The organism is Thiemannella venezuelensis, assembly GCF_014203605.1.
Taxonomy (GTDB): domain Bacteria; phylum Actinomycetota; class Actinomycetes; order Streptosporangiales; family Streptosporangiaceae; genus Planomonospora_A; species Planomonospora_A venezuelensis.
Genome location: NZ_JACHJJ010000002.1, coordinates 338,546 through 394,105 on the forward strand (window position 1 = coordinate 338,546; position 55,560 = coordinate 394,105).

General features: G+C 73.3%; 52 protein-coding genes (2 of these 52 only partly in view). 34 read left to right on the forward strand and 18 right to left on the reverse strand.

The genetic code is table 11. From position 1 onward, the window contains the following. Positions 1-416 carry the beginning of an AMP-binding protein gene (locus tag FHS22_RS05090; protein ID WP_184938874.1) on the reverse strand. 1,378 nt of this gene lie to the left of the window's left edge, so only the first 416 of its 1,794 coding nucleotides appear in the window; its start codon is at positions 414-416; its stop codon lies beyond the left edge, outside the window. A 213-nt stretch (positions 417-629) separates the two neighbouring features. Between FHS22_RS05090 and FHS22_RS05095 the strand changes: the two genes are divergently transcribed. The 7 genes from FHS22_RS05095 to FHS22_RS05125 all read left to right on the forward strand — a co-directional run bounded on the left by FHS22_RS05095 (position 630) and on the right by FHS22_RS05125 (position 6,699). After that, positions 630-1,397, forward strand: coding sequence for a metallophosphoesterase family protein (locus FHS22_RS05095; RefSeq protein WP_184938876.1), 768 nt, complete (start codon positions 630-632; stop codon positions 1,395-1,397). A gap of 132 nt (positions 1,398-1,529) precedes the next feature. Continuing rightward, positions 1,530-1,967 (forward strand): SRPBCC family protein, encoded by a 438-nt coding sequence (locus FHS22_RS05100; RefSeq protein ID WP_184938878.1) that lies wholly within the window; start codon positions 1,530-1,532, stop codon positions 1,965-1,967. 130 nt (positions 1,968-2,097) lie between these two features. Further along, a complete protein-coding gene (locus tag FHS22_RS05105; RefSeq protein ID WP_184938880.1) occupies positions 2,098-3,267 on the forward strand; it encodes an ArsA family ATPase in 1,170 nt (389 codons plus the stop codon). Next, positions 3,260-3,778 carry a hypothetical protein gene (locus FHS22_RS05110; protein ID WP_184938882.1) on the forward strand — a complete coding sequence of 173 codons (519 nt, stop codon included), beginning with the start codon at positions 3,260-3,262 and terminating at the stop codon, positions 3,776-3,778. Before FHS22_RS05105 ends, FHS22_RS05110 begins: the two co-directional genes overlap by 8 nt. A gap of 22 nt (positions 3,779-3,800) precedes the next feature. Continuing rightward, a complete protein-coding gene (locus FHS22_RS05115; RefSeq protein ID WP_184938884.1) occupies positions 3,801-4,745 on the forward strand; it encodes an ROK family glucokinase in 945 nt (314 codons plus the stop codon). A gap of 80 nt (positions 4,746-4,825) precedes the next feature. Further along, positions 4,826-5,542: an endonuclease/exonuclease/phosphatase family protein gene (locus FHS22_RS05120; RefSeq protein WP_338047604.1), complete on the forward strand. Its 717-nt coding sequence runs from the start codon at positions 4,826-4,828 to the stop codon at positions 5,540-5,542. A 23-nt stretch (positions 5,543-5,565) separates the two neighbouring features. Then, complete coding sequence (locus FHS22_RS05125; RefSeq protein ID WP_184938888.1) at positions 5,566-6,699, forward strand: hypothetical protein; 1,134 nt, start codon at positions 5,566-5,568, stop codon at positions 6,697-6,699. Positions 6,700-6,771: 72 nt separating this feature from the next. On the opposite strand, the gene FHS22_RS05130 is transcribed toward FHS22_RS05125, so the two are convergent. Then, positions 6,772-7,320, reverse strand: coding sequence for a hypothetical protein (locus tag FHS22_RS05130; RefSeq protein ID WP_184938890.1), 549 nt, complete (start codon positions 7,318-7,320; stop codon positions 6,772-6,774). A 65-nt stretch (positions 7,321-7,385) separates the two neighbouring features. Next, entirely contained in the window at positions 7,386-8,150 is a 765-nt protein-coding gene (locus FHS22_RS05135; protein WP_184938892.1) for an alpha/beta hydrolase, read from the reverse strand. Between the two features lie 150 nt (positions 8,151-8,300). Between FHS22_RS05135 and FHS22_RS05140 the strand changes: the two genes are divergently transcribed. From FHS22_RS05140 to FHS22_RS05150, 3 genes are all read left to right on the forward strand, one after another. After that, a complete protein-coding gene (locus FHS22_RS05140; protein WP_184938894.1) occupies positions 8,301-9,005 on the forward strand; it encodes a lysophospholipid acyltransferase family protein in 705 nt (234 codons plus the stop codon). A 162-nt stretch (positions 9,006-9,167) separates the two neighbouring features. Then, a complete protein-coding gene (locus FHS22_RS05145; RefSeq protein ID WP_184938895.1) occupies positions 9,168-10,661 on the forward strand; it encodes a metallopeptidase domain-containing protein in 1,494 nt (497 codons plus the stop codon). A 193-nt stretch (positions 10,662-10,854) separates the two neighbouring features. After that, on the forward strand, positions 10,855-12,483 hold the full coding sequence (locus FHS22_RS05150; RefSeq protein ID WP_184938896.1) for a methyl-accepting chemotaxis protein: 1,629 nt from the start codon (positions 10,855-10,857) through the stop codon (positions 12,481-12,483). 127 nt (positions 12,484-12,610) lie between these two features. Here FHS22_RS05150 and FHS22_RS05155 read toward each other — a convergent pair whose 3' ends face one another. Next, entirely contained in the window at positions 12,611-13,075 is a 465-nt protein-coding gene (locus FHS22_RS05155; protein WP_184938897.1) for a MarR family winged helix-turn-helix transcriptional regulator, read from the reverse strand. Positions 13,076-13,155: 80 nt separating this feature from the next. On the opposite strand from FHS22_RS05155, the gene FHS22_RS05160 reads away from it, so the two are divergent. Then, the gene (locus FHS22_RS05160) at positions 13,156-13,599 is read left to right on the forward strand and encodes a DoxX family protein (protein ID WP_184938898.1); all 444 of its coding nucleotides are present in this window, start codon (positions 13,156-13,158) and stop codon (positions 13,597-13,599) included. A 122-nt stretch (positions 13,600-13,721) separates the two neighbouring features. On the opposite strand, the gene mmuM is transcribed toward FHS22_RS05160, so the two are convergent. The 5 genes from mmuM to FHS22_RS05185 all read right to left on the reverse strand — a co-directional run bounded on the left by mmuM (position 13,722) and on the right by FHS22_RS05185 (position 21,873). Beyond that, positions 13,722-14,585 carry a homocysteine S-methyltransferase gene (gene mmuM / locus FHS22_RS05165; RefSeq protein ID WP_184938899.1) on the reverse strand — a complete coding sequence of 288 codons (864 nt, stop codon included), beginning with the start codon at positions 14,583-14,585 and terminating at the stop codon, positions 13,722-13,724. A 14-nt stretch (positions 14,586-14,599) separates the two neighbouring features. Next, positions 14,600-16,861 carry an arylsulfatase gene (locus FHS22_RS05170; RefSeq protein ID WP_184938900.1) on the reverse strand — a complete coding sequence of 754 codons (2,262 nt, stop codon included), beginning with the start codon at positions 16,859-16,861 and terminating at the stop codon, positions 14,600-14,602. Positions 16,862-17,002: 141 nt separating this feature from the next. Beyond that, positions 17,003-18,631, reverse strand: a complete 1,629-nt coding sequence (locus tag FHS22_RS05175; protein ID WP_184938902.1) for a DUF885 domain-containing protein — start codon at positions 18,629-18,631, stop codon at positions 17,003-17,005. Positions 18,632-18,799: 168 nt separating this feature from the next. Next, the gene (locus FHS22_RS05180) at positions 18,800-21,178 is read right to left on the reverse strand and encodes a VIT domain-containing protein (protein WP_184938904.1); all 2,379 of its coding nucleotides are present in this window, start codon (positions 21,176-21,178) and stop codon (positions 18,800-18,802) included. Next, positions 21,175-21,873 carry a MerR family transcriptional regulator gene (locus FHS22_RS05185; protein ID WP_184938906.1) on the reverse strand — a complete coding sequence of 233 codons (699 nt, stop codon included), beginning with the start codon at positions 21,871-21,873 and terminating at the stop codon, positions 21,175-21,177. The genes FHS22_RS05180 and FHS22_RS05185 overlap by 4 nt, the downstream gene beginning before the upstream one ends. A 207-nt stretch (positions 21,874-22,080) precedes the next feature. Here FHS22_RS05185 and FHS22_RS05190 point away from each other — a divergent pair, with 207 nt between their 5' ends. Further along, positions 22,081-23,427 (forward strand): carotenoid oxygenase family protein, encoded by a 1,347-nt coding sequence (locus tag FHS22_RS05190; protein ID WP_184938908.1) that lies wholly within the window; start codon positions 22,081-22,083, stop codon positions 23,425-23,427. Positions 23,428-23,581: 154 nt separating this feature from the next. On the opposite strand, the gene FHS22_RS05195 is transcribed toward FHS22_RS05190, so the two are convergent. Beyond that, positions 23,582-24,571, reverse strand: a complete 990-nt coding sequence (locus FHS22_RS05195) for a GlxA family transcriptional regulator (protein ID WP_260407656.1) — start codon at positions 24,569-24,571, stop codon at positions 23,582-23,584. A 72-nt stretch (positions 24,572-24,643) separates the two neighbouring features. Between FHS22_RS05195 and FHS22_RS05200 the strand changes: the two genes are divergently transcribed. The 5 genes from FHS22_RS05200 to FHS22_RS05220 all read left to right on the forward strand — a co-directional run bounded on the left by FHS22_RS05200 (position 24,644) and on the right by FHS22_RS05220 (position 29,432). Beyond that, a complete protein-coding gene (locus tag FHS22_RS05200; RefSeq protein ID WP_184938912.1) occupies positions 24,644-25,984 on the forward strand; it encodes an MFS transporter in 1,341 nt (446 codons plus the stop codon). 132 nt (positions 25,985-26,116) lie between these two features. Beyond that, positions 26,117-26,749 (forward strand): ArsR/SmtB family transcription factor, encoded by a 633-nt coding sequence (locus tag FHS22_RS05205; RefSeq protein ID WP_221473214.1) that lies wholly within the window; start codon positions 26,117-26,119, stop codon positions 26,747-26,749. Then, entirely contained in the window at positions 26,739-27,458 is a 720-nt protein-coding gene (locus FHS22_RS05210) for an SRPBCC family protein (RefSeq protein ID WP_184938914.1), read from the forward strand. The genes FHS22_RS05205 and FHS22_RS05210 overlap by 11 nt, the downstream gene beginning before the upstream one ends. Before the next feature lie 181 nt (positions 27,459-27,639). Further along, positions 27,640-28,815 (forward strand): alkaline phosphatase PhoX, encoded by a 1,176-nt coding sequence (locus FHS22_RS05215; protein WP_184938916.1) that lies wholly within the window; start codon positions 27,640-27,642, stop codon positions 28,813-28,815. 149 nt (positions 28,816-28,964) lie between these two features. Beyond that, positions 28,965-29,432, forward strand: a complete 468-nt coding sequence (locus tag FHS22_RS05220; RefSeq protein WP_184938918.1) for a Dps family protein — start codon at positions 28,965-28,967, stop codon at positions 29,430-29,432. A gap of 8 nt (positions 29,433-29,440) precedes the next feature. Here FHS22_RS05220 and FHS22_RS05225 read toward each other — a convergent pair whose 3' ends face one another. Next, complete coding sequence (locus FHS22_RS05225) at positions 29,441-30,352, reverse strand: bifunctional helix-turn-helix transcriptional regulator/GNAT family N-acetyltransferase (protein WP_184938920.1); 912 nt, start codon at positions 30,350-30,352, stop codon at positions 29,441-29,443. Between the two features lie 149 nt (positions 30,353-30,501). On the opposite strand from FHS22_RS05225, the gene FHS22_RS05230 reads away from it, so the two are divergent. Continuing rightward, positions 30,502-31,458, forward strand: coding sequence for a lactonase family protein (locus FHS22_RS05230; protein WP_184938922.1), 957 nt, complete (start codon positions 30,502-30,504; stop codon positions 31,456-31,458). 82 nt (positions 31,459-31,540) lie between these two features. Here FHS22_RS05230 and glpK read toward each other — a convergent pair whose 3' ends face one another. After that, positions 31,541-33,010, reverse strand: a complete 1,470-nt coding sequence (gene glpK, locus FHS22_RS05235) for a glycerol kinase GlpK (protein ID WP_184938924.1) — start codon at positions 33,008-33,010, stop codon at positions 31,541-31,543. 142 nt (positions 33,011-33,152) lie between these two features. Here glpK and FHS22_RS05240 point away from each other — a divergent pair, with 142 nt between their 5' ends. Beyond that, on the forward strand, positions 33,153-34,178 hold the full coding sequence (locus FHS22_RS05240; protein WP_184938926.1) for a 6-phosphofructokinase: 1,026 nt from the start codon (positions 33,153-33,155) through the stop codon (positions 34,176-34,178). Positions 34,179-34,413: 235 nt separating this feature from the next. Here FHS22_RS05240 and FHS22_RS05245 read toward each other — a convergent pair whose 3' ends face one another. Further along, positions 34,414-35,277 carry an MHYT domain-containing protein gene (locus FHS22_RS05245; RefSeq protein WP_184938927.1) on the reverse strand — a complete coding sequence of 288 codons (864 nt, stop codon included), beginning with the start codon at positions 35,275-35,277 and terminating at the stop codon, positions 34,414-34,416. A gap of 79 nt (positions 35,278-35,356) precedes the next feature. On the opposite strand from FHS22_RS05245, the gene macS reads away from it, so the two are divergent. From macS to thiI, 3 genes are all read left to right on the forward strand, one after another. Next, positions 35,357-36,460, forward strand: a complete 1,104-nt coding sequence (gene macS / locus FHS22_RS05250; protein WP_184939083.1) for a MacS family sensor histidine kinase — start codon at positions 35,357-35,359, stop codon at positions 36,458-36,460. Positions 36,461-36,478: 18 nt separating this feature from the next. After that, entirely contained in the window at positions 36,479-37,108 is a 630-nt protein-coding gene (locus FHS22_RS05255; protein ID WP_221473272.1) for a response regulator, read from the forward strand. Between the two features lie 91 nt (positions 37,109-37,199). Then, a complete protein-coding gene (gene thiI / locus FHS22_RS05260) occupies positions 37,200-38,402 on the forward strand; it encodes a tRNA uracil 4-sulfurtransferase ThiI (RefSeq protein WP_184938931.1) in 1,203 nt (400 codons plus the stop codon). Positions 38,403-38,459: 57 nt separating this feature from the next. Here thiI and FHS22_RS05265 read toward each other — a convergent pair whose 3' ends face one another. The 3 genes from FHS22_RS05265 to aroF all read right to left on the reverse strand — a co-directional run bounded on the left by FHS22_RS05265 (position 38,460) and on the right by aroF (position 40,453). Next, positions 38,460-38,840, reverse strand: coding sequence for a response regulator transcription factor (locus tag FHS22_RS05265; RefSeq protein WP_184938934.1), 381 nt, complete (start codon positions 38,838-38,840; stop codon positions 38,460-38,462). 105 nt (positions 38,841-38,945) lie between these two features. Continuing rightward, positions 38,946-39,230 (reverse strand): YiaA/YiaB family inner membrane protein, encoded by a 285-nt coding sequence (locus FHS22_RS05270; protein WP_184938936.1) that lies wholly within the window; start codon positions 39,228-39,230, stop codon positions 38,946-38,948. Between the two features lie 170 nt (positions 39,231-39,400). Beyond that, positions 39,401-40,453 carry a 3-deoxy-7-phosphoheptulonate synthase gene (gene aroF / locus FHS22_RS05275; protein ID WP_184938938.1) on the reverse strand — a complete coding sequence of 351 codons (1,053 nt, stop codon included), beginning with the start codon at positions 40,451-40,453 and terminating at the stop codon, positions 39,401-39,403. 344 nt (positions 40,454-40,797) lie between these two features. Between aroF and FHS22_RS05280 the strand changes: the two genes are divergently transcribed. The 3 genes from FHS22_RS05280 (at position 40,798) to FHS22_RS05290 (ending at position 43,491) form a co-directional block, all read left to right on the forward strand. After that, entirely contained in the window at positions 40,798-41,418 is a 621-nt protein-coding gene (locus FHS22_RS05280) for a molybdopterin-dependent oxidoreductase (RefSeq protein WP_184938940.1), read from the forward strand. Between the two features lie 48 nt (positions 41,419-41,466). Beyond that, positions 41,467-42,660 carry a sensor histidine kinase gene (locus FHS22_RS05285; RefSeq protein ID WP_184938942.1) on the forward strand — a complete coding sequence of 398 codons (1,194 nt, stop codon included), beginning with the start codon at positions 41,467-41,469 and terminating at the stop codon, positions 42,658-42,660. A 66-nt stretch (positions 42,661-42,726) separates the two neighbouring features. Then, positions 42,727-43,491: a LytR/AlgR family response regulator transcription factor gene (locus FHS22_RS05290; protein ID WP_184938944.1), complete on the forward strand. Its 765-nt coding sequence runs from the start codon at positions 42,727-42,729 to the stop codon at positions 43,489-43,491. Positions 43,492-43,992: 501 nt separating this feature from the next. On the opposite strand, the gene FHS22_RS05295 is transcribed toward FHS22_RS05290, so the two are convergent. Both FHS22_RS05295 and FHS22_RS05300 read right to left on the reverse strand, forming a co-directional pair. Further along, positions 43,993-44,838, reverse strand: coding sequence for a deoxyribonuclease IV (locus FHS22_RS05295; protein ID WP_184938946.1), 846 nt, complete (start codon positions 44,836-44,838; stop codon positions 43,993-43,995). A 212-nt stretch (positions 44,839-45,050) separates the two neighbouring features. Next, positions 45,051-46,616, reverse strand: a complete 1,566-nt coding sequence (locus FHS22_RS05300; protein ID WP_184938948.1) for a PucR family transcriptional regulator — start codon at positions 46,614-46,616, stop codon at positions 45,051-45,053. A gap of 277 nt (positions 46,617-46,893) precedes the next feature. Here FHS22_RS05300 and uraD point away from each other — a divergent pair, with 277 nt between their 5' ends. The 9 genes from uraD to FHS22_RS05345 all read left to right on the forward strand — a co-directional run. Continuing rightward, positions 46,894-47,427 (forward strand): 2-oxo-4-hydroxy-4-carboxy-5-ureidoimidazoline decarboxylase, encoded by a 534-nt coding sequence (gene uraD, locus FHS22_RS05305; protein ID WP_184938950.1) that lies wholly within the window; start codon positions 46,894-46,896, stop codon positions 47,425-47,427. A gap of 40 nt (positions 47,428-47,467) precedes the next feature. Then, positions 47,468-47,779, forward strand: a complete 312-nt coding sequence (gene uraH, locus FHS22_RS05310; RefSeq protein ID WP_184938951.1) for a hydroxyisourate hydrolase — start codon at positions 47,468-47,470, stop codon at positions 47,777-47,779. 3 nt (positions 47,780-47,782) lie between these two features. Beyond that, the gene (pucL, locus tag FHS22_RS05315; RefSeq protein WP_184938952.1) at positions 47,783-48,664 is read left to right on the forward strand and encodes a factor-independent urate hydroxylase; all 882 of its coding nucleotides are present in this window, start codon (positions 47,783-47,785) and stop codon (positions 48,662-48,664) included. A gap of 5 nt (positions 48,665-48,669) precedes the next feature. Then, a complete protein-coding gene (locus FHS22_RS05320; RefSeq protein ID WP_184938953.1) occupies positions 48,670-49,545 on the forward strand; it encodes an FAD binding domain-containing protein in 876 nt (291 codons plus the stop codon). Further along, entirely contained in the window at positions 49,545-50,015 is a 471-nt protein-coding gene (locus FHS22_RS05325) for a (2Fe-2S)-binding protein (RefSeq protein WP_184938954.1), read from the forward strand. Before FHS22_RS05320 ends, FHS22_RS05325 begins: the two co-directional genes overlap by 1 nt. Beyond that, the gene (locus tag FHS22_RS05330) at positions 50,012-51,427 is read left to right on the forward strand and encodes an 8-oxoguanine deaminase (RefSeq protein WP_338047605.1); all 1,416 of its coding nucleotides are present in this window, start codon (positions 50,012-50,014) and stop codon (positions 51,425-51,427) included. Before FHS22_RS05325 ends, FHS22_RS05330 begins: the two co-directional genes overlap by 4 nt. 17 nt (positions 51,428-51,444) lie before the next feature. Further along, positions 51,445-53,763 carry a xanthine dehydrogenase subunit D gene (pucD, locus tag FHS22_RS05335; RefSeq protein WP_184938955.1) on the forward strand — a complete coding sequence of 773 codons (2,319 nt, stop codon included), beginning with the start codon at positions 51,445-51,447 and terminating at the stop codon, positions 53,761-53,763. Positions 53,764-54,022: 259 nt separating this feature from the next. After that, entirely contained in the window at positions 54,023-55,471 is a 1,449-nt protein-coding gene (locus FHS22_RS05340; RefSeq protein ID WP_184938956.1) for an NCS2 family permease, read from the forward strand. Positions 55,472-55,556: 85 nt separating this feature from the next. Then, positions 55,557-55,560, forward strand: the 5' portion of a protein-coding gene (locus FHS22_RS05345; RefSeq protein WP_184938957.1) for an XdhC family protein. 1,175 nt of this gene lie beyond the right edge of the window; only the first 4 of its 1,179 coding nucleotides appear in the window; the start codon lies at positions 55,557-55,559; its stop codon lies beyond the right edge, outside the window.

The window sequence follows — 55,560 nt, forward strand, 5'->3', positions numbered from 1 at the left end:
AGCTCGGGCAGGACCTCGCGGACGGTCTCCTCGTGGGACTCCAGCTCCACGAAGACGGCCTTGGCGCCGCTGTCGGAGATGATCCACTTGACCTGGTCGGCGGAGGAGGTCTCGTAGATCGGCACGCTGACCGCGCCCGCCGCCAGGATCGCGTAGTCGGCGACCGTCCACTCGTAGCGGGTGCGCGACATCAGGGCCACCCGGTCACCGGCCTCGATCCCCGCGGCGACCAGGCCCTTGGCCACGGCGGCGACCTGATCGCGGAACTCGCGCGCGGTGACGGCGATCCAGTCCTTGCCGACCTTGCGGCGCAGGGCGATCGCACCCGGCTCCTGCTCGGCGCGCTGGAACACCGTGTCGGTCAGGTTGGCGGAGGCGGGGACATCCACCAGCACGGGGACGCTGTACTCGCGCACGGGATCACTCCTGAGAACGCACGGATCGATGGGATGCCTGGAAGCTACCGCGATAAGTTACGCGTGGGTAGATTCGTCACTCAGGCGTTATGAAGGGCGTTTTCACGTTATCAGTCCCGCCATGCGGGACCGGCTGACGTGCGTCGCCCTGGCGATATGCCGCATCTCACACGCTATCGGAGTCCCGCTGGGCGGACGGTTAGGATGTCCGGCATGCGGGTTCATGTCGTCAGCGATGTGCACGGGAGAGCAGACGCCCTGGCCCGCGCGGGTGAGGGCGCCGACGCGCTGGTCTGCCTGGGCGACCTGATCCTGTTCGTCGACTACGACGACCACTCGCAGGGCATCTTCGCCGAGCTGTTCGGGACGGAGCGGGCCGCGGAGTTCATCGCGCTGCGCACCGCCAAACGGTTCGACGAGGCCCGCGCCATGTCGGCCGCGCTCTGGGCGTCGCTGGACGGCGACCCGCGCGACCACATCGAGCGCTCCGTCCGCCGCCAGTACGGCGAGATCTTCGCCGCGATGCCCACGCCCGCCTACCTCACCCCCGGCAACGTGGACCTGCCGCGCTACTGGCCCGAGTACGTCCGGCCCGGTCACCGCGTGCTGGACGGGGAGACCGCCGAGATCGGCGGCCTGCGGTTCGGGTTCGTCGGGGGCGGGCTGCGCACGCCGTACCGGACGCCGAACGAGATCGACGACGAGGAGTTCGCCCGCAAGGTGGAGGCGGTCGGCGAGGTGGACGTGCTCTGCTGCCACATCCCGCCGGCCGTCCCCGAGCTCCTCTACGACGTGGTCGCCCGCCGCTTCGAGCGCGGCAGCGAGGCCACGCTGGAGGCGATCAGGCGGACCCAGCCGCGCTACGCCCTCTTCGGCCACGTGCACCAGCCGCTGGCCGCCCGCACCAGGATCGGCAGGACGGAGTGCCTCAACGTGGGCCACTTCCGCGGCCGGGGAGTGCCCTTCGCGCTCGAGTGGTGAGCCGCCCGGCGGCGCCGGGGCCGTACCCGGGCGGTGCCCGGGACCCGGCGGGCACCGCGGACGAGTGGATCTCCGCGATCGAGTGGCGAGCCGGGCGTTCGCCCGGAAACCATGAGCGAGTACCGTAAGCCCATGGCTGATCGCACCACCTCCAGCATCACGATCGGCGCGGGCCGGTCGACCATCATGACGGTGATCGCCGACTTCGCCTCGTACCCCGAGTGGGCGGGCCAGGTGAAGTCCGCCCAGGTCCTCTCCACCGGGCAGGACGGCCGCCCGGAGCAGGTCAGGTTCGTCCTGGACGCGGGCGTGATCAGTGACGAGTACACCCTCGCCTACACCTGGAACGGCGACGAGTCCGTCGCGTGGGCCGTCGCCGAGGCCGGGAAGATGGTCTCCGGCCTCACCGGCAGCTACCGCCTGGCCGAGACGGGCGGCGGCACCGAGGTCACCTACGAGCTCGCCGTCGACCTCAAGGTCCCGATGATCGGCATGATCAAGCGGAAGGCGGAGAAGGTCATCATCGACACGGCCCTGAAGGGACTGAAGAAGCGCGTCGAGGCCGCGTGACCGGGCGCGGAGCGGCGGGCGCCCCGGGCGGTACGGCGGACGGCGCGGTGGACGGCGCAGCGGACGGCGCGGCCGGACACCGCGCGCGGGCGGCCTCCCCGGCCGCCCCGGATGTCGCCGGGGAGGCGCGGTGAGCCGGATCCTGCTGTTCACGGGCAAGGGCGGGGTCGGCAAGACGACCGCGGCGGCGGCCACCGCCGTGCGCGCCGCCCGCTCCGGACTCAAGACGCTGGTGGTCTCCACCGACACCGCGCACTCGCTGGCCGACGCCCTCGGGACGGCGGCCGCCGGCGGCCCGGCCGAGATCGCGCCCGGCCTCCACCTGCACCAGGTCGACGCCCAGCGCTCGCTGGAGCGCCACTGGGGCGAGCTGCGCGACTACGCCAGAGGGGTCTTCGCGGAGCTGGGCCTGGACGAGGTCACCGCCGAGGAGATCACCGTGCTGCCCGGCGCGGAGGAGGTCATCGCCCTGCTGGAGCTGCGCGAGCAGGCCCGCGCCGGGCGCTGGGACGTGATCGTCGTCGACTGCGCGCCCACCGCCGAGACGCTCCGGCTGCTCGCCCTGCCCGAGGCCCTCGACTGGCACGTCAACCGGCTGCTCCCGGTCGGCAGGCGGCTGCTGCGCACCCTCGCCCCGCTGGTCCGCAGGGTGGCGATGGTCAGCGTCCCCGACGACCACGTGGTCGGCGCGGGGGAGCGCCTCCACCGCGGCCTGATGGAGGTCCGCGAGCTGCTCACCGGCCCCGGCGCCAGCGTCCGGCTGGTGCTCACCCCCGAGGCCGTCGTGCTCGCCGAGGCCCGCCGCACGCTCACCTCCCTGAGCCTGTACGGCTACCGCGTGGACGCGGTGGTCGCCAACCGGGTCTTCCCCTCCGGGGGCGCCGACCTGTGGCGGGAGAGATGGGTGGCGGCCCAGGCCGCGCACCTGGCCGAGGTCGCGGAGTCCTTCGCCCCGCTGCCCGTGCACACCGTCCCCTACCTGGACGCCGAGCCGGTCGGCCTGGACGCCCTCGCCCGCGTCGCCGAGGACATGTACGGCGGGGCCGACCCCTTCGCCCCGCCCGCCGTGGAGCCGCCGCTGAGGATCACCCCCGAGGGGGAGCTGCTCCTGGCGCTCCCGCTCGCCGAGAAGGGCGAGGTGGACCTGGCGAGGAAGGGCGACGAGCTGATCGTCACGCTGGGCCCCTACCGCCGGGTCCTGGCCCTGCCCGCCGCGCTGGCCCGCCGGAGCGTGCGCGAGGCCGCGCTCTCGGACGGCCTTCTCCGGGTACGGTTCGATTCTGGAGGGCCAGATGACTGAGAACAGTGACAACACCCGAGACGACATTCCCGGCGGCGCCCCGGGCGGCACCGGCGGCGCCTCCGGAGGGCGGTCATCCCGCGACGGGGATCGCGGCGGCAGGGATCCGCTCGGAAGCGCGGCCGAGGAGGCGTTCAAGCTCTTCGAGACGATCCAGCGGAAGGCGACGAGGGAGCTGCGCAAGAACCTGATCAAGGGCACCATGACCGGGTTCGGCAGCGCCTTCTCGGGCGGCGGGCGCGGCGGCGGCCGGGACGTGTGGGAGGAGGCGGTCTCCGAGCACGACGAGTACATCTGCCGGGCCTGCCCCGTCTGCCGGGCCATGGCGGCGCAGCGCGAGTCGGGCGGGCAGGTGGCCGACCACCTGATGCAGGCGGGGACCGAGCTGTTCGCCGCGCTCAAGTCGGCGGTCGACGCGCTCAACCGGCCTCCGCAGGGGCAGCGGGCACGCGAGCGCGGCGGGCCGGGATCGCGAGAGGATACCCCCGTGGAGCACATCGACCTGGGGTGAGCCCAGGGGGAGAGGACGGAAGATGGCGCTGACCATCGGCGTTGACATCGGCGGGACCAAGGTCGCGGCGGGCGTCGTGGACGAGGAGGGGCGGATCGTCGAGCACCGCCTGCGTCGTACCCCGGCCGAGAGCCCGGAACGGGTCGCCGACACGATCGGCGAGGTGGTCGGCGAGCTGGCCCGGGGGAGACGGATCGAGGCCGTCGGCCTCGGTGCGGCGGGTTTCGTCGACGAGACCCGCTCGGTCGTGCGGTTCGCGCCCAACCTCGCCTGGCGCGAGGAGCCGCTGCAGAAGAAGGTCGCCGACCTCGTCGGCCTGCCCGTCGTGGTGGAGAACGACGCCAACGCGATGGCATGGGGCGAGGCGAGGTTCGGCGCCGGGCGCGGCGAGAGCCACGTCGTGTGCGTGACCGTCGGCACCGGCATCGGCGGCGGCATCGTGTTCGACGGCTCCCTGTACCGGGGCCGCTGGGGCATGGGCGCCGAGCTCGGGCACATGCAGGCGGTGCCCGGGGGGCGTCCCTGCGGGTGCGGCAACCTCGGCTGCTGGGAGCGGTACGCCAGCGGCAGCGCCCTGGTCGCCGAGGCCAGGCTGATCGCGCAGGCCGAGCCGGCGCGGGCGGCCAGGCTGCTGGAGATCGCCGGCGGCTCGCCCGCCGACATCGAGGGGCCGGAGGTGACCGAGGCCGCCCGGGAGGGCGACCCGGCCGCGCTGGCCGCCTTCGGTTCGATGGCCGACTGGATCGGCCAGGGACTGAGCGATCTCGCCTCGATCCTCGACCCCGGCTGCTTCATCCTCGGCGGCGGGGTCTCGCGCGCGGCCGACCTCTGGATCGACCGGGTCCGCGAGTCCTTCGCCGCAAGGCTGACCGGGCGGGGGCACCGCCCGCTGGCCGAGATCCGCCTGGCCGAGCTGGGCGCCTCCGCCGGAGTGGTCGGCGCGGCGGACCTCGCCCGCAGGCGCTGACGGCTGCCGGATTCCTCTCGCCCGGCGGGCGCCGGTCCGGTTACGCTCACCTCACGCGCCGTCCTTGCGAGGTCCATGTGGTGCTCAGGGTCGCCAGTTACAACGTGCGTTCCATGCGCGACGACGTGGCCGCGCTGGGCCGGGTCATGACCGCGCTCCGCGCCGACGTGCTCTGCGTGCAGGAGGCTCCCCGCTTCCTGTGCTGGCGCCGCAGCCGCAGGCGGCTGGCGGCCTCCGGCGGGCTCCGGGTGGCCGCGGGCCGTCGCGCGGGCGGCGTGGCCGTACTGGTCGGCCCGGGAGTGCGGCTCCTGCACGGCGAGGGCCGTCTGCTGAGGTTCTTCTTCTGGCTGGAGATCCGGGCGATCGCGATCGCGGTGGTGGAGGCGGAGGGAGTCCGGGTGGCCGTCGGCTCCGTCCACCTCGACCTCGACGAGACCGCGCGGCTGCACCACGCGGGCGAGGCGGTGCGCCTGCTGCGGGAGGTCGCCGACCGGTTCGGCGCGCTGCCGGTGCTCGCGGGGGACGTCAACGAGCAGTCCGACCGGCCGTCCTGGCGGCGCATCTGCGAGGGTCTGACCGACTGCTATCCGGTCGCACCGCGCGGCGACGGTTTCACCTTCCCCGCGAGGAACCCGCACAAGCGCATCGACGCGGTCTTCGCGGCGCCCGGCCTGACGGTGCTCTCCTGTGGCGGGGCCGAGGCCGGTCCCGCCGACCTGGCCGCCGCCACCGACCACCTCCCGGTCGTCGCCGAGCTCGGCCTGCGGGGGGCGGGGGGAAGCCCGCCCGAGGAGTGAGCCCGGCCCTTACGATGTGGAGCATGACTCGTCGCCTTCCGCGGCGTGCGCTGGCGCTGTGCGCGGGAGGACTGCTCCTGCTTCCCTCCCATCCGGCAGCCGCGCACGCAGATCCCGTCCGCCCTCCGTCGGCGGAGGCATGGCAGGCGCCGACCAGCGCGCGGCTGAGCAGCGACGGGTCGCTCTCCGACGTGGCCGGGGTCTCGGCGACCGACGTCTGGGCGGTGGGCCAGCAGAGCATCTGGGACGCCTGGCAGGGCCGCGGCGCCATCACCCACTGGAACGGCAGCGCGTGGACCGAGGTCGAAGTCCGCAACGATCCCACCGGCGCCGCGCTCCTGCGCTCGGTCGCGGTGGCCTCGGCGAGCGAGCTGTGGGCGGTGGGGGAGGGCCACGAGGGCATGCCGTACCTCGCCAGGGGGGACGGTTCGGCCTTCGACCGGATCGTCGTCGACGACCTGCACATGGGCGACTGGCTGGGCGGGGTGGCGGCCGTGCCGGGGAAGGCGGTCGCCGTGGGCCGCCGCGACGGGCAGCCGCTGATCGTCACCGGCTCCGAGGGGAAGTGGAGGCTCTCCCGGTTCGACGGCGCCGGCACGTTGTACGGCGTGGCGCTCTCGGCCAAGGGGGAGGGCTGGGCGGTGGGCGACGCCGAGGGCGAGCCGCTGATCATGAGGCTCTCCGGCGGGCAGTGGAAGCCCGTGCCCGCGCCCGACATCTCCGGAGGTTACCTGCGTGACGTGCACGTCAACGGGGCCAGGCGGGCGCTGGCCGTCGGTGGCGTCTACCGAGGTTCGGGCGAGGTCGTCCCCCTCCTGCTCTCCTGGAACGGCAAGAAGTGGTCCCGGATCCCCGTGCCCGACGGCGACATGCGCCTGTACGGCGTGACCGGCGACCGCAAGAACCGCTTCTGGATCTCCGGGGTCGACATGGAGCGGCCGGGTGAGGCGTTCCTGCTCCGCTACGACGGCCGCACGGTCAAGGCGTTGCGCGGCGCCTCCCCGCTCACCCCCCGGACGATCAGGCTCCAGTCGGTGGCCTACCTGCCCGGCACGTCCACGGTGTGGAGCGTCGGCCACGTGGTGGACAACAACGGCCGCTACACCGACGTGATCGAGCGGTTCGGGGCGGGGGCTCCGGAGCGGTCGAGGTCGTAGCCGGGCCGTCGGCCGGTCGCGCCGAGAGGTGATCGCGCTGTCGGGTCACGGCGCTGTCGGGTCACGGCGCCGTCAGATGACCGCACCGTCGTCCCAGCCGGAGTCGTTCGGCGGACCGTCGCCCATCCGCACCACGAGTGCCACGAAACCGCCGATGAACGCGGCGATCGCGGTGAACAGCGCCCAGCCGTGCTGCGTCCACCCGGCCATGGCGGTCACCAGCAGGTAGGCGGGACCGCCGAACAGGGCCAGCCACGCGATCTTGGCGGTCGTGTCGGTCTTGGGCAGCGGCGGAGGCGGGGGCGGGACGTAGTGGCCCTCGTCGTCGCCGTCGGCGTACTCGTCTTCCGGATGCCCTCTGCGCGGGCGCTCACCGCGATGCCCGCCGTCCGGGTCCTCGTCGTCCGGATGCTCGCCGTCCGCGCGGTCGGCTCCGGCGGGTCCGTCGTCCGCGGACGGGTGTCCGTCGCCGTCCGGCGTCCGGACCACGCGGCGGGACGGCCCGGCCGGGAGGTTCTCGCTGTCGGGCCACGGCTGGTCGGCCGGGTCGCGTTCGGACGTGTCGTTGAAGGACGCGACGATCTGCCGCCAGACCTCGTCCTCGTCGCTCTGAGGCGTCACCTAGCTGGCCTGTCACTCATAGGCCGTCCACTTCCTCCCGGAGACCGCGCATCCCCCGTTCGCGATCAGTCTCTCTGCAAGGGTACAGAGGCGTGCGCGCGGACGAACTCCAGGCTCCCCGCGAAGATCTGATCGGCGTCGTTGTCGAGCGTCGCGACATGGTAGCTGTCGGCGAGCTCCACCACATCCAGGTTCCCTCCGGTCAGCTTCTCACGAAGAATACGGACACTGGTGGGTTTCACCACATGGTCTTGGGGGCTGTGGAAGACCAGCACCGGCCGGGTCAGCCCGTCCAGGCCCGCCTGGGTCAGCGCCCAGAGCCGGGGAAGGGTCGCCGCGGCCCTGACCGGCGTGCGGGTGTAGCCCAGCTCGGTCGCCCCCTCCTTCTTGATGTCCCCGGCCACTCCGGGCACCGAGGGGACGAAGAACTTCAGCAGCGGCGCGAGCTTGAGCAGGGGGACGTCGTTGGCGATCGAGGGGTTGACGACCACCACACCTCTGACGCCCTCCCGGTGCACCTCGGCCAGGCGCAGCGCCATGCAGCCGCCCAGGGACAGGCCCATCACGAAGACCTCGGTGCACCTGCCCCGCAGGTCCGCCAGTTCCCTGTCCAGTTCGGCGTACCAGTCCTCCCAGCGGGTGTGGTTCATCTCCCGCCAGGTCGTCCCGTGACCGGGCAGCCTGGGCAGCGCCACGGTCAGGCCGGCGCCGGCCAGGTACTCCCCCCAGGGGCGCAGCGACTGCGGCGAGCCGGTGAACCCGTGGCAGAGCAGGACGCCGACGGGGCCGCCCGCGTGATGGTACGGCTCCGCTCCGGGCATGACAGGCATGGTGGGCTCCTCGTCGGGTTTGCCCGATCGTCGCATGGGTGGGGCCTGTTTTGCGAGAGGGTGATTTGGGTTGTTCGGCGGTGTAGGTGCCAGAGGCCGAAGATGGGAAGATAACTCCAGGTCGCTGCCTGACAACCGAAGGAGCCTCGAGTGTTCTACTGGGTGGTGAAGGCCATCCTCTGGCCCTTCCTCCATGTGATCTTCCGTCCGTGGGCGGAGGGTGTGGAGAACGTGCCGAAGGAGGGGCCGGTGATCCTGGCCGGCAACCACCTGTCGTTCGCCGACCACTTCTTCGGGGCGCTGTTCCTGCCGCGCAAAGTGATCTCCCTCGGCAAGGCCGAGTACTTCACCGGCAAGGGCGTCAAGGGGGTGGTCAGCCGTGCCTTCTTCAGCGGTGTCGGCACCGTGCCGATCGATCGGTCCGGCGGCAAGGCGAGTGAGGCGGCGCTCCGCACCGGCCTGCGCATCCTGGGCGAGGGCGAGGTGCTCGGCATCTACCCCGAGGGCACCCGCTCCCACGACGGGCGCCTCTACAAGGGCAAGACCGGCGTGGCCAGGCTGGCGCTGGAGTCGCGGGTCCCGGTGATCCCCTGGGCGATGGTCAACACCTTCGAGATGATGCCTCCCGGCCGTCCCCTGCCCAGGCTCGGCATCCGTCCCGGGGTGAAGTTCGGCAAGCCGCTGGACTTCTCCCGCTACTACGGAATGGAGGAGGACCGCCTGGTCCTGCGCGCCGTCACCGACGAGATCATGTACGCGCTGATGGAGCTCTCCGGCCAGGAGTACGTCGACAAGTACGCCGCGAGCGCCAAGGCCGACGCCGCCCGCACGGCCAAGGAGACCCGCCGCGGCTGAGGTGCGCGGCCGGAACGGGCGGTCCGGGGCGGGCGTGCGGGGCTCCGGGTTTTGCGATCGGCTAAGTCGACCTTAAAGGTGACATAAATACATTTTCGGGCGGTTTTTTCTCGCTACGGTACCGGTGTTCGCCGCCGAACCCGTTCGCCGAGGAGACCCCCCATGAAGCGTCGCCTGCCCGCAGGCCGGATCCCGTCCCTGGTCGCGGCCCTGGCGGTGCTGCCGCTGGCCGTACCGTCCTCGCCCGCGCAGGCGGCGCAGGCCGGGCCGGAGGTCCGCGCCACCGCCGTGGTCCTGGTCGACTTCCAGGACAAGAGCCATCCCGACGCCGCCGCGGCCACGGCCAAGGCGAAGGAGATCTTCTTCGGTTCCGGGACCTCCGTGGCCACCTACTTCAAGAAGACCTCGCAGGACCGGGTCGTCTTCTCCGGGCAGGTGTTCGGCCCCTGGAAGCTCGACATGCCCGCGGGCTGCGACACCGGCCAGATGCGGCTCAAGGTCGACGCGCAGCTGAAGGCGCGCGGCGTCGACCGGACCCGGTTCAAGCACGTCTCGATCATCATGCCCTCCGGCGGGTGCGGCTGGGCCGGCCTCGCCACGGTCGGCGGTGAGACGAGCTGGATGCCCGGGCCGCCCGACGGCTACAGCGCCGCCGGCACGATCCACGAGATCGGCCACAACCTCGGCCTCAGCCACGAGGGCACCTCGGCGTGCACGGAGGGCACCCTCTCGGGCTGCGTGGCGGCCGGGTACCGCGGCAAGACCTCGGTGATGGGCGGAGGCGGGCCCGGCGTCGGCCTGTCCGCCCCCGCGCTCGTCAAGCTGAAGTGGCACACCGCCGCCGAGCGGATCGTCCCCACCGCCTCGGGCGCCTACACGCTGCCCCCGCTGTACGGCCCGGGCCGCCGTTTCCTGGACATCCCGCTGGCCGACACCAAGGACGGCGACCGGCTGGTGGTGGAGTACCGCAGGCGGGGCCTCGGCCCGGACGCCGACGTCGCCGAGGGCGTCATCGTCTACCTCGTCCCCAAGGGGGACTACAAGAAGGCGGTCCAGATCGACACCACCCCCGCGACCACGGGCAAGGGCAGCACGCCGCTGGGCGTGGGCAGGACCGTCAAGGGCCGGGGCGTCACACTGACCGTGCTCTCGCAGTCCGCGGCGGGCGCGCGGGTCTCGCTCACGCTGCCCGGCGGCGCTCCGGCCCCGACCACCGCGCCCACCGCTCCCGCTCCCACCGCGACCGCCAAACCGACCGCGACCGCGACCGCGACCGCCAAACCGACCGCGACCGCGACCGCGACCGCCAAACCGACCGCGACCGCGACCGCGACCGCCAAGCCGACCGCCCCCGCTCCCACCGCGACCCAGGCGCCTGCCTCCGGCGGCCTGCCGGCGATCAGCGCGGGTGTCGGCGTCAGGCCGGGCGTCGCCGCTCCCGGCCGGAGCGTCACCGTGACCGCGGTCTGCTCCGGCAGCGGGGTCGCCAAGGTCGTCTCGACCGCGTTCGCCACCCGCGAGAACGTCCCGCCGGTTCCCACCGTCGCCTGGTACCCGCAGCTCGCCGTCTCGGCGAAGGCCCGGCCCGGCAGGCACCACGTCCACGTCCGGTGCGCCGACGGCTCCATCGCCCGCACCTCCCTCACGGTCGGCTGATCTTCCGCGCCCGCCCGGGACCGCGACCGGGGCGGGCGGCCGCCGTCCGGGGGTCGTTGTCCGGGCGGCGTTGTCCGGGCGTTCGTGAACGGCCGCCGGGCCGCGCGGAGAGGACGGCGGGGCGGAGTCCTCATGAACGGCCGCCGCCTTCCGATGAGGCGGGTACAGATCCGCTTTCATGTGAGGGAACGCCATGTCCACGCCCCCTGCCTCGCCCCCGACCCGCGCGCCCGGCGGGCGGTCGCTGCTCGACCGCTGCCGCGACCTGCCGTTGACCGCGAAGATCTTCACCGCGGTCGCCGCGATGGCGGCCTCCTGCTTGCTCGTGATCGGTGTGAGCGTCAACGGGCTCAACACCGCCGACGACAAGTCCCAGGAGATCTACCGTGAGGGCGTGCAGCCCATCGAGACCCTGGCCCAGCTCCACAGCGACGTGCTCAAGGTCCGCAACCTGGTGCTCAACTACTACATGTCCGACGCCGAATACCGGGCCGTCAACGCCGCGGACATGAAGAAGCTGGACGCCGAGATCAAGGAGAACGCCGCGGCCTACGGCCCGCTCTCGGCCGACGGGCCGGCGGCTGAGCGCCTGTACGCCGATTGGGCCTCCTACGTCGAGATCCGCGACCAGAAGATCATGCCTTCTGCCGCCAAGGGCGACCTCGAAGGGTTCTGGGCCGGCTTCAACGAGGCCGAGCCGATCACCGAGCGCATCGACAAGGGTTTCGAGGAGCTGCGCGCGGCGCAGGCCAGGACCGCCGTGACCAACGCCACCGACACCCACGACACCGTCGGTGAGGTCGTCACCCTGGTCAGCGTGATCGGCGGCCTGGGCCTGGCCGCCGGCCTGGGCCTGGCCTGGCTGGTCGCCCGCAGCGTGGTCGTGCCGCTGCGCCGCGTCACCGCCGTGCTCGACGACGTCGCCGCCGGCGACCTGACCCGCCGGGCCGACATCACCACCCGCGACGAGGTCGGCACCATGGCCGCCGCCCTGACCCGCGCCACCGACAGCATGCGCCAGACCGTCACGGTCATCCGCACCAGCGCCGACTCCCTCGGTACGGCCTCCGGGAACCTGGCCGCCATCAGCGACCAGCTGGCCGGCAACGCCGGCGGCACCGCCGCCCGCGCCGCCGACGCCCGCGAAGCCGCCCAGGAGGTCACCGACAACGTCTCCACCCTGGCCTCGGCCTCCGAGGAGATGGGCGCCTCCATCCGGGAGATCTCCTCCAACGCCTCCGACGCGGCCAGCGTCGCCGGCGAGGCCGTCACCTCCGCCCGCGACACCACCGCCGTGGTCGGCAAGCTGGGCGAGTCCTCCGCCGAGATCGGCAACATCCTCAAGGTCATCACCTCGATCGCCGAGCAGACCAACCTGCTGGCGCTCAACGCCACCATCGAGGCCGCCCGCGCCGGCGACGCCGGCAAGGGCTTCGCCGTGGTCGCCTCCGAGGTCAAGGAGCTGGCCCAGGAGACCGCCAAGGCGACCGAGGACATCGCCACCCGGATCGAGACCATCCAGACCGACACCGCCGCGGCGGTCGGCGCCATCGACAAGATCTCCAGCATCATCGGCACGATCAGCGACTATCAGACCACCATCGCCGCGGCGGTGGAGGAGCAGACCGCGACCACCAACGAGATCAGCCGCAGTGTCTCCAGCGCGGCCCAGGGCGTCGGGCACATCGCCGACAACATGGTCGCCGTGGCCGCCGCCGCCCAGCAGACCAACGACGGCATCGCCACCTCCCGCCAGGCCTCCGAGAGCCTGGCGCAGATGGCCGGCGACCTCAACCAGCTGGTCACCCGCTTCCGCATCTGACCTCCGCCGGGCGCGCACGAGCCCCCGGCCGGGTACCCACACCAGGTATCCCGGCCGGGGGCTCGCGCGCGCCCGGGGCATCCGGGGCGGCCCGCGGGGGACCCGTCGGGCGAGGTCCCTGCCGGGGTCAGCGCGCCGCGGCGCGGGTCGCCGTCTCCACCCTGCTCATGACGCGGGTCACCGTCTCCAGCTCGCCGGGTGTCAGCAGGTCGATCAGCAGTTCGCGGACGACGGCGACGTGGCCGGGCGCGGTGCGCTCCAGGCACTCCGCCCCCCGGTCGGTGAGCACGGCCAGGACGCCGCGGTCGTCGGAGGGGCAGGTGGACCGCTCCACCAGGCCCCTCTTCTCGAGCCGGTCGATCTGGTAGGTGAGCCCGCTCTTGGAGACCACGACGCCGTGGGCCAGCTCGGTCATCCGCAGCCGCCGGCCGGGGGCGGCGGAGAGCCTGGCGAGGATCTCGTACTGGGCGTGGGTCAAGCCCGCGTCGGCCTTCAGCTGTTCCTCGACGCGCCGCTCCAGCAGGTGGGACGCGGTCAGATAGGCCTTCCACGCGGCCATCTCGCGATCGTCGAGCCAGCGCGTTCCCGTCATCCGCCCAGTCTACTTGTTGTTTGAATTTGAACTATCTGGCATGGTGGAGTTGTTCAAATTCGAACTATGTGGGAGGTGTCATGTTCGACCAGGCACGGCTTGAGCAGGCGCGGTCCGTGTCCACGCTGCTGGGCAGGGTCGCCATCGGTGCGATCTTCCTCGTGCACGGGCTGACGAAGTTCACCGGCGGGCTGTCCGGGACGACGGCGTTCTTCGAGCAGATCGGCGTCCCGCTGGCCGGGGTGGCCGCGCCCGCCGTGGCGGTCCTGGAGGTCGTGGGCGGGATCGCCCTCATCCTGGGCGCCGCGCTCCCGGTCTTCGGCGTCCTGCTCGCCCTCGACATGCTCGGCGCGATCGTGTTCGTGCACGGCGCCAACGGTTTCGGGGCGGACAAGGGCGGTTACGAGTTCGTCCTCGCCCTGGCCGCGGCGAGCCTGATGATCGCTTTCAGCGGGGGCGGGGCCCTCGCCGCCGACGGCCTCCTGCGGCGCCGTTCCGGCCGGAGCGGCGCCACCGTCGCCTGACCTGTTCCCGCGGCGGGCCTGTCCGAGGGGATCCCGCCCTGCGGGGGCTGCGGGGGCTGCGGGGGCTGCGGGGCGCTGCCGGCATCGTCCGCAGTGCTCCGGCCTTCAGGCCGGGGAGCGCGTCAAACCCCGCAGAGGTGCTCGCGGATCCGCCGGATGTGCTCCGGAGTGGTGCGGCAGCAGCCGCCGATGAAGGCCGCGCCCGCCGCGTGCCATCCGGCCGCCGCCGCGCCGAACTCGACCGGGTCGGCCAGGCCGGTCCAGCGCCGGTTCGCCGCGTCCCAGTCCTCGCCGGAGTTGGGATAGACGATCACCGGCTTCTCCTTGACCTGGCCGATCAGGCTGGGCAGGTGGCGCGGCGCGGTGCAGTTGACGCCGACCGCGAGCACCTGCGGGTCGCCGGAGAACAACTCGGCGGCCCGCCGCAGCGGGGTGCCGTCGCTGATGTGCTCGCCGTCGCGGCAGGAGAAGCTGACCCAGGCCCGCACGCCCGGCGTCTCGCCGAGCAGGCGCTTCAGCGCGCGGGCCTCGGCGTAGGACGGGATGGTCTCGCACGCCAGGAAGTCGGCCCCGGCGGAGGCCAGGATGTTCCAGCGGCCCCGGTGCCAGGCGACCAGGCCGTCCTCGTCGAGGTCGTAGTCGCCGGTGTACTCGGCGCCGCCCGTGAGGTAGGCCCCGTACGGTCCGACGCTCGCGGCGACCGCGCCCTGCCCGTGGTCGTCCCTGGCCTCGGCGGCCAGCCGTACCGAGAACCGGATCAGCTCCTCGGCCTCGTGCAGGGACAGCCCCCTGCGCCGGAACGCCGGGATGCTCGCCTGGTAACTCGCCGTGGTCGCCACCTGAGCCCCGGCCGCGAAGTAGTCGAGATGCGCCCGGCGGATCAAGGAGGGGTTCTCCACCAGGAGTTTCGCCGACCACAACTCGTCGCTCAGGTCGGCGCCGAGCGCCTCCAGACGGGTCGCCAGCCCGCCGTCGAGAATCACCATCTCGCCACTGTACGTCACTCGTACCGGAGCCCGATCTCACGGACGATCTCCAGGAAGTTCCGCCCGGCGTCGGGAGCGAAGGGGCCCGGGGTGTAGGTGACGGAGGTCAGCGTGCCGGTGAAGGGGAAGGGGCCGCGGGCCTCGTACAGCTCCCAGGAGACGGGGGAGCGGCGGTCGATCCCGACGTCGATCCCCTCGAACGGGGACATCGCGGCGAGCATCGGCAGGCCCGCCGCGGACGCCCGCTCCCGCCCGTCCGCCAGCACCGTGACGTCCCAGAGCCAGCCGCCCGGCGCGCCCACCTCCACCCGCGCGGTCCGCTCCGGTACGGCTCCCGCCCGCAGCTCGTGCATCACCCCGTGGGCGTTGAGGGCGAAGACCAGCTCTCCTTCCGCCGCGTACAGGACGTAACCGCCGCCCTGGTCGCCGTGGGCCACCAGCACGCCCTCGCCCGGCTCGGCGATCTCCGCCTCGATCGTGAACGAGCGCCACTGGACGAGCTGGAGCGAGCGCCACCGCTCCAGGGTGTGCAGCGCGGGCGTGAGCCGTACCGGACCGGCGTCGGCGTGCCACGGCGGGCGGAGCAGGTAGCGCAGGCGCGAGCCCTCGTCCAGCGGGTAGACCAGGTTCTCGCGGGCCGCCTCCTCCCAGGCGGCGGCGAGCTCGGCCACCAGTTCCGGCCGGTCGGCTGCCAGATCGCGGAGCTGGACGCGGTCGGCCCGCTGGTCGTACAGCTCCCACTCGTGGTCGCCGAACGGGGTCAGCGGCCGGTGCCGGGTGACCGCCTCCCAGCCGTCGCGGTAGAAGCCGCGGTTCCCGCCGAGCTCGAAGTACTGCTCGGTGTGGCCGTGCGCGGCCGCCGCGTCGCGGAGCGGGCCGTCCAGCGAGACGCCGGTCCTGGGCAGCCCCTCGGCGGCCTCGATCCCGGTGAGGTCGAGCAGGGTGGGCAGCAGGTCGGTGACGAAGGCCCACTGGTCGCGCAGGCCCGGGGCGGCCGGCCCGGCGGGCCAGGACAGCAGGAACGGCACCGAGTGCCCGCCCGCGTGAGTGTTGATCTTGTAGAGGCGGAACGGCGTGTTGGAGACCGCGGCCCAGCCGCGCGGGTAGTGCGGCAGCGTCCGCGGCCCGCCGACCAGGTCGATCCCGGCCAGGTCGGCGGCGGGGTCCTCGCGGTCGTGCCCGCTGTTCTTCGACAGCAGCGTGCGGAAGTACTGCGTGGTGCCGCGCTCCTCTCCCTCCCGGGAACCGCCGTTGTCCGAGGTGAAGACGGAGACCGTGTTCTCCTGTTCGCCCAGCTCGGCGAGCGCGGCGCGGAGCCGCCCCGCGCTCGCGTCGATGCTGGAGATCATCGCCGCGTAGACCTCCATGTAGCGGGCGAAGAGCCGGCGCTCGTCCTCGCCGAGGGCGTCCCAGGCCGGGACGTCGTCGCCGGGCCCGGCCTCGCGCGGCGGCAGGGGAGTGCCCTCCGGGAGCAGGCCCAGCTCGATCTGGCGCCGGTGCCTGCGTTCGCGGACCACGTCCCAGCCGGCGTCGTAGGCGCCCCGGTGCGCGGCGATGTCGGCGGCCTTGGCCTGGAGCGGCGCGTGCGCGGCGCCGTGCGCGAAGTACAGGAAGAAGGGGCGGTCCGGGTCCGAGGCCCGCAGCTGCCGGATCATCCCGATGGCCCGGTCGGTGAGGTCGTCGGTCAGGTAGTAGCCGTCGGGGTAGCGGTCCACCTCGACCGTGTGGTTGTCCTCGATGAGCCGGTGCGGGTGGTGGAAGTTGGTGAAGGCCTCCAGGAAGCCGTAGAAGCGGTCGAAGCCGCGCTGCAGCGGCCAGGCGTGCCGGGGCCCGGCGTCCGACATGTCGGAGTCCTTGGTGAGGTGCCACTTGCCGACCGCGAACGTGGCGTACCCCGCGTCCCGGAAGATCTCGGCGGCGGTGACCGCGTCGAGGGAGATCTCCCCGGTGTAGCCGGGGAAGCCGGGATCGGAGTTGGCGACGTGGCCGACCCCGGTCAGGTGCGGGTTCACCCCGGTCAGCAGCGCGGCCCTGGTCGGCGAGCACATGGGCGTGACGTGGAAGTTCGTCCACTGCACGCCCTCGGCGGCGAGCGCGTCCAGATGCGGGGTGGGGATCTCCGAGCCGTAGCAGCCCAGGTCGGAGAAGCCCACGTCGTCGGCGAGAACGATGACGACGTTGGGCTTCCCCGCCGCCGACGCCCGTGGCGGCCACCACGGCTCCGACCCCGCGAACGTCCGGCCGACCCGCCCCGGGAACCCCTCGTACTCGATCATGCCGCGGATTATAGGTACCAACCGGTCGCTAGGTAAGCTCGGCGGGCGCCCGCCGGGCCGCGCCGCGCCGCCGGGACGGGGCGGGACGGGCGCCGCGGCCGGAACGGCGAGGCCGCGGACCCCGGACGGCGATGCCCCGCGTCAGCCGATGCGGCGCAGGGCCTCGGAGAGACCCGCCAGGCCGACCGGGCCCAGGTCCAGGGCGGCGGTGTGCCAGCGGCGCAGGTCGAAGGCGGCGCCCTGGCGCTGCCTGGCCTCCTCGCGGGCGGCCAGCCAGGCGCGCTCGCCCAGCTTGTAGGAGGGGGCCTGGCCCGGCCAGCCGAAGTAGCGGACCACCTCGGCGCGGACCCGGTGCGGTTCGCACCGGCCTCGGTCGCGCAGCACCTCGCACGCCTTGTCGAAGGTCCACTTCGAGCCGTCGGGGAGCGGCAGGTCCAGGTGCACGCCGATGTCGATGACCACCCGGGCGGCCCGCAGCGCCGACCCGCCGAGCATGCCCAGACGGGTGCCCGGCTCGGAGAACCAGCCCAGCTCGTCGGCGAGCCGCTCGGCGTACAGCGCCCAGCCCTCGCCGTGCCCGCTCACCCAGGAGTTCCTGCCGAACCGGGACAGGCCGTCCCCGGTGACCCGGGTCTGGCCGAGCTGCAGGTGGTGGCCGGGCACGCCCTCGTGGAAGACCGTGGTCAGCTCGTTCCAGGTGGTGAACCGCCGCTCGGAGCCCACCGGCCACCAGGTGCGGCCCGGCCGGGACAGGTCCTCGCTCGGCGAGGTGTAGTAGGCGGCGCCCGAGGTCGAGTCCAGGGCCAGGGTCACGTCCACCCGGCGCAGCGGCTCGGCGATGTCGAAGTGGGCGCCGTGCAGCCGCTCGATCGCCTCGTCGTGGCGGTCCTGCAGCCAGCCCCGGTAGGCGTCCAGGCCCTCGACGTACTGCGTCTCGTCGAGGATCGCGGTCGCCTCCGCCACCGACGCGCCGGGCCGTACCCGGTCCGCCTCGGCGGCCAGCTCCGCCTCGATCCTGGCCAGCTCCTCCCAGCCCCACCGGTAGGCGTCCGCCAGGTCGATGTCGGCGCCCAGGTTAAGCCGGGAGTTCACCGCGTAGCGCTCCGCGCCGGCCGCGTCGGCCTCGGCCGCCCGGGGGGCGTACTCCTCGCGCAGGTAGCGGGCGGCCCCGGCGTAGGCGGCGTACGCCGCCGCCGCGCCCTCCTCCAGCGCGGCCCGCGCCGGACCGTCCCCGTAGGAGCCGATCAGGCCCTTGTGCGTGGCGCCCGAGGAGAAGAGCTCCAGCTGGACCGCCAGCTCCAGCGCCTGGCGGCGGGCGGCGGGCAGGCCGCGCGAGAGGCCCTCCTCCACGCTCGCCCGCCAGCCGTCCAGCATCTCCGGCATGCCCGCCAGCCGCGCCGCCACGTTCCGCCAGTCGTCCTCACTCTCGTGCGGCAGCAGGTCCACACTGTCCCGCAGGTTGGTGAGGAGCCCGAACGGCGCCTGCACCGCGCGCAGCGGCTCGCCGATCTCGTGCCAGGCGAGCTCGGCCTCCAGCCGCTCCCGCAGATGCGCCGCGGCCCGCAGGTCCGCCTCGCCCTCGGGCTCCAGGGCGGCCAGCCTGCCGAGGGTCTCGCCGATCAGGGCGGCCCGGGCGGCGTACCCGTCCGGCCCGTAGTCGGAGGTCGCGGCGAACTCGACGTCGATGCCCTCCGCCGCGGCGCCGACCGGGTCGAGCGACGCGGCGCGGGTCACGTGTTCGTCGCAGAGGTTGAAGATCGGACTCGTCATTCCGGCACGATAACCCACCGGGCGCCCGCCCGACCCGGTGGACCGCGCCGCGTTGACCTGCCGGGCGACGAGGGACCGCGGGGCGCGGCCGCCTCCCGGCGGTCCCTCCGGGAGGCGGCCCCTCCCGGAGGCCGGAAGCGGCTCGCCTCCGGCCTCCGGAGGAGGGGGTCACCGCTTCCAGAAGGGGCGCCGCTTCTCCGGCTCCGGCGCGGTGAGCGCCTCCAGGGTGCTCACCGCCAGCTGCCAGAGCGTGTCCACGTCCACCGCGGGCTCACGCAGGTCCTTCGCCAGGGATTCCAGCCTCGCGTGCCCGCCGTGGTGCGCGGCCAGCACCGCCAGACGCCCGCCGAGCTCGACCAGGTAGCGGAGCCGGTCGGCGACCCGCAGGAAGGCGGCGGCGCGCAGCCGCCGGAGCTCCTCGGCCAGCTGGGCCCGGAGCGGGTCCAGGACGTCCTCCCGCCGCCCGGAGCCCCGTTCCCGCTCCTGCTCCATCCAGTCCATGGCCCCGCTCGCGCCGGGCTCCGGCGCGCCGCCGTACGCGCCGCCGGGCGGGGCGAACCCCGGCGCGGCCATCCGGGGCATGGGGGTGCCCGCGGGCATGGCCGGGGACGGCGGGGCCATCGGCATGGCGGCGGGCGCGGCCATCAGGTTCATCGCCATCGGCGCGGCCGCGACGGGCGGGGCCGCCCAGCCGCTGGGGAGCTCCACCGGCTGGACCACCCGGTGCTCCGGGCCGCCCTCGGCGACCACCCTGCTGTCCACCGCGACGAACGCGGTGAACCGGCAGAGCACGCCGTACTCCAGGGAGGTCGCGATGATCTCCTCCTCCAGGGAGTGGTCCCCGGCCGCGTAGCGGTCCTCCAGGTCGCGCAGCCGGGCCCGCGCCCAGATCGACCGCACGGCGGGGTTGTCCACCCGGGTCCCGGCGGTCCTGCGCTCCCACGGCCGCCCGGCGGCGTCCAGCCCGCCCAGCACCACGGTCCCCGCCGCGTCGCCCCGGTAGCGGCCGTGGACGGCCAGCGGGACGCCCGGGTAGATCGCGCCGAGGTGCCCTGCGGTACCGGGGAGCAGGTCGAGCCCGTCGCCCTTGAGCGACAGGTCGGTGGCCAGGGGCGCGCCGATCCTGCGGTGGATGTGCTCCATCGCCTCGTCCAGCCGGTCCTCCGACTCCACCAGCTCGCACCGGCCCTTGCCGAACCCGGTCAGCCGGCTGAGGAACCCGGCGTTGACCGCCCGGTCGATGCCGACGGTGTGCACGCGCACCCCCGCCAGCCGGGCGCCGAGCCGTTCGAGGATCTGGTCCTCGTTGCCGACCTGCCCGTCGGTGACCAGCACGAGGACCCGGTCCCTGGACCGGTCGGCCAGCAGCGCGACGGCCTGCTCCAGCGGCCGGAGCATCTCGGTGCCGCCGCGGGCCTCCAGCCGGGCGAGATACTCCACCGCCCGGTAGCGGTTGCGGTCGGAGGCCTCCACCAGCCCCTCGCCGAGCCGGTCGGGCCCCTCCACCACGGTGTCGAAGGAGAGCACGGCGAAGCGGTCGCCGCCGGTCAGCGTGTCGACGATGCGGGCGGCGGCGCGCCGGGCGGCGACCATCTTCCAGCCGGTCATGCTGCCCGACCGGTCGAGCACCAGCACGACGTCCCTGGGGGCGGCGGTGGCGGAGGCCTCCTGCGGGATGACGGTCAGCGCGAACGTGCCCTCCTCGCCCCCCGTGCCGTCGTCCCCCGTGCCGTCGCCCTCTGCGTCGGGGACCAGTGCGAGGGAACCCGAGGCGTCGAACGACAGGCGCAGGATGAAGTCGCGGTCCAGGCGCTCACCCGGCTGGAGCCGTACCGTGTCCCCCTCCTGCACGACCGTGTGCAGGCTGGAGCGGAGCTCGCGCAGCTCCAGGCCGGCGGTGTCGATCGTGGCGGCGAGCGAGAGCCGGACGGGGTTGGGGAAGCCGGGCAGCAGCACGGGCGGGGTGATGCGGGAGGCGTCCGGGACCGCGTCGGTGTCGGATACCCAGCCGCCGCCGGCCTGCTCGCCGTCGAGCGGGGTGCCGGGGATGTACCGGGGGGCGACGACGAGGGGGAAGCGGAAGGTCGCCGCGCCGTCCTCGTAGGGGAGGGGCTGGTCGAGGGTGAGGTGCACGGTGACCCGCTCGCCCGGCACGACGTTGCCGACCCTGATGGTGAAGACGTCGGGCCGGTCCTCCTCGGCGATCGCGGCGCGCCTGCCTTCGGAGACGGCCTGGTCGTAGTCGGCCCTGGCCTGGCCGCGCTCCTTCAGCACGCCCTCGACGACCCGGCCGTCGGCCTCCATCCGGAAGGCCGTGACGGCGGCCCGGTCGGGCAGCGGGAAGATGTAGGTCGCCTCCAGCGAGACGTCGAAGGGATTGCGGAAGCCCTGCGCGACCTGGACCCGGGCGCTCATGCCGGAGATGCCGGCGGTGACGTCCACGCTCTCCAGGGGCAGGTTGCCGCGCTCGGTGGCGAGCGCGCCCAGCCCGGCGTCGGGGGCCGGCTCGCACTCGTCCGGCCGGAGCGGGGTGATCGAAGTGATCATTGGTTGTTTCCTTCCGGGAGAGCGAGCTCGCGCTCGCGGAGGACCGCGACCAGCGCCCGGGAGGCGGCGGCGATCGCGGCGAGGTCGGCTTCGGACGGGGTACGGCCCGCGCCGTCGAGCAGGAGCGTCACACCGGGCGCGAGCCGTACGGCGGGCAGCGGGACGGCGGGCAGCGGGACGGCGGGTGGCGGGACGGCGGGTGGCGGGGGCGCCGGTTGCGGGGGGAGGGCGGGGGCCTGGGGGCGGCCGGGGGCCGCCGGGGTGGGCGACGTCCCGGGGCGTGGTGCGCCGGACGCTCCGGCGGGCGGCGGGGCGGCCCAGAAGCGCGGCCGGGCGGTCGCGGGCACCGCCGTGCCCGAGGCGCCGCCCTCCGGTCCGGTGCCGCCCGGCCCGCCGGGCAGGCGGGCGATCGCCTCCAGGGTCCGGTCGGTGGCTCCCGTCAGCTCGGTCTGGATCTCGGCGATGCTCCTGCCGTCCGCCTGGCGGCGCTTGACCGCGACGAGCTGGAGCAGGTGCCGCCTGCCGTACAGGGCGATCCGTCCGCGCCGGGCCATCGGCGGGTCCAGCAGGCCGATCGTGGCGTACCACCGGACGAGGCGCTCGTTGGGCACGTCCCTGACCCGGCCGTTGAGCTGCCCGGCCGGGGCGAGCACGGCGGAGGCCTGTTCCACCAGTTCGCCGATCGTCCATTCCATGGACCCAGAATGACACTGTAATTATGACAGTGTCAATACCGGGCTCCGCCGGGAGCGTCGCACGGGCCCGCCTGGGGTTCTCTGAGACGGCCCTCATCTGGGGCTCTGTCGGGCGGCTGAGGCGGAAGGGGAGAACAAGACTGTTGCCGGCGGATTTTCTCGTGCACGGTTGTCGGCGTCTCCACCCATGTCGACAGGAGCTCCAGCATGTCCGAAACCGTGCCCCTGCACCTGGCGGGCAACAACGCGCCGGTCTCCGAGGAGGTGACCCTGCAGCCGTCAAAGGTCGTCGGTGAGATCCCGGCCGAGCTGAACGGGCAGTTCTTCCGCAACGGGCCCAACCCGCGTACCGGCTGGTCGCCGCACTCCTTCGCGGGCGACGGCATGATCCACACCATCGCGTTGGAGGGCGGCAGGGCGCGCTGGTATCGCAACCGGTACGTGCGTACGCCGCTGTACGAGCACCCCGGCCAGTCCCGCTTCGCTCTCGCCTTCGACCAGGAGACCGGCCGGATCGACTACCGCGTGTCCACGGCCAACACCCACTTGATCACACACGCGGGCCGGCTGTTCGCCCTGGAAGAGGGCGGCTTCCCGTACGAGGTGACACCCGACCTGGCCACGATCGGGGCGCACACCTTCGACGGGGCCCTGCGGACCCCGATGACCGCGCACCCGAAGATCTGCCCGATCACGGGTGAGCTGCTGTTCTTCGGCTACGGGCTGCGCCCGCCGTACCTGACCCACTACCGCGCCTCGGCCACCGGCGAGGTGGTGCAGAGGCGGGTCGTGGACGTGCCGCGGGCGACGATGATGCACGACTTCGCCATTACCCGCAACCACGTGATCTTCATGGATCTGCCGGTCGTCTTCGACCACGTCCAGGCCGCGGCGGGCGGACCGCCGTGGCGCTGGGACGACGCGCACCGCGCCCGGTTCGGCGTGCTGGCGCGTACGGCCGGCGACGACGCGCCCGTACGCTGGTTCGACGTCGCCCCGTGCTACGTGTGGCACACCATGAACGCCTTCGAAGACTCCGGAGGTGAGACGATCACCGTCACCGGCACCCGCGTCCCCACGCTGTGGCGCGGCGGCGCCGACGACCTGGAGGGCGGGCTCCCGGTCGTGCACCGCTGGACGCTGGACCTGAGGTCGGGCACGGTCGCCGAGGAGCCGCTCGACGACGCGCCCAGCGAATACCCTCGGGTGGCCGACGCGGTGCTCGGCCTGCCCCACCGGTACGGCTACACGACGAGCTTCTCCCTGGACGCCGAGCCTGAGCGGTCGGAGATCTACGCCTACGACCTCACCGGCGGCGAACGGGCGGTGCACCGCCTCCCTCCGGGCCACACCTGCGGCGAGGCCGTCTTCGTGCCCCGAGCCGGGACCGGGGAGAACGAGGGCTTCCTGATGACGTTCGCCCACGACCGCGGCGCCGGCACGGGCTACCTGGCCATCCTGGACGCCGCCGACCTGACCGCGCCCCCGCTCGCCGAGGTGCACGTCCCGGTGCGCATCCCCGCGGGCTTCCACGGCAACTGGATCCCGGCCTGAGCATCGGGGAAACCGGACCTGGCGCTCGTCCCCGTCCTGGCAGGTGATCCCGCCGATCCCACGGACAGCGGTGGTCGTCGGTGCCGTGACCTACCTCTCCTGCGGCCTGTCCCGCGTCCTGAGCGGAAGGGCTCCGGCCTCCGTCAGGCCTCCGTCACCCCCGGCGGGCGGGCGCGTGACCGGCGGACCGGAAGGTCCCGCGGTAGGCGCTGGGTGCGACGCCGAGCACGGCCGCCATCTGCTGGCGCAGGGCGGCACCGGTGCCGAATCCGGAGTGCCGGGCGACGAGGTCGACCGGCAGGTCGGTGCTCTCCAGCAGGTGGCGGGCGCGCTCGACGCGCTGCCGGGCGATCCACCGGCCGGGGCTCACGCCGGTCTCCTCGCGGAACCGGCGGGTGAAGGTGCGTACGCTCATCCGGGCCTGCGCGGCCAGCGAGCGCAGGTCGAGCCGCTCGTCCAGGTGGGCCAGGGCCCACTCGCGCGCGGGGGCCGTGGAGGCGCCGGAAACGGACGGCACCGGGCGCTCGATGTACTGGGACTGGCCGCCCGGACGCCACGGCGGCATCACGCACCGCCGCGCGGTGCGGTTGCCGGCCTCGGTCCCGTGGTCCCCGCGGATCACGTGCAGGCACAGGTCCACGCCCGCGCCGACGCCCGCCGAGGTGAGGACGTCGCCGTCGTCGACGAACAGGACGTCCGGGTCCAGGCCGACGCGGGGGAACATCGTCCGGAAGCGCTCGGCGTAGCGCCAGTGCGTGGTCGCCGGCCTGTCGTCGAGCAGTCCGGCCGCGGCGAGCACGAACGCCCCCGTGCAGATCGACATGATCCGGGCGGTGCGCGCGGCCCGGGTCAGGGCGGTCCCGATCGCGGGATCGAGCGTTCCCCGCAGGATCGCCTCGTTGGGGTCGTGCACCCCCGGCACGACCACGGTGCCGGCCCGGTCCAGTTCCTCCAGCCCGTGCCCGGTCAGGATCCGGAACCCGGCGGAGGCCTGCACCGGCCGGGCGTCCGGGCTGCAGACCCTGATCCGGTAGAGGGGCCGCTCCCGGTCGTCGCGGGCGGCTCCGAAGAGCTGCGTCGCGGTGCCGAGGTCGAAGGGGACCACCCCGTCCAGGACGAGGACGGCGATCAGGTGAGGCTCCATGGCCGGATTCTTGCACATCATGGCTTTCCGGCCACTGGCCCGGAAGCCGCGGGATAGGGAAGCCTTGCCCTCATGGCACGGAACGGAGCGGGTCCCAGGGTGCACTGGGCATGGGTGGTCGCGGCGGTGACGTTCGTCGCGCTGGTCGGAGCGGCGGGTTTCCGGGCGACCCCGGGCGCGCTGATCGACCCGCTGCAGCGGGAGTTCGGCTGGACGAGGGGCACGATCTCACTGGCCGTCTCGGTCAACCTGCTCCTGTACGGCCTCACCGCGCCCTTCGCCGCGGCCCTGATGGAGCGCTTCGGCATCGGCCGGGTCGTCTCGTACGCGCTGGGGCTCGTGGCGCTCGGCAGCGGTCTGACGGTGTTCATGACCACCGGCTGGCAGCTCGTCCTGCTCTGGGGCGTGCTGGTCGGGCTGGGCACCGGCTCGATGGCGCTGGCGCTCGTCGCGACGGTCACCGGGCGCTGGTTCGTCCGCCACCGCGGTCTGGTGACCGGGGTGCTCACCGCGGGCGGGGCGACCGGGCAGCTGGTGTTCCTGCCGGTGGCGGCGGCGCTGTCGGAGTCCCACGGCTGGCGGGCCGCCTCGCTGGTGACCGCCGGCGCCGCGCTGGCCGTCGTCCCCCTGGTGCTGCTCCTGTTCAGGGAGCACCCCTCCGACGTGGGCCTGGGCCCGTACGGCGGCGCACCCGAGGTCCCCGCGACGGCCCCCGCGGTCCCCGTGCCGGGCGGCGCCGCCCGGCGGGCGCTCGGCGCGCTGGCGGACGCCGCCAGGACCAGGGTGTTCTGGCTGCTGGCGGGCGGGTTCGCGATCTGCGGCGCGACCACCAACGGCCTGGTCGGCACGCACTTCATCCCGGCCGCGCACGACCACGGCATGCCCGTCACCGCGGCCGCCGGCCTGCTGGCGCTGGTCGGGATCTTCGACATCGCCGGCACCGTGCTCTCCGGGTGGCTCACCGACCGCGTCGACTCGCGGATCCTGCTGGCCGTCTACTACGCGCTGCGCGGCGCGTCCCTGCTGGTGCTGCCGGGGCTCTTCGCGGAGTCGGCACACCCGAGCATGCTGGTGTTCATCATCTTCTACGGCCTGGACTGGGTGGCCACCGTCCCGCCGACCGTCGCCCTGTGCCGCCTGCACTTCGGTGCGGCGGGGCCGATCGTGTTCGGCTGGGTCTTCGCCTCGCACCAGGTCGGCGCGGCCTTCGCCGCCACCGCGGCGGGCCTGGTCAGGGACCACCTCGGCGACTACGCCCTCGCCTGGTACGGCGCGGGGGCGCTGAGCGTCTGCGCCGCCGTGCTCTCGATCCTGATCGGCCGGTCGAGGGCCCGCGCGGCGCGCGGCGGGAAGGGCGGGAGCCGTACCGGGGAGGGCGGGGGAGACCTGGTGGCGGACGGCGCCCGGGGCTGAGCGGGAGGCCCCTCCGGCACGCCGGAGGGGCCCGTGAAGCGTGCCGCGGACCCGGGTCCGGAGGCGGGTCTCCTCCGAGGCCCGTGATCGGCACCAATTGACAGATTAATTTTTCCATTATCTCATGGCGGGGTGGCAGCGACCGAGATGACGCTCATGGACGAGCCCGACCGCCTGCGCCTGGCGCTCACCCCGATCCGCAGGCGGCTGCTGGCCCGGCTGCGCGAGCCCGGCTCCGCCGTCCGGCTCGCCGCCGAGCTCGACCTGCCCCGCCAGCGGGTGAACTACCACCTCAAGGCGCTGGAGCAGGCCGGGCTGATCGAGCTGGTGGAGGAGCGGCCGCGGCGCGGCTTCACCGAGCGGGTCATGCGCGCCACCGCCAACGCCTTCCTCGTCGACCCCGGCGTGCTCACCCCCTCCGGCGGGGACGGCCGGGACGACGGGGGCCGGGACGACGGGGGGTTCCGCCGCATCGCCGACCGGTACGCCGCCGAGCACCTCGTCGACGTGGCCGCCGGGACCGTGCGCGAGGTCACCCGGATGGCCGGCGCCGCCGACCGGCAGGGCGTCCGGCTGCTGACGTTCACCCTGGAGGCCGAGGTGCGCTTCGGCGCCCCGGACGACGTGCACCGCTTCACCGACGAGCTCGCCGAGGCGGTCGCGCGGGTCGCGGCCCGGTTCGACACCCCCGGAGGGCGGCCGTACCGCCTGGTCGCCGGGGGGCATCCCACTCCCGCAGCTCAAGGAGCCGAAGATGACAGCTGAGCCGTTCTCCGTCGAGGTCACCATCTCCGCGCCCGTGGAGGAGGTGTGGGACGCCCTGCGCGACCCCGGCCGGATCCGACGCTGGCACGGATGGCACTTCGACGGCCTGGACAAGGAGATCGAGGTCATCTACCACCAGGACGCCGTCGAGTCGGCCGCCGAGCACCGGCTGGAGGTCCAGGGCGGCGACCGGTTCGAGCTGACCGGCCACGGCGACCGGACCCGGCTCCGGCTGACCCGCGCCCCGCGCGGCGGCGACCCGGAGTGGGACGCCTACTACGACGACATCAGCGAGGGCTGGATCACCTTCGTCCACCAGCTCAGGTTCGCGCTGGAGCGGCATCCCGGGGCCGACCGGCGGACCGTCTTCCTCTCCGGCACGGGAGGCGCGCCGCTCCTGGAGGCGGCGGGGCTCGCGGCCGTGGCCGGACCGCCCGCCGGGAGCCCGTACGAGCTGGCGGCCCCCACCGGGGAGACGCTCGCCGGTGAGGTCTGGTTCCGCTCGGACCGCCAGCTCGGCCTCACCGTCGACGGCTGGGGCGACGGCCTGCTGGTCGCCGCCCAGAGCCCGGCCTCGCCCGCCGGCCGGGGCGGTGCCGCGATGATGGTGCTCACCTCGTACGGACTCGGCGACGAGGAGTTCGGCGCGCTGGAGTCCCGCTGGACCGCGTGGTGGGAGCGGCACTTCCCGGCCGAGCCCGCCGGGTGACCGCTCCCGCCCCGCGCCTTCCGGGCCGGGGAGGCGCGGGGCGGGAAGCCGGTGGGCCGGGGAGGAGATCCGCCGACACCGTTCGCTCCCGGATTCGCGGAAAGTTTGAGTGAGGGAAATGCGGGTGTTCATCTACATTCGATCTACTTTCCGCCTACCGTGAAGACAACGAGGAGGCGCCATGCTTCGCCGTACGTTGTTGCGCACCGGAGGGTTGACCGCCGGGGCGGTGTTCACCGGCTCGCTCTGGCAGGAGGCCGCGTGCGTCACCCCGCCGGGGGAGGCGGGTCCGCGTGTCCCCTCCGCGGGTCCGCGCGCCTCCTTTGGGAGCCCGTACGGCCCGCCCGGCGCGCCCGACGCCAACGGTCTCGCGCTCCCGCCGGGGTTCACCGGCAGGATCGTCGCCAGGACCGGCCGCAGGGTCGGCGGGCTGCGCTGGCACCCGGCGCCCGACGGCGGCGCGTGCTTCGCCGACGGCGACGGCTGGATCTACGTGTCCAACTCCGAGGTCCCGCTGCTCGGCGGGGCCTCGGCGATCAGGTTCGGCCCCGGGGGCGAGATCCGCGGGGCCTACCGGATCCTGTCGGGCACCAACCTCAACTGCGCCGGCGGGCGCACCCCCTGGGACACCTGGCTGTCGTGCGAGGAGATCCTGCGCGGCCGGGTCTTCGAGTGCGACCCGTACGGCGAGCGCGCCGCGATGCCCCGCCTGGCCATGGGCCGCTTCAAGCACGAGGCCGCCGCCTGCGACCCCGACCGCCGGGTCGTCTACCTGACCGAGGACGAGACCGACGGCTGCTTCTACCGGTTCCGGCCGGAGGTGTGGGGCGACCTGACGGCCGGGCGGCTGGAGGTGCTCTGCGCGGGCTCCGGCACCGGCCCGGTGACCTGGGAGCGGGTGCCCAACCCGGCGGCGCCGCTGGTCCCGACCCGGCACCAGGTGCGGGCGGCCAAGCACTTCTCCGGCGGGGAGGGCTGCCACTACGACGGCGGCGTCTGCTTCTTCACCACCAAGGGCGACAACCGGGTCTGGGCCTACGACGCCGAGAACGAGCGGCTGGGGATCGCCTATGACGCCGACGCCCCGCTGACCGGCGTGGACAACATCACCGGCACCCCCACCGGGGACCTCTACGTCGCCGAGGACGGCGGGAACATGGAGATCAACCTGATCACCCCGGACCGCGTGGTCACCCCGTTCCTGCGGATCGACGGCCATCCCGAGTCCGAGATCACCGGTCCCGCCTTCTCCCCGGACGGCACCCGCCTGTACTTCTCCTCCCAGCGCGGCGCCCGCGGTGACGCCGCCGGGACCGACGGCGTCACCTACGAGGTCACCGGCCCGTTCCGCCGCTGAGGGCGGGGCAGGCCGGCGGTACGGCCTCGGGCCGCCCGCCGGTTCGGCGGCCCGCTCCGGCTCGGGCGGACCGACATAGAGCGCATGTCGATGGGTATGGGGCCTCCTGCTCCACGAGGGCTGTTTATTGACTAATGGGAGGTAAGTCCATGTCTGCCATCACAAGTCCGCTCCAGCCGGCCGACCAGAAGACCGTCGGCGAGGCGCTGCAGGGCGCGCTCGTCGACCTCCTCGACCTCTCGCTCCTGGCCAAGCAGGCCCACTGGAACGTGATCGGCCACAACTTCCGCCAGATCCATCTGCACCTGGACGAGATCGTCGCCTTCGCCCGGGCGCACGCCGACACCGTCGCGGAGCGGGCGGTCGCGCTCGGCATCACCCCCGACGGCCGCGCCTCCACCGTCGCGGGCTCCAGCAGGGTCCCCCAGGTCGAATCCGGCTACCTGGACGCGGGCAAGGTCGTCGCCGCGATGACGGACATCCTGGAGTCGATCGGCCGCAGGATGCGCGAGCGCGTCGAGGCCACCGGCGAGGCCGACCCGGCCACGCAGGACATCCTCATCGCCATCACCCAGGACGTCGAGAAGCACCACTGGATGATGCAGGCCCAGCGCTGACCGGCGCGTCAGAGGCCGCGGGTCCAGACCTGCTCGGTGAAGCCCGCGCCCGGTTCCTCCTCGGCCAGTTCGAAGCCCGCCGCCCGGTAGATCCGCCGGGCGGCGGTCAGCACGTCCCGCGTCCACAGCGTGATCCGCCGGTAGCCCGCCTCCCGGGCGAAGCGCAGGCACTCGTCCACGAGCCGGCCGCCGATCCCCATGCCCCGGGCGGACGGTTCGACCAGGAGCAGCCGGAGCTGGGCCGTCTCGTCGTCCTTGCGCACGCAGAACACGCACCCGGCCCGCTCGCCGTCCACCTCCGCGATCCACCCGGCCTCCCGCCGGGGATCGCGGCGGTCGGCGTAGTCGGCCACGATCCTGGCCACCAGGGCCTCGAAGTCCTGGCCCCAGCCGTACTCGGAGCAGTAGAGCACGCCGTGCCGGTGCACCACCCAGCCGAGGTCGCCCGCGCGGGGCGGCCTGATGACGTACGGCTCGCGCCGCGGAGCCCGGCCGAGGACCTCCCGGACGGCCGCCATGCCCGCCACCAGCCGCCGCCGGTCCTCCTCGTCCAGCCCGCCGAGCAGTCCGCGCACCTGCTCGGCCGAGCGCTCGTCGAGCAGTTCGAAGGCGGCCCGGCCCGCCCCGGTCGGCACGATCACCTGCCGCCGGGCGTCGGCGGCCGACCGCTCGCGGGCCACCAGCCCGTCGGCCTCGAACCGCCTGAGGATCCGGCTCAGATAGCCGGCGTCGAGGCCGAGCAGCCGTCGCAGCTCGCCGGCCTCCAGCCGGCCGTGCCGGTCCAGCTCGAACAGGATCCTGCCCTCGGTGAGGGAGTAGGGGGTGCCCACCATGCCCTGGTCGAGCAGGCCGATGACCCCGGTGTAGAAGCGGTTGAAGGCCCGGACCTCGGCGACGTGGCCGTCGATGCTCTCATTCATGCTTGACACTCTCAACGATTTCTTTGACTGAGTCAACGATCGAGGCCGGCCGGAGATCGTCCGTTACCCGCCGGTAGACGGTGTCCCATCGGAAATACTGCGCTACCTTCGCAAACTGGCTGATAGACCATGACCACGGGAGCATGTTGATGGGTACTGCATATATCGGTGGATACACCCCGGACACCGGCGGGTCCGGCGCGGGGATCCTCCTGGTGGACCTGGAGACCCTGGAGCGGCGGGGAGAGGCCCCCGCCTCCGGGCCGTCCTTCCTCGCCCTCCACCCCCGGCTCCCGGTGCTCTACGCGGTGGGGGAGAGCGAGCAGGGCACGGTCAGCGTGCACGGCATCGGCGCGGACGGCGCCCTGCGGCCGCTCGCCCGGCGCTCCAGCGAGGGCTCCTCCCCCTGCCACCTGGCGGTGAACCCGGACGGGACGCTGCTGGCCGTGGCCAACTACGGCGACGGCACGGTCAGCGTGCACGGCATCGGCGCGGACGGGCTGCTCACCACCGCGCGGGCCTTCCCGTACCGCGAGGGCGCCCACGCCCACCAGGCGACCTTCGGCCCCGGCGGCGTGCTGTACGTGACCGACCTGGGCACCGACGAGGTCCGCCGCTTCCTGGTCCGGGACGGGGAGGCGTCCGAGCACCCCGACGGCCCGGTACGGCTGGCGCCCGGCATGGGCCCCCGGCACATGGCGTGGTCGGAGGACTCCGGGGGAGGCCACTGGTACGTGGCCGGCGAGCTGGACGGCACGGTCCGCGCCTACGACTCCGCCTGGCGGGAGGTGGCCGCCGTCGCCGCCAGCGGCACGGAGGCCGGGAACCACCCCTCCCACCTGGAGGTCCACGGCGGCCGCGTCTACGTCGCCAACCGGGGCCCCGACACGATCGCGGTGTTCGCGGGACCGGACCTGGCGGCGGTCGCCGAGGTTCCCTGCGGCGGCGAGTGGCCGCGCCACTTCGCGATCGCCGGCGACCGGCTGTACGTCGCCAACCAGAACTCCGGGGGCGTCGCGGTGCTTCCGCTGCAGGACGGGGTCCCGCAGCCGGCGACGGCGGTCCTCGCCACCGGAACGCCCTCCTGCGTGCTCCCGCCGGCCTGAGGGCGGGGACGGCCGCGGCTCCCCGGCCGGGCGGAAGGCGGGCGCGGGCGGTCCGGCGGGGGCCCGGCGCGCGGCCGGCCGGTCAGGCCCAGGAGCGGGCCCGCTCGACGGCCCTGAGCCAGTGGGCGTAGGCGGCGCCGTCCCGGGTGCCGGGCTCGAAGCGCCGGTCCAGGGTCCAGGTCGTGCGCAGCTCCCCGGCCGAGGACCACAGGCCGGTGCCGAGCCCGGCGAGGAAGGCGGCGCCCAGCGCGGTGGTCTCCTGGATCGCCGGGCGCTCGACCGGGACGCCGAGCTGGTCGGCCTGGACCTGCATGAGCAGGTCGTTGCCGCTCGCGCCGCCGTCGGCCTTCAGCGCGGGCACCTTCAGGCCCGCCGCGCCCGTCATGACCTCCACGACGTCGCGCACCTCGAACGCGATCGCCTCCAGGGTGGCGCGGGCGAGGTGCGCACGGGTGGTGCCCCGGGTGATGCCGAGGATGGTGCCGCGGGCGCCGGGATCCCAGTGCGGCGCGCCCAGGCCGGTCAGCGCGGGCACGAACACCACGCCCCCGCTGTCGGGGACCGTGCGCGCCAGCGCCTCGGACTCCGGGGCGGAGTCGATCAGCCCGAGGCCGTCGCGCAGCCACTGCACCGCGGCCCCGGTGACGAAGACCGCCCCCTCCAGGGCGTAGGTGATCTCACCGGAGGGCGTCTGCCAGGCCACCGTGGTCAGCAGCCCGGCGTCCGATCTGACGATCTCGCTCCCGGTGTTGATCAGGATGAACGAGCCCGTCCCGTAGGTGCACTTCACGTCACCGGGGGAGAAGCAGGTCTGGCCGAACAGCGCGGCCTGCTGGTCTCCCGCCAGGCCGCTGATCGGCAGGTCCAGGCCGAGGAAGGAGGCCGGGTCGGTCCTGCCGATCTCCCCGTAGTTCGGCACGATCTCCGGCAGCGCGCCCATCGGGACGCCGAACAGCTCGCACAGCTCCGCCGACCAGCCGCCCGCCGCCAGGTCGTACAGGAGGGTGCGCGAGGCGTTGGAGGGGTCGGTGACGTGCCGGGCGCCGCCGGTCAGCCGGGCCACCAGGTAGGAGTCCACGGTGCCGACGACCGCCCGCCCGCCGGTCACGTGCTCCCAGGCGCGGGGGTCGTGCCCGGCCAGCCAGGCGAACTTGCTCCCGGTGAAGTAGGGGTCGAGCCGGAGCCCGGTCAGCTCGGCGACCCGGGGTTCGTGGCCGGCCTCGCGCAACGAGGCGCAGATCTCCGCGGTGCGGCGGTCCTGCCAGACGATCGCCGGGCGGGGCGCGGCGAGGGTGGCGGCGTCCCAGAGCACGGCGGTCTCGCGCTGGTTGGTGATGCCGACGCAGGACGGGGCGGTGCCCGCCCGGTCCAGGGCGGCGCGGCAGGCGGCCAGCGTGGCCTGCCAGATCTCCTCGGGGACGTGCTCCACCCAGCCGGGCTCGGGGAAGTGCTGGGCGAACTCCCGGTACCCCCGTGCGTCGATCCGGCCGTCCTCGGTCACGACGAGCGCGGTGACCCCGGTCGTCCCGGCGTCGATCGCGAGAACCGACATGCGGACACTCCTCTTCGCTTGGTCTAGACCATTGCCCTGCCCGGGAGGCAGAATGCGTTGCGTCGGCGGGGAAATCCACCGCCGGCCGCACCACCCCACTTAGTCTGGCCGTCTTGCCTCGGAACCACCACCGGAGGATGCCATGCGTATTGGAGTGTTGACAGGGGGCGGCGACTGCCCCGGCCTGAACGCCGTTATCCGCGCCGTCGTGCGCAAGGGCGTGGGGGTCTACGGACATGAGTTCGTCGGCTTCCGGGACGGCTGGAGAGGTCCGCTCGAAGGCGAGACCATGCCGCTGGACATCCAGGCCGTGCGGGGCATCCTGCCCCGCGGCGGCACGATCCTGGGCTCCTCGCGGACCAACCCGATCAAGATCGAGGGCGGCGTCGAGAAGATCAAGGAGAACCTCGCGGAGACGGGCGTCGACGCCCTCATCGCGATCGGCGGCGAGGACACCCTCGGCGTCGCCAAGCAGCTCTTCGACCGGGGCGTGAAGGTCGTCGGCGTGCCCAAGACGATCGACAACGACCTCAACGCCACCGACTACACCTTCGGCTTCGACACCGCCGTCAACATCGCCATGGAGGCGATCGACCGGCTGCACACCACCGCCGAGTCGCACCACCGCGCGCTGATCTGCGAGGTCATGGGCCGCCACGCGGGCTGGATCGCGCTGCACGCGGGCATGGCGGCGGGCGCCAACGTCATCCTCATCCCGGAGAAGCCGTTCGACATCGACCGGGTCTGCGCCTACGTCGAGTCCCGCTTCAAGACCCGCTACGCGCCGATCATCGTGGTCGCCGAGGGCGCCCACCCGGTCGAGGGCCAGATGGCCCTCCAGGACGGGGAGCTCGACGCCTTCGGCCACGTCAAGCTCGGCGGCATCGGCGAGGTCCTCGCCAGGGAGATCGAGAAGCGCACCGGCAAGGAGGCCCGCACCACCGTGCTCGGCCACATCCAGCGCGGCGGCACGCCGACGGCCTTCGACCGGGTGCTCGCCACCCGCTTCGGCCTGCGGGCCATCGACGCGGTGCACGAGGGCGAGTTCGGCACGATGGTCGCCCTGCAGGGCACCGACATCGTCGCCGTCGGCCTGGACGAGGCGACCAAGGAGCTCAAGACCGTGCCGGTCGGCCGCTACGAGGAGGCGGAGGTCTTCTTCGGCTGACGGCTGACGGCTGACGGCTGACGGCTGACCGCTGACGGCTGGCCGCTGACGGCGGCGGGCCGCCGCCGCGACCGGCCGCGGCCGTGCCCGGCGGCCTCCGCCGGGCACGGCCCTGCAAGCGGTCTGCAAGCGGTCCGCCCTAGCCTTGCGCTCGCAGGGCGGGCGACCGCGCTGCACCCCCTCCGAGTACGGCTTGCGCCTCGACCAAGCGGCCCACGGCGGCGCAAGCCGTACATCACCTCTCGGGGGCGTCGAACAGCGAGGGACGCCTCGGCTCCGCGGCCGGCGCGGGAAGCGCGGTGCGCGGGACGGCGGCGAAGCTCCCGGTCTGCTGCTCCTCCAGGCGCGCCATCAGCTCGGCGTCCACCTGCATCTCCCGCTCCGACGGGGACAGGATGGCCGCCAGCAGCAGGCCCAGGCTGATCAGGCTGACCAGGGCGAGCAGCGGGAGCAGGAAGTCGATGCCGCGGGCCCCCTCGATCGGGACCAGCGAGACCGTCGGCCGGACGTCCATCGCGAACATGCCGGTGTAGTGCATGCCGCAGACCGCGACGCCCATGATCAGTGCGGCGCCTCCGGTGGCGGCCACGCCGCGCACCCGCATCGTGAACCAGAGCGCCACGGTGGAGGCGGCGACCGCGATCGCCGCCGAGGCGCCGACGAGCACGGGGTCGTAGGAGACGTGCGCCGACATGTTCATCGCGGCCATGCCGAGGTAGTGCATGCCCGCCACGCCCAGGCCGGTGAGCAGGCCGCCGCCGAGGAGCGGGACGGTCCTCGCGTCGCCGCGGGAGACGAGGAAGAGCCCCGCGCCCACCACGACGATCGCCAGGACCGCCGAACCGGCGGTGAGGGGCACGTCGTAGCGGATCTGGGCGCCCCCGACGGAGAAGCCCATCATGGCGACGAAGTGCATCACCCAGATGCCGGTGCCGCCGATGGAGAGCGCGCCGCCGGTCAGCCAGCGCGCCCGGGCGGCGCCCGTGGCCGCCCTGGCCCTGGCGGTGAGCATGAGGCCGAGCATGCATCCGATGCTCGACACGAGGTAGGCCAGCGAAGGGGTGAGCAGGCCCGAGGAGAAGTGGTCTACGTGAGACATGTTCCGGCTTCTTTGTGAGAGGGAATGGGTAATTATTGCAGGAAAGGGCGATTTGTCCGAACGATAGGGTCGAGCCGTGATGGGGATCGAGGGCCCGTTCTGGCGGACGGTCGCGGTGTTCCGCGCGGCCTCCCTCGTGTACGCGGCGATCCTGCTCGCCCGCGCCGGGGGGTACGCGAACCCGGCGGCCGGCTGGCTGGTGATCGGAATCATGGCGCTGTGGACCGCCGCGACGATCTTCGCCTACTCCGTCGAGGGGTTCCGCGGGCGGCCGCTGCTCGCCGCCGACATGCTGGTCACCCTCGGCTGCCTGCTCGCCACCCCCGTCGTGCAGGGCGTCCACCAGGAGGACAGCCTCCCGGTCACCGCCACCTGGATGGGCGGCGTGGTGCTGGCCTGGGCGGTGTACGGCGGGCGCCGGCTGGGCGCCCTCGCCGCCGCCGTCGTCGCCCTGGCCGACCTGCAGACGCGCGGGGCGGGCGGCGTGGAGTTCGAGAGGCTGCCGGTCAACGGCACCGTGCTGCTCTTCCTCGCGGGTGTTCTGGTCGGGCACGTCGCCCGGCTGGCCAGGAAGGCCGAGGCGCGCATGCAGGAGGCGGTCGAGCTGGAGGCGGCGGGCCGGGAGCGGGAGCGGCTCGCGCGCGGCATCCACGACTCGGTGCTCCAGGTGCTCGCCCTCGTCCAGCGGCGCGGGCAGGAGGCCGGCGGCGAGGCCGCCGAGCTGGGCAGGCTCGCCGGCGAGCAGGAGGCCGCCCTGCGCGAGCTGGTCAGGCTCCGCCCGGAGCCGGCCCCGGCGGGCGCCGTGGACCTGCGCACCCTGCTCCAGGGGTACGGCTCCGGCACGGTCACCGTCTCGGTCCCGGCCACCCCGCTGACCCTGCCCGCCGCGGCGGCCGGGGAGCTGTCCGCCGCGGTCGGCGCCGCCCTGGACAACGTGGTGAAGCACTGCGGGCCGCACGCCCCCGCCTGGGTGTTCGCCGAGAGCGACGGCGGCGCGGTCACCGTGACCGTCCGGGACGAGGGGCCGGGCATCCCCGAGGGCCGCCTGGAGCAGGCCGAGGCCGGTGGGCGGCTCGGCGTCGCCCAGTCGATCCGGGGCCGCGTCGAGGATCTGGGCGGGACGGTCACCGTGGTCTCGGCCCCCGGCCGCGGCACCGAGATCGAGATGTCCGTCCCGGCTTAGTCTGGGGGGATGCGTGTGATGGTGGTGGACGACCACCCGATGTGGCGCGACGGGGTGGCGCGGGACCTGGCCGAGGCCGGCTACGAGGTGGTGGCCGCCGTCGGCGAGGGGCGCCAGGCGGTGCGCGTGGCCGCGGCCGTCCGGCCCGAGCTGGTCGTGCTGGACCTGCAGCTGCCCGACCTGTCCGGCGTGGAGGTGGCCAGGAGGCTGGCCGCGGCGGAGCCGCCGCCCCGGGTGCTGGTGCTCTCGGCGAGCGGGGAGCAGGACGACGTGCTGGAGGCCGTCAAGGCCGGCGCCTCCGGATACCTGCTGAAGTCGGCGAGCAGGGAGGACTTCCTGGACGCCGTCCGCCGCACCGCCGGAGGGGACGCGGTCTTCACCCCCGGGCTGGCCGGCCTCGTCCTGGGGGAGTACCGCCGGCTGGCCGCCCGGCCCGCCCCGGCCACCGGGCCGCACCTGACCGAGCGGGAGACCGAGGTGCTCCGGCTGGTCGCCAAGGGGCTGTCCTACAAGCAGATCGCCGAGCGGCTCGTGCTCTCCCACCGGACCGTGCAGAACCACGTCCAGAACACGCTCAGCAAGCTCCAGCTCCACAATCGCGTCGAGCTCGTCCGCTACGCCATCGAGCGGGGCCTCGACGAGTCCTAGGCGGGACTAAAGTGGCCGGGGCGCGGCGTTGCCTGTTGACAGCTCCGCGCTCCTCACCCCGCACCCCGCAGCTTCACCGGAGGTTCCCGCCATGACCGTGTCCGCACTGGGCGAGCCCTGCGTGCTGCTCAAGCTGGGCGAGGTCGTCCTCAAAGGACGGAACCGCGAGGTCTTCGAGCGGCGGCTGCAGGCCAACATCCGCGCGGCGCTGAAGGAGTCCGGCCTCAAGGTCGACCTGCGGCAGCGCCACGGCGTCATCGCGGTCTTCCTGCCGGACGGGACGAGCCCCGAGACGGCCGACGCGATCGCCGAGCGGATCACCTACGTCCCGGGCCTGGTCTGGGTCCACCGGGCCTGGCGCGTCGCCAAGACCCCGGAGGCGGTCACCAAGGCCGCGATCGAGCTGCTCGCCGACCGGGAGGACGTCAGGCGCGGCGTCTCCTTCGCCGTGCGCTCGCGCCGCCGCGACAAGCGCTTCCCGCTGACCTCGATGCAGCTCGACCGCTCGGTCGGCGGCGAGCTCAACGAGATCTACGGCCTCCCGGTCGACCTGAAGAACCCCGGGCTGGTCGTCTCGATCGAGGTGGACCGCGACGAGGTCTTCGTCTACACCGGCGGCCTGCCCGGCCAGGGCGGCCTTCCGGTCGGCACCAGCGGCCGGGGCCTGGTCCTGATGTCCGGCGGCATCGACTCGCCGGTGGCCGCCTACCGGATGATGCGCCGCGGCCTGCGGGTGGACTTCCTGCACTTCTCCGGCATCCCGTTCACCACCTCGGAGTCCATCTACAAGGCCTACGCGCTGGTGCGGGCGCTGGACAGGTTCCAGGGCGGCTCCCGCCTGTGGGTGGTGCCCTTCGGCAAGGCGCAGCAGTCCATCAAGGCCTCCGGCCAGGACCGCCTGGCGGTCATCGCCCAGCGCCGCCTGATGCTGAAGACCGCCGAGGAGGTCGCCCGCCGCCTGCGCGCCGGGGCGCTGGTCACCGGTGACTCCCTGGGCCAGGTCTCCTCCCAGACCCTGCAGAACATCACCGCCCAGGACGACGCGGTCGACCTGCCGGTCCTGCGCCCGCTCATCGGCCTCGACAAGACCGAGATCATGGCCACCGCGAGGAAGATCGGCACGCTGGCGATCTCCGAGCTCCCCGACGAGGACTGCTGCACCCTGCTGGCCCCGCGCCGCGCGGAGACCGCCGCCAAGATCGCCGACCTGAAGCAGATCGAGAGGCGCCTGGACGCCGAGGAGCTCGCCGTACAGCTCGCCGGTTCCCTCCAGGAGTACAAGCTGGAGGCCTGAGGCGGCATGGCTCCACCCGCGCGGCGCCGTTCCCCCGCGCGGTGCCGGAGCCGCCCGCTAGCGGGTCTGCGCCACGCGGGCCAGCAGGGCCTCGACCCGCTCGGGGAGCTCCCGGGGGCTGAACGGTTTGGTCATGTAGTCGTCCACACCGGCGGCGAAGGCCTCCGTCACGTCGTCCTTCTCCGACTTGGCCGTCAGCATGAGCACCGCCACGTCCTGCCCGCCGGGCAGCGCGCGGAGCCTGCTGCACACCTCGGGGCCGGTGAGCCCCGGCATCATCCAGTCCAGGATCACCAGATCGCATCGCTGCTCGGCCCACCTGTCCAGGGCCGCCTGCCCGTCGTCGGCCGTGCGCACCTCATGACCGGCCTTCTTCAGCAAGAAACTGATCATGAATTGGATGTCGGTGTCGTCCTCCACGACCAGGACACTGGCCATCACCCCACCCCCGTAAATACTTCCTTTTCAGGCAATTCCCAAGTCGGCGGAATTCATGCGGTTCTGAGGACCTTTGCCGAGGTCGGGTGTCTGCCGGGCGGCGGGTCAGTCGACCTTGAAGGGGTCGTGCTCGGCGAGGAGCCTGTCCAGCCGGGCCTGGTCGACACGGGTGGTGACCTCGGCGAGTTCCTGGCGGTCGCGGACGCACTTGGCCAGGGTGAACGTCGAGGTGACGACGTACAGGACGCCGATGGCGAGGAAGGCGCGCACCCACGTCTCGACCGGCAGGTAGACCAGGCCGATGCCGACGGCGCCGACGGAGACGCCGAAGGACAGGACCGACTGGACGTAGAAGGCGCCGCTGTTTCTGGGCTGGATCGCTTTGGTCATGACGCCAGGATCCACCGCCCGCCCGGTGCGGCGCGTGAGTGCGGGTACTCAGCCGCATCTGAGGTTACTCATGAGTACGGCCGGCGGCTCGTGGCGCCGGCCGTACTCCGGGCCGGGATGCTCGTGGGCGGTGGGTGGTGGGTGAGGTGCCGGGGAGGGGCGGGCGGGGGTCAGACGGGGGTCAGGGCCTCGCCGGCCGGGTCGCCCAGCGCCGGGGTCTTGCCGAGCAGCGGCGGGAACCGGCGCATCACGCGGGCCAGCTCGCGCAGGTCGCCGTCGACCAGGGCCTGGGGGCCGTCGCACAGGGCCAGCTCGGGGTGGGGGTGGACATCGATGATCACACCGTCGGCGCCGACCGCGATGGCGGCGCGGGTGAGCGGCAGGACCAGGTCGCGGTGGCCGCCGGAGTGGGAGGGGTCGACGATGACCGGCAGGTGCGACAGGCGCTGGGCGACCGGGACGGCCGAGACGTCGAGGGTGTTGCGGGTGGCGGTCTCGAAGGTGCGGATTCCGCGCTCGCACAGCACGATGTCGAGGTTGCCCCGCTGGGCGATGTACTCGGCGGCCATCAGCCACTCCTCGATGGTGGCGTTCATGCCGCGCTTGAGCATGACCGGCTTGCCGACCCCGCCGACCGCCTGCAGCAGCGCGAAGTTCTGCGCGTTGCGGGTGCCGATCTGCAGCATGTCCGCGTAGGAGGCCACCAGGTCGACGTCGTGGGCGTCCACGACCTCGGTCACGACGGGCAGCCCGGTCTCGGCGCGCACGTCGGCGAGGATGCGCAGGCCCGCCTCGCCCAGGCCCTGGAAGGCGTAGGGGGAGGTGCGGGGCTTGTAGGCGCCGCCGCGCAGCAGGGTGGCCCCGGCCGCCCTGGCCATCTCGGCGGCCTGGAGGGTCTGCTCGGGCGTCTCCACCGCGCACGGCCCGGCGATCAGCGTCACCGTGTCCGGGCCGATCGGCACCCCGCCGACCCGGACCGTCGAGCGCTCGGGGTGGTTGTCCCGGCTCACCAGCTTGTAGGGGGCGCTCACCTTGATCACGTCGGCCACGCCCCGCAGGCCGCGCAGGTTCAACGCGCCGAACTGGGCGACGTCGCCGACCAGGCCGATGATCGTACGGTTCACGCCCCGGCTGACGAACGCGCTGCCGCCCGCCGTGGAGATGATCTCCACGATCGCCTCGACGTCTCCCCGGGTGGCCTCGGGGGCCATGATGATGACCATTTCTCTCCTCAGGTGGTTGCTCTCGGGAAAACGAAAAGGCCCCGGGTCCGTGAACCGGACCCGGGGCCTTTTCGTTCGCCAGGCTGTCAGCGCAGCATCTGGGGGCGAACGGTCCACCTCACGGGTCCGTCGCCATACCAAAACCAGAACGCAGTACGCATCGCGGAAATAGTAGCGCACTCTCCCTGCGGCGCCGTACGGCTCCGCGGACCGGTCACCGGCCCCCGGGCGGCGGCGCGCAGCGCCGCCGTGGCCGGGCCTCCACGGGTAGGGCCGCCCGTCCGGCGGAAAACCCGCGGTGGCAGGATTGCCCCGTGCCATCGGGGAATCCGGCGAGAGGAGTGATGGTGGATCAGTCCGAAACCCCGCTGGAGGGGACCCGCCTGCCCCCCGGGCAGTACGTCCCCCGGGGGCAGCCGGTGATCCACTACGGCAGGGTGCCGACGTTCCGGCCGGCTACGTGGGAGTTCCACGTCATGGGAGCGACCGCCACGGGGGAGCAGTACCGGTTCTCCTGGCAGCGCTTCTCCGAACTGCCGCGCACGACGGTCATGGCGGACTTCCACTGCGTCACCAAGTTCTCGATCATGGGTAACGAGTGGTGCGGGGTGTCCGCGGCCACGCTGATGGAGCTGGCGCCGCCCGCGCCCGAGACCCGGCACGTGATGCTCTGGGCCGAGTACGGCTACAGCGCCAACATCAGGATGAGCGACTTCGCCCGCGACGACACCCTGTTCGCGCTGGAGCTGGACGGCAAGCCCATCGCGCCGGAGCGCGGTTTCCCGGTCCGGGCGGTCGTCCCGCACCTGTACGCCTGGAAGAGCGTGAAGTGGGTGCGCGCCGTGGAGTACCTGGTCGAGGACAAGCGCGGTTTCTGGGAGGAGCGCGGCTACCACAACATCGCCGACCCCTGGCGGGAGCAGCGCTACTCCTACCAGGAGGAACCGGGCGAAGGTCCGCCCTGATCGGCGTTCGCCCCTGATCTGAGGGGCGGGTTGGCTACGGTTCTCCGCATGTCGACCAGTGGCTGGGCACTGCTCTGCGTGCTCTGCGCCCTTCTCGGATTCACCCTGTCCCGCAGACGGGCGGAGTCCCTCTGCCGGCCCGCGGGCTGGCAGGACGAGGCCACGTTCGCCACCCTGCACGTCGCGGCCATGGCGGCACCGTCGCTGCGGGCCGGGCTGACGCCGGAGTCCGCGCGCCGGGCCGTACGGCACCTGCGGACGCTGCTGGGCACCGGCGCCGTCGCCCTGACCGGCCCCGGCGGCGTGCTCGCCTGGGACGGCGCGATGGAGTGCCACCGCGACCACGCGGCCGAGCACGCCAGGGCCGCGCTCGCCTCGGGCCGCCCGCAGGTGGTGGCCGGGGAGTCGCTCGCCTGCGGCGGAGCCGGCTGCCCGGCCGGGGGCGCGGTGGTGGTTCCGCTGGAGGTGGACGGGCGGGTGGTCGGCGCGTTGGCCGCCTACGACGCCGAGGTCAGCGCGGTGCTGGTGCGGACCGTCACCGAGGTCGCCCGCTGGGTCTCCGGCCAGCTGGAGCTCGCCGAGCTCGACTCCTCCCGGCGGCGCGCGGTGGAGGCGGAGATGCGGGCGCTGCGCGCGCAGATCTCGCCGCACTTCGTCTACAACTCGCTGACCACCATCGCCTCCTTCGTCCGCACCGACCCGGAGCGGGCCCGCGAGCTGCTGGTGGACTTCGCCGACTTCACCCGCTACGCGCTGCGCCGTGCCCAGGACTTCACCACGCTCGCCGACGAGCTGCACTGCGTGGACCGCTACCTGCTGCTGGAGCGCGCCAGGTTCGGCGACCGGCTGAGTTTCACGGTCAGGGTCGCACCCGAGGTGCTGGCCGTCCCGGTGCCCTTCCTGTGCCTGCAGCCGCTGGTGGAGAACGCCGTCAAGCACGGCCTGGTCCAGCGCGGCGGCTCGGGGGAGGTGCGGGTGGTGATCGAGGACGCCGGGCCCGAGGCGCACATCAGCGTCGAGGACGACGGGCTCGGCATGGAGCCGGCCCACGCCCGGCTGCTGCTCGACGACGGGCCCCGCGAGGGGCGGGGCGAGGGCGGGATCGGCCTGGCCAACGTGGACCGGCGGCTCCGCCAGATCTACGGCGAGGACTACGGCCTGGTCGTGGAGAGCGCGCTCGGCAGCGGGACCCGCGTCCACCTGCGGGTACCGAAACATAGCCCCGCCGGTAGCTCTTTGTAGTCAAATTTCAACCACTCGTCGGCATAGTGCTTGCGCCCGCCGTGGAGCGGGCCCAGCGTGGACGGCATGCTGCGCGTCCTTGCTGTCGACGATGAGGTCCCCGCACTGGAAGAACTGGCCTACCTGCTCCGAGGAGATCCCCGTATCGAGCACGTTCTCACCGCCTCCGACGGCGTCACCGCACTCCATGACATGGTCGGGATGATCGGTGCGGGCGAGCGGCTCGACGGCGTCTTCCTGGACATCAGGATGCCGGGTCTCGACGGGCTGGACCTGGCCCGGCTCGTCGGAGGCTTCCCCAACCCGCCCCGCCTGGTCTTCGTCACCGCACACGAGGACTGCGCCGTGCAGGCGTTCGAGCTGGAGGCGGTGGACTACCTGCTCAAGCCGGTGCGGGCCGACCGGCTGGCGGAGGCCGTACGCCGCCTGGAGGCCGCCATCCCCGCCGCCCCGGCCGCCGAGCCGGAGCCGGAGGACGTCATCCCGGTGGAACTCGGCGGGCGGACCCGCTTCGTCTCCCAGCAGGCGGTCTGGTTCGCCGAGGCCAAGGGCGACTACGTGCGCCTGCACACCGGCGACGGCACCTACCTGATCCGCATGTCGCTGGCGGCGCTGGAGCGGCGCTGGGCCGAGGCGGGGTTCATCCGGGTGCACCGCAGCACCCTGGTGTCCGCACGGCACGTCAGCGAGCTGCGCTTCGACGGGGGCCGGGCGGTGCTGCAGGTGGGCACCGAGACGCTGCCGGTCAGCCGCCGCCACACCCGCCAGGTGCGCGAGCAGCTCGTCCGCCAGTTCCGGGACCGTCCGGCCCCCTCGGGGGCGCAGACATGAGCCGGCGAGGAACGGACGCGCGTCCGCGCACCCCGGAACCGACCGCTCGTCGCGCGCGGGTGACCGCTCGTCGCGCGAACACTCTCCGTACAACGACAACTACCCACCGCTAGTCGCGCCTGCCGGAAACGGCGAGTCACCCGGCGGGCGGCCCCCATAGTGTTCCTGCATCGGAGAGCGGATCCCGCCGCACCAGGGGGGGACGGAGCCGGAAGGCTCGTATGGACCTGGTGGGCGGGGCTCAGGGAGGGCGTCGCGAGCGCCCGCCCGGCTGCCGGGCCTCAACCGGGGGGGTGAGGTCCGGCAGTCTTCCGGACCATCGAACCGGGGGGTCGGGTCCGGCGGTCTCCGGTGCGACGGGACGTCCGCGTAGCCAAGCGGGCCGGACCGTGATCCGGCCACACGGGGGCGGCCGGATCACGAGGACGGGCGCCCCGTCGCACCCGCGGAACCCGGGACGCGGTCCCGGACGGTCGCGGGTCTCCCGGCCGGAGCGGTCTCTCAGGGAGTGCCGCGGAGCTTCTTCAGCAGCTCGATGTCCTCGCGGTGCTTGTCGGCTCCGCCCGGCGTCTCGATGCACAGCGGGATGCCCGCGACCGCCGGATGGCGCATCAGCTCGGCGAAGGCCTGGGCGCCGATGTGGCCCGCGCCGATGTTCTCGTGGCGGTCCTTCCTGGAGTCGCAGACGTCCTTGGAGTCGTTGGCGTGGATCAGCCGGAGCCGGCCCGGGGCGACCGCGTGCAGGGCGTCGAAGGTCTCCCGGACCCCCTCGGGGGTCGACAGGTCGTGACCGGCGGCGAAGGCGTGGCAGGTGTCCAGGCAGACGCCGGCCTTCGGGTGCCAGTCGAGGGCCGCCAGATAGGGCTCGAGGTCCTGGACGGTCGCGCAGAGCATCCCGCCCTGCCCGGCCATCGGCTCCAGCAGCAGGTCCGGGCCGTCGTCGGGGATCTCCTCCAGCAGCGGGAGCAGGCGCTCGTGCAGCTGGCGCAGGGCGTCGTCGCGGGACTGGCTCACCGCCGAGCCGGTGTGCACGACCAGGCCCTTCGCGCCGACGGCCGCGGCGCGCAGCAGGCCGTGCCGTACGGTGGCCACCGACTTCTCCAGCGTGTCGGCGGTGGGGGTGCCGAGGTTGACGAGGTACGGCGCGTGCACGAAGGTCGGCGTGCCCGACTCGCGCAGCCGCTCGTCCTGGACCGGGTCGCCGGCGGCGAGCGCCCAGCCCCGGGGGTTGGTGACGAACACCTGGATCATCTCGGCGCCGATGTCCTCGGCGTAGCGCAGCCCGCCCTTGGCCAGGCCACCGGTGACGGAGACGTGTCCGCCGATGGGGGAGAGAGGAGAAGTCATGGTGCCCCCAGTTTAGGCGCCGCGGCCGACAGCTCGGGGGAACGACCCGGGGAGGGGCGGGGAGCGGTGTGAGTGACGGCCCCGCCCTCCCCGGAGCGATCGCACGGGAACGGCGCGGGCGCGCCGGACCCGGTCGTGTGAGGACGGAGGCAAGAGTAGGCCTCCGGGCCCGCCGGCGGTCAAGCCCGGCGGGGCGGGTTCGTGCGATCGTCCTAACCCAGCCGGAGCGCGAGGAAGAAGTCCACCCGATCCTCCAGCCGCGACAGGTCCCGGCCGGTCAGGTCCTGGATCCGCTGGATCCGGTAGCGCAGCGTGTTGACGTGCACGTGCAGGATCTCCGCGCACTTCGTCCACGACCCCGACACCTGCAGGAACGCCTCCAGCGTGCGGACCAGGTCGGCCCGGTGCACCTGGTCGTAGCCGCGCAGCGGGTCCAGCAGCCGGACCCGGAACATGTGCCGCACGTCGTCGGGGACCGAGGCGAGCAGCAGCACGTGGGTGGCCAGCTCGTCGTGGCCCACGACGGCGTCGGGCTCGGCGCGGCCCTCGGCCATCCGGCGGGCGTAGCGGGCCTCCTCGACGGCGCCGCGCAGCCCGTCTACCGGGGCGATACCGCTGACCCCCACGGTGAGCCTGCCGGAGCCGAGCCCCGGCGCGAGCGCCCGCACCGCCTCGCGCACCCCGGCGGTGATGTCGGTCTCCGGCGCGGGGAGGAGCGCGATGACCTCGTCCGCGGCCACGCCCACCACCGGGGAGGCGCACGAGAGGCTGAGGATCTCCTTGACCACGGCCCGCAGCTCGCCGGGGCGCAGCCCGTCGTGCGCGGCGGCGGCCACCGCCACGAAACCGCGCCCGGGGCCCGGATCGGCGCCGAGGTCGGTCACCAGGCCGGTGACCTGCAGCCGGGGCAGGATGTCGCTGGGCCTGCCCTCGGAGACGACGAGCTGGACCAGCTCCTGGGCGATGCGGCCCTCGGGGCTGAGCCGGTCGTCCAGCCGGGCGCGCTCCAGGGCGACCACCGCCGCCAGCTCCCCGGCCAGCGCCCGCCGCTCCTCCGGCCAGTCCTCGGCGGAGCCCTGGAAGGCCAGGAACCAGTCGGCGACCCGCGGGGTGGTCTGCTCGTCCACCGGGAAGACCGAGTATCTCCCGGCTTCGCCCCGCTCGATCCCGCGCAGCGTGCACGGCATGCGTTTGGCGGTCAGGAAACCGCGGGCCAGCAGCGGGGCGAGGCCCTCGGGCAGCGGGTGCGAGCCCGCCACCACCCGCCCGGCGGGGGTGAGCACCCAGCAGGGCATGCCCAGGTCGTGGCCGAGCAGGCGGAGCACCGGGTCCAGCCCCGCGCCGGCGGTGGCGCCCTCCACGAGCCGGCGGTGCCGGTCCAGCACGGCGGTCATGTCGTAGGCCCTGGCGGTGGAGAGCCGGCGCACGATGTGCTCGGTGACCTCGGCGAACGACAGCGCCTCCGGCACGTGGAACAGCGGCATGCGGTGCCGCCGGCAGGCCTCGGCGAGATCCTCGGGGATCTCGCCCCACCGCGTGTCGCCGGCGCCCAGCGCGGAGACCCCGGCGTTGACCAGGCTGCGCACGAACCGCTCGCTGTCGTCCGGGCTCTGCCGCCAGACCAGCCCGGTCAGCACCAGCTCGCCGCCGCTCAGGTAGCGGCCCGGGTCGAGCAGGTCGGTGGTGACGACCCAGCGGATCGTCCGGTCCAGCTCGTCATGGCCCGTGACCGGTGACAGTCCCAGCTCGGTCATCTCCAAGAGCGCGCTCAGTCGCATGCGGGCCTCCGTCCCTCGGCGGTGAGGGTAACCCAGGGGCGGAGGTACGCAAGCACCGCGCAAGCCCGGAAGACACCGGGGGAGCGGAGAAGACCGGGGAACGGAGAAGACCGGGAGACGGCGCAGAGGCGACCGAGGACGACCCGGCGGCGGCACGGGGACGACACGCGGGCGGCGGAGCCTTGGAGCATGACACGAAAACACGGGGGGAAGCCCTGACCCACTTCGGAGTTCTTGCTGCTGGACCGGGCCGGGCACCGGTGTGTGTACTGCTGCCATGCCGAACGTGAAATCCGCAGCACCGGCTGCGAGGCTGGCCGGCTTCAACGCGCTCGGCCCCGCCGACGCCGAGGCCGAGCTGCTGACGTGCTGCGCGTCCCGGGCCTTCGCCCGCACCGTGGCGGCGCTGCGCCCCTACCGCGACCTCGCCCAGCTGACCGCGGTGGCCGACGCCGCCGTCAACGACCTGGGCTGGTCCGACGTGCAGGAGGCGCTCGCGGCGCATCCCCGCATCGGGGAGCGCGCCGGCGGGACCGGCAGGGAGTCCGCCTGGTCCCGGCAGGAGCAGTCCGGGGTGGACGCGGCGGACCGGGCCGTGCTCGACGGGCTCGCCGAGGGCAACCTCGCCTACGAGGAGCGCTTCGGCCACGTCTACCTCGTCTGCGCCACCGGCCTGTCGGCCGGGGAGATGCTGGCCCGGCTCCGGGAGCGGCTGCAGAACGACGAGGAGACGGAGCACGGGGTGGTCCGCGCGGAACTCGCCAAGATCACCCGGCTGCGCATGGCGAAGCTGCTGGGGGACCAGCCGTGAGCGCGCGGGGAGCGGCCGCGAGGGTGCGGGGGGACCGGTCATGAGCCTGTCCACGCACGTGCTGGACGCCGCGCTCGGCAGGCCCGCGGCGGGCGTCGCCGTACGGCTGGAGAGCGGCGGGACGGTGGTCGCGGAAGGGCGCACCGACGCCGACGGACGGCTCTCGGGCTGGTCGCCGGGGGCGGGCGTCCACCGGCTGGTGTTCGGCACCGGCGACTACTTCGCCGCACGGGGGGTGGCCGCCTTCTACCCGGAGGTGGCCGTCGCCTTCACGATCGACGATCCGGATGAGCACTACCACGTGCCGTTGCTGCTCAGCCCGTTCGCCTATTCGACGTATCGAGGGAGCTAGCACATGACCGTCGTTCTCGGGCCCAACCGCTACGGCAAGGCCGAGACCCGCGTGGTCCGCGTCGTCAGGGACGGCGGAGTCCACAGCATCAAGGACATCAACGTCAGCTCCGCGCTCTCGGGCGACATGGAGGACGTGCACCTGACCGGCGACAACGCCGCGGTGCTGCCGACGGACACGCAGAAGAACACCGCCTACGCCTTCGCCAGGAAGCACGGCGTCGAACAGATCGAGGACTTCGCGCTCCTGCTGGCCCGCCACTACGTGAGCTCCCAGCCCTCCATCCACCACGCCCGCGTGGAGATCGAGGAGTACTTCTGGGACCGGATCCCCGTCTCCGGCGCGCAGGACCGGCGGCACTCCTTCGTCCGCTCCGGCCGCGAGGTCCGCACCTGCGTCGTCCACCACGACCGCGACGGCCGCACCACCGTGGTCTCCGGCCTCAAGGACCTGGTGGTGCTCAACTCGACCGGCTCGGAGTTCCACGGCTACATCACCGACGAGTACACCACCCTGCGGCCGACCACCGACCGCGTCCTCGCCACCGCCGTCTCGGCCCGCTGGCGGCACGTCTCGGCGGACTCCCCCTTCGGGGAGTCCTACGACGAGGTACGGCGCCACCTGCTGGAGGCCTTCGCCGGGACCCACAGCCTCTCCCTGCAGCAGACCCTCTACGCCATGGGGGAACGGGTGCTGGAGAACCGGGGGGAGGTCTGCGAGGTGCGCATGGCGATGCCGAACAAGCACCACTTCCTGGTCGACCTGGAGCCGTTCGGGATGGACAACCCGAACGAGGTCTTCTACGCCGCCGACCGACCCTACGGGCTGATCGAGGGCGCCGTCCTCACCGGCGACGCCCCCGACGCCTGCTTCGCCTGGGAGTGACGACGATGGACTTCCTGCAGCCCACCACGTGGGCCGAGGCGCTGGCCGCCAAGGCGGACCGGCCGGAGGCGGTGCCCGTCCAGGGCGGAACCGACGTGATGGTCGAGCTCAACTTCGACCTGCACCGCCCGGCCGCGCTGCTGGACCTGAACCGGGTCGCCGAGCTGGCCGAGTGGAGTTCCGAGCCGGACGGCCGGCTCCGGGTCGGCGCGGGCGTGCCGTACGTGCGGCTGATCGCCGAGCTCGGCGGCCGGCTGCCCGGTCTCGCGCAGGCCGCGCGCACGGTCGGCTCGCCCCAGATCCGCAACCGGGGCACGGTGGGCGGCAACCTCGGGGCGGCCTCGCCCGCCGGGGACAGCCACCCGCCGCTGCTGGCCGGGGACGCGGTCATCGAGGTCGAGTCCGCCGCCCGCGGCGTGCGGACGATCCCCGCCGCCGAGTTCTACCTCGGCGTCAAGCGCAGCGCGCTGGAGCCGGACGAGCTGATCCGCGCCTTCCGGATGAGCCCGGCCACCGGCCCGCAGTACTTCTCCAAGGTCGGCACCCGCAACGCCATGGTGATCGCGGTCTGCTCCTTCGCGATCGCGCTCCACCCCGGAGAGCGCAGGGTCGGCACCGGCATCGGCTCGGCCGCCCCCACCCCCCGCAGGGCGCGGGCAGCCGAGGAGTTCCTCGCCGCCGAGCTCGACTGGGACGCCCGGCTCGACCCCGCGGTGCTCGCCCGCTTCGGGGAGCTGGCCGCGCAGGCCGCCTCCCCGATCGACGACGTGCGCGGCACCGCCGACTACCGGCGGCACGCCATCGGCGTGATGGCGCGCCGCACCCTGACCTGGGCCTGGAACGAGTTCCGGTCCGGACACTTCGAAAGGAGGGCCGGCTGATGCGCGTCACCTTCACCGTGAACGGGCGCCCGGAGACGGCCGACGACGTGTGGGAGGGCGAGAGCCTCCTGTACGTGCTGCGCGAGCGCGTGGGCCTGCCCGGCTCCAAGAACGCCTGCGAGCAGGGCGAGTGCGGTTCCTGCACCGTCTACCTCGACGGCACCCCGGTCTGCGCCTGCCTGGTCGCGGCCGGCCAGGCCGAGGGCCGCGAGGTCCGCACCGTCGAGGGCCTGGCCGACGGCGACCGGCTCGACCCGGTCCAGGAGGCGTTCGTGGAGTGCGGCGCCGTGCAGTGCGGCTTCTGCACCCCCGGCCTCGTCGTGCAGGCGCACGACCTGATCGAGCGGGTCGCGCAGCCCTCGGACGCCGAGATCCGCGAGGCCCTGGCGGGCAACCTGTGCCGGTGCACCGGCTACGAGAAGATCCTCGACGCGGTACGGCTCGCCGCCGCGCGCAAGGCGGCGTCGTGACCGCCTCCGCGACCGGCGGGGGAGCGCGCTCCCTGCTGATCGAGAACGCCTACATCGCCCCCGTGGCCGGCCCGGAGATCCCCTCCGGCTTCGTCCACGTCGAGGGCGACCGGATCGTGGCGCTCGGGGCCGGTCCTGCCCCGGAGATCCCGGGCGCCACCCGGATCGACGGCACCGGCTGCCTGGCCACCCCCGGCCTGGTCAACACCCACCACCACCTGTACCAGTGGGCCTCCCAGGGCCTCGCCCAGGACGCCACGCTGTTCGAGTGGCTGGTGGCGCTCTACCAGGTGTGGGCGGCCATGGACGCCGAGGTCGTGCGCGGCGCGGCCGGGGCGGGGCTGGGCTTCCTGGCCCTGTCCGGCTGCACCACCTCCTCCGACCACCACTACGTCTTCCCGAAGGGGCGCGGCGACCTGTTCGCCGCGGAGATCGAGGCCGCCCGGGAGCTGGGCATCCGCTTCCACCCGGTGCGCGGCTCGATGGACCGGGGCAGGTCGAAGGGCGGCCTGCCGCCGGACGTGGTGGTGGAGAAGCACGACGAGATCCTCGCCGAGAGCGCCAGGGCCGTGGACGCCTACCACGACCCGTCCTTCTCCTCGAAGCTGCGCGTGGCGATCGGCCCGTGCTCGCCGTTCTCGGTCAGCGCCGAGCTGATGGTCGAGGCCGCCGCGCTGGCCCGCGCCAAGGGCGTGCGCCTGCACACCCACCTGGCCGAGACCCTCGACGAGGAGGAGCACCTGCTCGCGCAGGTCGGCATGCGCCCGGTCGACTACATGGAGAAGCTCGGCTGGCTCGGCCCGGACGTGTGGTTCGCCCACGCCATCCACCTGAGCGACGCCGACATCGACGTCTTCGCGCAGACCGGCACCGGCTCGGCGCACTGCCCCAGCTCCAACGGCCGCCTCGGCGCGGGCATCGCCCGGGTCTCCGAGATGCTGGCCCGGGGCGCGACCGTCGGCCTCGGCGTGGACGGCAACGCCTCCTCCGAGCTGACCACACTCTCCGGGGAGATGCGCCAGGCCATGCTCTTCCAGCGGGCGAAGTACGGCCCCACCGCGCTGACCGCCCGCCAGGCCCTGGAGATGGCCACCCTCGGCGGAGCGAAGAACCTCGGCCGGGACGCCGAGCTCGGCACCCTGGAGCCGGGCAAGCTCGCCGACGTCGCGCTGTGGCGGACCGACGGGGCCTTCGCCTCGGCGATCACCGACCCGGTCGCCACCCTGGTCTTCGCCACCCGCCAGCCGCCGCTGGCCCGCCTGCTGGTGGGCGGCGAGACGGTCGTCGAGGACGACGAGCTGCGCACGGTCTCCCAGGACGAGCTCGGCCGCGCCGGCGGCCGGGCCCACCGCCGCCTGCTGCGCCTGGCCGAGGAACAGGGCTTCACCGCAGCCAAGGAGGTCCACACGTGAGCCGAGAGGGAGGAAGCATGAGCGCCACGCCGGTGCGCGCGCCGCGGGACATCGCGGCCCCCGGGACCGGGGGAGTCGGCGACAGCCCGCTGCGCCCCGACGGGACGCTGAAGGTCAGGGGCGAGTTCGCCTACTCCTCCGACCTGTGGATCGACGGCATGCTCTGGGGCGCGACGCTGCGCAGCCCGCACCCCCGCGCGAAGATCGTCTCCATCGACGTCTCCGAGGCCCTGGCCCATCCCGGTGTGGCGGCCGTGCTCACCCACGAGGACGTCCCGGGCCGCAAGCACTTCGGTCTGGACCACACCTGGGACCAGCCGGTCCTGGCCGCAGGCGAGGTGCGCCACCAGGGCGAGCCGATCGCGCTGGTCGCGGCCGACCACCCGGAGACCGCGCGCCGGGCGATGGAGAAGATCCGGATCGGGTACGAGGTCCTGGAGCCGCTCACCGACGCCCGCCGGGCCGCGTTCGACCCGGCCTACCCGCAGGTCCAGCCGCGCGGCAACCTCGCCCGCCACCAGCCCGTCCGGGTCGGCGACGTCGAGGCCGCCAAGGCCCGCGCCGAGGTGGTCGTCTCCGGCGAGTACCGGGTCGGCATCCAGGACCAGGCGTTCCTCGGGCCGGAGTCCGGCCTGGCCGTGCCTGCCGAGGACGGCGGCGTGGACCTGTACGTGGCCACCCAGTGGATGCACAACGACCTCAAGCAGATCGCCCCCTGCCTGGGCCTGCCCGAGGAGAGGATCCGCATGACGCTCTCGGGCGTCGGCGGGGCCTTCGGCGGGCGCGAGGACCTGTCGATGCAGATCCACGCGGCCATGCTCGCCCTGCACACCGGCAGGCCCGTCAAGATCGTCTACAACCGGTACGAGTCGTTCTTCGGCCACGTGCACCGCCACCCGGCCGAGATGCGCTACGAGTACGGCGCCACGAAGGACGGGAGGATCCTCTACGCCGACGTGGAGATCCTCCTGGACGGCGGCGCCTACACCTCCGCGACGATGAACGTGGTCGGCAACGCCGCCTCGCTGGGCGTGGGGCCGTACGTCATCCCGAACATCAGGATCGACGCCTACGGCGTCTACACCAACAACCCGCCCTGCGGGGCGATGCGCGGCTTCGGCGCGGTGCAGGCGTGCTTCGCCTACGAGTCGATGATGGACAAGCTCGCCGAGGCGTGCGGGCTCGACCCGGTCACCGTGCGGCAGGTCAACGCCGCCTCCCAGGGCAGCGAACTGGCCACCGGCCAGGTGGTCTGGGCCCCGCTGCCGATGGCCGAGATGCTCCAGCAGGCCCGCGAGCTGCCCATGCCGCCGCCGCTGGACGCCTCCGACCTCCGCAACCTGCCCGGCGGCGCCTCGCAGACCACGCACGGCGAGGGCGTGCGGCGCGGTGTCGGGTACGGCGTGGGCCTGAAGAACATCTGCTTCTCCGAGGGCTTCGACGACTACTCCACCGCCCGGGTCCGCCTGGAGGTGATCGGCGGAGAGGCGACCGCGCTGGTGCACACCGCCGCCGCCGAGGTCGGCCAGGGGCTGGTCACACTGGAGGCGCAGATCGCCCGCACCGAGCTGGGCGTCGAGCGGGTCGTCATCCACCCGGCCGACAACCAGGTCGGCGACGCCGGCTCCAGCTCCGCCTCGCGCCAGTCGTACATGACCGGCGGCGCGGTGATGACGGCCTGCCAGGCCGTGCGGGAGGGCGTGTTCGCCCTGGCCGCCGCCAGGCTGGGCCGTACCTACGATGACCTGTCGCTGGCCGGCGGGAAGGTCGTCTCGGCGAGCGCGGGCGTGCTCGCCGCCATCGAAGACGTCCTCGGCGACGCCGTCGTCGAGGAGACCCGCGAGTACCACCACGAGCCGACCACGGGCATGGACCCCGTGACCGGCAGGGGTGACTCGCACACGCAGCTCGCGCTCTGCGTCCACCGGGCCGTGGTGGACGTCGACGTCGAGCTCGGCCTGGTGAAGGTCGTGGAGCTGGCCGCCGTCCAGGACGTCGGCAAGATCCTCAACCGCCTCTCGCTGGAGGGGCAGATCCACGGCGGCACCGCGCAGGGCCTCGGCCTGGCGGTGATGGAGGAGATCGTGGTGGCCGGCGGGAAGGTGCGCAACCCGTCGTTCACCGACTACCTGATCCCCACCATCCTCGACATGCCGCCGATGCGCCTGGAGATCCTGGAGAACGCCGACCCGCGGGCCCCATACGGCCTGCGCGGCGCCGGGGAGCCACCCACGCTCTCCTCCACGCCCGCGATCGTCGCGGCCATCCGCGACGCCACGGGTCTCGCACTCACCCGAGTGCCGGTTCGTCCGGAACACATCACCGGAAGCAGTTGACCAACAGGGGCAGCCCTCACTCGTATCTGAAAACGCACCCTTTGTCAGGATTTATGCTGACTTGCGGCGTTTTAAGGGGTGTCCTGTGCATCCTCGCCTGTGGCGACCGCCGTAGGAGAGAAGGCCCGCAGGACGCCCCCACCCCCCGTGGGTGAACGGGAGAGACCCCACAACCGCACCCCCTCGAACCATGCGGACGACCCCGGCCGGCCACCGGGGTCACTCCGTGGGTCGACTACGCCCTTGGGAGGGCCCGACCATGACCCAGCTGCAGACCCGGCCCTCCGGCGAGGACCCCGAGGCGCCCGGCGCCTCCGGAACCTCCCGGACCTGGATCGACCGTTTCTTCGACCTCACCGGCCGGGGGACGACGGTCGCCAGGGAGGTCCGTGGCGGCATCACCACCTTCGTGGCCGTTGCCTACATCATCCTGCTCATCCCCATCATCCTCAGCGGCGCCAAGGACGTGACCGGCGCCGCGATGACCATCCCCCAGCTCACCACGGCGGTCGCCCTCTCCGCCGCGATCACCACGATCCTGATGGGCCTGGTGGGCAACGCCCCCTTCGCCCTCGCCTCCGGCCTCGGCATCGCCCCCGTGGTGGCCTTCCAGGCCGCTCCGCACATGACGTGGAACCAGGCCATGGGCCTGGTCGTGCTGGAGGGCGCGGTGATCGTGCTCTTCGCGCTCACCGGTATCCGGCAGCTCATCATGGACGCCATCCCCACCCCGCTCAAGCACGCCATCGGCGTCGGCATCGGCATGTTCATCGCGCTCATCGGCCTGGTGGACGCCGGGTTCGTCGGCCGGGGCGAGGGCACCGTGGTGACCCTCGGCACCGGCGGGAGGCTCTCCGGCTGGCCCATCGTGGTCTTCTGCGTCGGCCTGCTGCTGATGTTCGCCCTGTTCGTCCGCCGGATCCCCGGCGCGATCCTGATCGGCATCGTGGCCGCCACGGTGCTGGCCATCGTGATCAACGCGCTGGTGGACGGGGTGAAGTGGCCCGGGGTGGTCACGCCGGAGCTTCCCGAGCGGATCGTCTCCACACCGGACTTCAGCCTGCTGTTCGACGTGGACCTGTTCGGAGGCTTCGGCGCGGCCGGCGTGCTCACCGCCACGGTGGTGCTGTTCACCCTCGTGCTGTCCGGCTTCTTCGACGCGATGGGGACCATCCTCGGCGTCGGCGAGGAGGCCGGGCTCGCCGACGAGCAGGGCCGGATCCAGGGCGTCGGCAGGATCCTGACGATCGACGGCTTCGGTGCCGTCATCGGCGGCGTCACCGGAGGTTCCGCCAACACCATCGTGGTCGAGTCGGCCGCCGGAGTCGGGGAGGGCGCTCGCACCGGCCTCGCCGGCCTGGTGACCGGCGCGCTCTTCGCCGGGGCGATGTTCCTGACCCCGCTGGCGGCCGTCGTGCCCGCCCAGGCCGCGGCCCCCGCCCTGGTCCTGGTCGGCGCGCTGATGATGACCGCGGCCCGCAAGATCGAGTGGGACGACATCGACCTGGCCATTCCGGCCTTCCTCACCATCGCGCTGATGCCCTTCACCTACTCCATCACCAACGGGGTCGGCGCCGGAGTCATCGCCTACACGGTGATCAAGGCCGCCCGCGGCCGGTTCGACCAGATCCACTGGCTCCTCTGGGTGATCAGCGCGATCTTCGTCGGCTACTTCGGCATCGGCGCCATCGAGCAGCTCCTCGGCTGACAGTGCCGCCCGCCGTACGGTGCGCCGTACGGCGGGCGGTCCGTCTCCCGCGACGGCTCTCCTTCGACGACCGGAGGTTCCTCCCATGC

Excerpts from the sequence above, each read along its gene's own strand:
- FHS22_RS05095 (WP_184938876.1), top strand. The coding sequence starts at position 630 with ATGCGGGTTCATGTCGTCAGCGATGTGCACGGGAGAGCAGACGCCCTG.
- FHS22_RS05100 (WP_184938878.1), top strand. The coding sequence starts at position 1,530 with ATGGCTGATCGCACCACCTCCAGCATCACGATCGGCGCGGGCCGGTCG.
- FHS22_RS05110 (WP_184938882.1), top strand. The coding sequence starts at position 3,260 with ATGACTGAGAACAGTGACAACACCCGAGACGACATTCCCGGCGGCGCC.
- FHS22_RS05115 (WP_184938884.1), top strand. The coding sequence starts at position 3,801 with ATGGCGCTGACCATCGGCGTTGACATCGGCGGGACCAAGGTCGCGGCG.
- FHS22_RS05125 (WP_184938888.1), top strand. The coding sequence starts at position 5,566 with ATGACTCGTCGCCTTCCGCGGCGTGCGCTGGCGCTGTGCGCGGGAGGA.
- FHS22_RS05135 (WP_184938892.1), bottom strand. The coding sequence starts at position 8,150 with ATGCCTGTCATGCCCGGAGCGGAGCCGTACCATCACGCGGGCGGCCCC.
- FHS22_RS05145 (WP_184938895.1), top strand. The coding sequence starts at position 9,168 with ATGAAGCGTCGCCTGCCCGCAGGCCGGATCCCGTCCCTGGTCGCGGCC.
- FHS22_RS05150 (WP_184938896.1), top strand. The coding sequence starts at position 10,855 with ATGTCCACGCCCCCTGCCTCGCCCCCGACCCGCGCGCCCGGCGGGCGG.
- FHS22_RS05155 (WP_184938897.1), bottom strand. The coding sequence starts at position 13,075 with ATGACGGGAACGCGCTGGCTCGACGATCGCGAGATGGCCGCGTGGAAG.
- FHS22_RS05160 (WP_184938898.1), top strand. The coding sequence starts at position 13,156 with ATGTTCGACCAGGCACGGCTTGAGCAGGCGCGGTCCGTGTCCACGCTG.
- mmuM (WP_184938899.1), bottom strand. The coding sequence starts at position 14,585 with ATGGTGATTCTCGACGGCGGGCTGGCGACCCGTCTGGAGGCGCTCGGC.
- FHS22_RS05170 (WP_184938900.1), bottom strand. The coding sequence starts at position 16,861 with ATGATCGAGTACGAGGGGTTCCCGGGGCGGGTCGGCCGGACGTTCGCG.
- FHS22_RS05175 (WP_184938902.1), bottom strand. The coding sequence starts at position 18,631 with ATGACGAGTCCGATCTTCAACCTCTGCGACGAACACGTGACCCGCGCC.
- FHS22_RS05180 (WP_184938904.1), bottom strand. The coding sequence starts at position 21,178 with ATGATCACTTCGATCACCCCGCTCCGGCCGGACGAGTGCGAGCCGGCC.
- FHS22_RS05185 (WP_184938906.1), bottom strand. The coding sequence starts at position 21,873 with ATGGAATGGACGATCGGCGAACTGGTGGAACAGGCCTCCGCCGTGCTC.
- FHS22_RS05190 (WP_184938908.1), top strand. The coding sequence starts at position 22,081 with ATGTCCGAAACCGTGCCCCTGCACCTGGCGGGCAACAACGCGCCGGTC.
- FHS22_RS05195 (WP_260407656.1), bottom strand. The coding sequence starts at position 24,571 with ATGGAGCCTCACCTGATCGCCGTCCTCGTCCTGGACGGGGTGGTCCCC.
- FHS22_RS05200 (WP_184938912.1), top strand. The coding sequence starts at position 24,644 with ATGGCACGGAACGGAGCGGGTCCCAGGGTGCACTGGGCATGGGTGGTC.
- FHS22_RS05210 (WP_184938914.1), top strand. The coding sequence starts at position 26,739 with ATGACAGCTGAGCCGTTCTCCGTCGAGGTCACCATCTCCGCGCCCGTG.
- FHS22_RS05215 (WP_184938916.1), top strand. The coding sequence starts at position 27,640 with ATGCTTCGCCGTACGTTGTTGCGCACCGGAGGGTTGACCGCCGGGGCG.
- FHS22_RS05220 (WP_184938918.1), top strand. The coding sequence starts at position 28,965 with ATGTCTGCCATCACAAGTCCGCTCCAGCCGGCCGACCAGAAGACCGTC.
- FHS22_RS05225 (WP_184938920.1), bottom strand. The coding sequence starts at position 30,352 with ATGAATGAGAGCATCGACGGCCACGTCGCCGAGGTCCGGGCCTTCAAC.
- FHS22_RS05230 (WP_184938922.1), top strand. The coding sequence starts at position 30,502 with ATGGGTACTGCATATATCGGTGGATACACCCCGGACACCGGCGGGTCC.
- glpK (WP_184938924.1), bottom strand. The coding sequence starts at position 33,010 with ATGTCGGTTCTCGCGATCGACGCCGGGACGACCGGGGTCACCGCGCTC.
- FHS22_RS05240 (WP_184938926.1), top strand. The coding sequence starts at position 33,153 with ATGCGTATTGGAGTGTTGACAGGGGGCGGCGACTGCCCCGGCCTGAAC.
- FHS22_RS05245 (WP_184938927.1), bottom strand. The coding sequence starts at position 35,277 with ATGTCTCACGTAGACCACTTCTCCTCGGGCCTGCTCACCCCTTCGCTG.
- macS (WP_184939083.1), top strand. The coding sequence starts at position 35,357 with ATGGGGATCGAGGGCCCGTTCTGGCGGACGGTCGCGGTGTTCCGCGCG.
- FHS22_RS05255 (WP_221473272.1), top strand. The coding sequence starts at position 36,479 with ATGGTGGTGGACGACCACCCGATGTGGCGCGACGGGGTGGCGCGGGAC.
- thiI (WP_184938931.1), top strand. The coding sequence starts at position 37,200 with ATGACCGTGTCCGCACTGGGCGAGCCCTGCGTGCTGCTCAAGCTGGGC.
- FHS22_RS05265 (WP_184938934.1), bottom strand. The coding sequence starts at position 38,840 with ATGGCCAGTGTCCTGGTCGTGGAGGACGACACCGACATCCAATTCATG.
- FHS22_RS05270 (WP_184938936.1), bottom strand. The coding sequence starts at position 39,230 with ATGACCAAAGCGATCCAGCCCAGAAACAGCGGCGCCTTCTACGTCCAG.
- aroF (WP_184938938.1), bottom strand. The coding sequence starts at position 40,453 with ATGGTCATCATCATGGCCCCCGAGGCCACCCGGGGAGACGTCGAGGCG.
- FHS22_RS05280 (WP_184938940.1), top strand. The coding sequence starts at position 40,798 with ATGGTGGATCAGTCCGAAACCCCGCTGGAGGGGACCCGCCTGCCCCCC.
- FHS22_RS05285 (WP_184938942.1), top strand. The coding sequence starts at position 41,467 with ATGTCGACCAGTGGCTGGGCACTGCTCTGCGTGCTCTGCGCCCTTCTC.
- FHS22_RS05290 (WP_184938944.1), top strand. The coding sequence starts at position 42,727 with ATGCTGCGCGTCCTTGCTGTCGACGATGAGGTCCCCGCACTGGAAGAA.
- FHS22_RS05295 (WP_184938946.1), bottom strand. The coding sequence starts at position 44,838 with ATGACTTCTCCTCTCTCCCCCATCGGCGGACACGTCTCCGTCACCGGT.
- FHS22_RS05300 (WP_184938948.1), bottom strand. The coding sequence starts at position 46,616 with ATGCGACTGAGCGCGCTCTTGGAGATGACCGAGCTGGGACTGTCACCG.
- uraD (WP_184938950.1), top strand. The coding sequence starts at position 46,894 with ATGCCGAACGTGAAATCCGCAGCACCGGCTGCGAGGCTGGCCGGCTTC.
- uraH (WP_184938951.1), top strand. The coding sequence starts at position 47,468 with ATGAGCCTGTCCACGCACGTGCTGGACGCCGCGCTCGGCAGGCCCGCG.
- pucL (WP_184938952.1), top strand. The coding sequence starts at position 47,783 with ATGACCGTCGTTCTCGGGCCCAACCGCTACGGCAAGGCCGAGACCCGC.
- FHS22_RS05320 (WP_184938953.1), top strand. The coding sequence starts at position 48,670 with ATGGACTTCCTGCAGCCCACCACGTGGGCCGAGGCGCTGGCCGCCAAG.
- FHS22_RS05325 (WP_184938954.1), top strand. The coding sequence starts at position 49,545 with ATGCGCGTCACCTTCACCGTGAACGGGCGCCCGGAGACGGCCGACGAC.
- pucD (WP_184938955.1), top strand. The coding sequence starts at position 51,445 with ATGAGCGCCACGCCGGTGCGCGCGCCGCGGGACATCGCGGCCCCCGGG.
- FHS22_RS05340 (WP_184938956.1), top strand. The coding sequence starts at position 54,023 with ATGACCCAGCTGCAGACCCGGCCCTCCGGCGAGGACCCCGAGGCGCCC.